The 55,334-nt window shown below is 62.5% G+C and carries 55 protein-coding genes and 1 tRNA gene (2 of these 56 cut by a window edge); 33 read left to right on the top strand and 23 right to left on the bottom strand.

Annotation, left to right across the window (positions count from 1 at the left end):
- From ACLKMW_RS10410 to ACLKMW_RS10395, 4 genes are all read right to left on the bottom strand, one after another.
- Positions 1 to 282 carry the 5' portion of a DUF2380 domain-containing protein gene (locus ACLKMW_RS10410; protein WP_415724390.1) on the bottom strand. Its footprint begins 261 nt before the window's first position, so only the first 282 of its 543 coding nucleotides appear in the window; the start codon lies at positions 280 to 282; the stop codon falls past the left edge of the window.
- 112 nt (positions 283 to 394) lie between these two features.
- On the bottom strand, positions 395 to 754 hold the full coding sequence (locus tag ACLKMW_RS10405; RefSeq protein ID WP_415724389.1) for a hypothetical protein: 360 nt from the start codon (positions 752 to 754) through the stop codon (positions 395 to 397).
- 82 nt (positions 755 to 836) lie between these two features.
- Positions 837 to 911: transfer RNA gene (locus ACLKMW_RS10400), tRNA-Glu, on the bottom strand.
- Between the two features lie 59 nt (positions 912 to 970).
- Positions 971 to 1,363, bottom strand: coding sequence for a fimbrial protein (locus ACLKMW_RS10395; RefSeq protein ID WP_415724388.1), 393 nt, complete (start codon positions 1,361 to 1,363; stop codon positions 971 to 973).
- A gap of 23 nt (positions 1,364 to 1,386) precedes the next feature.
- Here ACLKMW_RS10395 and ACLKMW_RS10390 point away from each other — a divergent pair, with 23 nt between their 5' ends.
- Complete coding sequence (locus tag ACLKMW_RS10390; protein ID WP_415724387.1) at positions 1,387 to 2,415, top strand: RluA family pseudouridine synthase; 1,029 nt, start codon at positions 1,387 to 1,389, stop codon at positions 2,413 to 2,415.
- A 185-nt stretch (positions 2,416 to 2,600) separates the two neighbouring features.
- Positions 2,601 to 3,512, top strand: coding sequence for an RNA polymerase sigma factor RpoH (rpoH, locus tag ACLKMW_RS10385; RefSeq protein ID WP_415724386.1), 912 nt, complete (start codon positions 2,601 to 2,603; stop codon positions 3,510 to 3,512).
- Positions 3,513 to 3,753: 241 nt separating this feature from the next.
- Here the strand turns inward: rpoH and ACLKMW_RS10380 are convergent, their stop codons facing one another.
- From ACLKMW_RS10380 to ACLKMW_RS10360, 5 genes are all read right to left on the bottom strand, one after another.
- Positions 3,754 to 4,134: a cell division protein ZapA gene (locus tag ACLKMW_RS10380; protein WP_415724385.1), complete on the bottom strand. Its 381-nt coding sequence runs from the start codon at positions 4,132 to 4,134 to the stop codon at positions 3,754 to 3,756.
- Between the two features lie 3 nt (positions 4,135 to 4,137).
- Complete coding sequence (locus ACLKMW_RS10375; RefSeq protein ID WP_415724384.1) at positions 4,138 to 4,410, bottom strand: DUF4164 domain-containing protein; 273 nt, start codon at positions 4,408 to 4,410, stop codon at positions 4,138 to 4,140.
- A 147-nt stretch (positions 4,411 to 4,557) separates the two neighbouring features.
- The gene (locus ACLKMW_RS10370) at positions 4,558 to 5,739 is read right to left on the bottom strand and encodes an NnrS family protein (protein WP_415724470.1); all 1,182 of its coding nucleotides are present in this window, start codon (positions 5,737 to 5,739) and stop codon (positions 4,558 to 4,560) included.
- An 84-nt stretch (positions 5,740 to 5,823) separates the two neighbouring features.
- Complete coding sequence (locus ACLKMW_RS10365) at positions 5,824 to 6,285, bottom strand: RrF2 family transcriptional regulator (protein WP_415724383.1); 462 nt, start codon at positions 6,283 to 6,285, stop codon at positions 5,824 to 5,826.
- 58 nt (positions 6,286 to 6,343) lie between these two features.
- Positions 6,344 to 6,808 (bottom strand): group III truncated hemoglobin, encoded by a 465-nt coding sequence (locus ACLKMW_RS10360; RefSeq protein WP_415724382.1) that lies wholly within the window; start codon positions 6,806 to 6,808, stop codon positions 6,344 to 6,346.
- A 173-nt stretch (positions 6,809 to 6,981) separates the two neighbouring features.
- Between ACLKMW_RS10360 and ACLKMW_RS10355 the strand changes: the two genes are divergently transcribed.
- From ACLKMW_RS10355 to ACLKMW_RS10330, 6 genes are all read left to right on the top strand, one after another.
- The gene (locus ACLKMW_RS10355) at positions 6,982 to 7,233 is read left to right on the top strand and encodes a DUF6522 family protein (protein WP_415724381.1); all 252 of its coding nucleotides are present in this window, start codon (positions 6,982 to 6,984) and stop codon (positions 7,231 to 7,233) included.
- A gap of 117 nt (positions 7,234 to 7,350) precedes the next feature.
- The gene (gene tkt / locus ACLKMW_RS10350; RefSeq protein WP_415724380.1) at positions 7,351 to 9,339 is read left to right on the top strand and encodes a transketolase; all 1,989 of its coding nucleotides are present in this window, start codon (positions 7,351 to 7,353) and stop codon (positions 9,337 to 9,339) included.
- A gap of 235 nt (positions 9,340 to 9,574) precedes the next feature.
- Positions 9,575 to 10,585, top strand: a complete 1,011-nt coding sequence (gene gap / locus ACLKMW_RS10345) for a type I glyceraldehyde-3-phosphate dehydrogenase (RefSeq protein ID WP_415724379.1) — start codon at positions 9,575 to 9,577, stop codon at positions 10,583 to 10,585.
- A 169-nt stretch (positions 10,586 to 10,754) separates the two neighbouring features.
- Entirely contained in the window at positions 10,755 to 12,653 is a 1,899-nt protein-coding gene (locus ACLKMW_RS10340; RefSeq protein WP_415724378.1) for a potassium/proton antiporter, read from the top strand.
- A gap of 99 nt (positions 12,654 to 12,752) precedes the next feature.
- The gene (locus ACLKMW_RS10335; RefSeq protein ID WP_415724377.1) at positions 12,753 to 13,949 is read left to right on the top strand and encodes a phosphoglycerate kinase; all 1,197 of its coding nucleotides are present in this window, start codon (positions 12,753 to 12,755) and stop codon (positions 13,947 to 13,949) included.
- A gap of 226 nt (positions 13,950 to 14,175) precedes the next feature.
- The gene (locus tag ACLKMW_RS10330) at positions 14,176 to 15,198 is read left to right on the top strand and encodes a class I fructose-bisphosphate aldolase (RefSeq protein ID WP_415724376.1); all 1,023 of its coding nucleotides are present in this window, start codon (positions 14,176 to 14,178) and stop codon (positions 15,196 to 15,198) included.
- A gap of 61 nt (positions 15,199 to 15,259) precedes the next feature.
- On the opposite strand, the gene ACLKMW_RS10325 is transcribed toward ACLKMW_RS10330, so the two are convergent.
- Entirely contained in the window at positions 15,260 to 15,421 is a 162-nt protein-coding gene (locus ACLKMW_RS10325; RefSeq protein ID WP_415724375.1) for a hypothetical protein, read from the bottom strand.
- 158 nt (positions 15,422 to 15,579) lie between these two features.
- Between ACLKMW_RS10325 and ACLKMW_RS10320 the strand changes: the two genes are divergently transcribed.
- Entirely contained in the window at positions 15,580 to 17,487 is a 1,908-nt protein-coding gene (locus tag ACLKMW_RS10320) for a propionyl-CoA synthetase (protein ID WP_415724374.1), read from the top strand.
- A gap of 192 nt (positions 17,488 to 17,679) precedes the next feature.
- The gene (locus tag ACLKMW_RS10315) at positions 17,680 to 17,853 is read left to right on the top strand and encodes a hypothetical protein (protein ID WP_415724373.1); all 174 of its coding nucleotides are present in this window, start codon (positions 17,680 to 17,682) and stop codon (positions 17,851 to 17,853) included.
- Positions 17,854 to 17,867: 14 nt separating this feature from the next.
- Here ACLKMW_RS10315 and ACLKMW_RS10310 read toward each other — a convergent pair whose 3' ends face one another.
- Positions 17,868 to 18,110: a hypothetical protein gene (locus tag ACLKMW_RS10310; RefSeq protein WP_415724372.1), complete on the bottom strand. Its 243-nt coding sequence runs from the start codon at positions 18,108 to 18,110 to the stop codon at positions 17,868 to 17,870.
- A gap of 195 nt (positions 18,111 to 18,305) precedes the next feature.
- On the opposite strand from ACLKMW_RS10310, the gene ACLKMW_RS10305 reads away from it, so the two are divergent.
- The 7 genes from ACLKMW_RS10305 (at position 18,306) to phoB (ending at position 27,205) form a co-directional block, all read left to right on the top strand.
- Positions 18,306 to 20,792 carry a hybrid sensor histidine kinase/response regulator gene (locus tag ACLKMW_RS10305; protein ID WP_415724371.1) on the top strand — a complete coding sequence of 829 codons (2,487 nt, stop codon included), beginning with the start codon at positions 18,306 to 18,308 and terminating at the stop codon, positions 20,790 to 20,792.
- Positions 20,793 to 20,983: 191 nt separating this feature from the next.
- A complete protein-coding gene (locus ACLKMW_RS10300) occupies positions 20,984 to 22,021 on the top strand; it encodes a PstS family phosphate ABC transporter substrate-binding protein (protein ID WP_415724370.1) in 1,038 nt (345 codons plus the stop codon).
- A gap of 99 nt (positions 22,022 to 22,120) precedes the next feature.
- A complete protein-coding gene (gene pstC, locus ACLKMW_RS10295) occupies positions 22,121 to 23,590 on the top strand; it encodes a phosphate ABC transporter permease subunit PstC (protein ID WP_415724369.1) in 1,470 nt (489 codons plus the stop codon).
- Positions 23,587 to 24,909 carry a phosphate ABC transporter permease PstA gene (gene pstA, locus ACLKMW_RS10290; protein ID WP_415724368.1) on the top strand — a complete coding sequence of 441 codons (1,323 nt, stop codon included), beginning with the start codon at positions 23,587 to 23,589 and terminating at the stop codon, positions 24,907 to 24,909. The genes pstC and pstA overlap by 4 nt, the downstream gene beginning before the upstream one ends.
- A 38-nt stretch (positions 24,910 to 24,947) precedes the next feature.
- Entirely contained in the window at positions 24,948 to 25,739 is a 792-nt protein-coding gene (gene pstB / locus ACLKMW_RS10285) for a phosphate ABC transporter ATP-binding protein PstB (RefSeq protein ID WP_415724469.1), read from the top strand.
- A 49-nt stretch (positions 25,740 to 25,788) separates the two neighbouring features.
- On the top strand, positions 25,789 to 26,493 hold the full coding sequence (phoU, locus tag ACLKMW_RS10280; protein WP_415724367.1) for a phosphate signaling complex protein PhoU: 705 nt from the start codon (positions 25,789 to 25,791) through the stop codon (positions 26,491 to 26,493).
- A 22-nt stretch (positions 26,494 to 26,515) separates the two neighbouring features.
- Positions 26,516 to 27,205 (top strand): phosphate regulon transcriptional regulator PhoB, encoded by a 690-nt coding sequence (phoB, locus tag ACLKMW_RS10275; protein WP_415724366.1) that lies wholly within the window; start codon positions 26,516 to 26,518, stop codon positions 27,203 to 27,205.
- On the opposite strand, the gene ACLKMW_RS10270 is transcribed toward phoB, so the two are convergent.
- Positions 27,202 to 28,416 carry an ROK family protein gene (locus ACLKMW_RS10270; protein WP_415724365.1) on the bottom strand — a complete coding sequence of 405 codons (1,215 nt, stop codon included), beginning with the start codon at positions 28,414 to 28,416 and terminating at the stop codon, positions 27,202 to 27,204. The two genes, phoB and ACLKMW_RS10270, sit on opposite strands and share 4 nt — an antisense overlap.
- Before the next feature lie 276 nt (positions 28,417 to 28,692).
- Here ACLKMW_RS10270 and xylF point away from each other — a divergent pair, with 276 nt between their 5' ends.
- The 4 genes from xylF to ACLKMW_RS10250 all read left to right on the top strand — a co-directional run bounded on the left by xylF (position 28,693) and on the right by ACLKMW_RS10250 (position 33,760).
- Positions 28,693 to 29,736: a D-xylose ABC transporter substrate-binding protein gene (xylF, locus tag ACLKMW_RS10265; RefSeq protein WP_415724364.1), complete on the top strand. Its 1,044-nt coding sequence runs from the start codon at positions 28,693 to 28,695 to the stop codon at positions 29,734 to 29,736.
- 161 nt (positions 29,737 to 29,897) lie between these two features.
- Positions 29,898 to 31,217, top strand: a complete 1,320-nt coding sequence (locus ACLKMW_RS10260; protein ID WP_415724363.1) for a sugar ABC transporter permease — start codon at positions 29,898 to 29,900, stop codon at positions 31,215 to 31,217.
- A gap of 10 nt (positions 31,218 to 31,227) precedes the next feature.
- Positions 31,228 to 32,016 (top strand): ATP-binding cassette domain-containing protein, encoded by a 789-nt coding sequence (locus ACLKMW_RS10255; protein WP_415724362.1) that lies wholly within the window; start codon positions 31,228 to 31,230, stop codon positions 32,014 to 32,016.
- Between the two features lie 94 nt (positions 32,017 to 32,110).
- Positions 32,111 to 33,760, top strand: coding sequence for a CHASE domain-containing protein (locus ACLKMW_RS10250; protein WP_415724361.1), 1,650 nt, complete (start codon positions 32,111 to 32,113; stop codon positions 33,758 to 33,760).
- A 17-nt stretch (positions 33,761 to 33,777) separates the two neighbouring features.
- On the opposite strand, the gene ACLKMW_RS10245 is transcribed toward ACLKMW_RS10250, so the two are convergent.
- From ACLKMW_RS10245 to ACLKMW_RS10230, 4 genes are all read right to left on the bottom strand, one after another.
- Positions 33,778 to 34,080: a hypothetical protein gene (locus tag ACLKMW_RS10245; RefSeq protein ID WP_415724360.1), complete on the bottom strand. Its 303-nt coding sequence runs from the start codon at positions 34,078 to 34,080 to the stop codon at positions 33,778 to 33,780.
- 104 nt (positions 34,081 to 34,184) lie between these two features.
- Entirely contained in the window at positions 34,185 to 35,210 is a 1,026-nt protein-coding gene (locus tag ACLKMW_RS10240; RefSeq protein WP_415724359.1) for a sensor histidine kinase, read from the bottom strand.
- A 185-nt stretch (positions 35,211 to 35,395) separates the two neighbouring features.
- Positions 35,396 to 35,560 (bottom strand): DUF1328 domain-containing protein, encoded by a 165-nt coding sequence (locus ACLKMW_RS10235; RefSeq protein WP_108606680.1) that lies wholly within the window; start codon positions 35,558 to 35,560, stop codon positions 35,396 to 35,398.
- A 323-nt stretch (positions 35,561 to 35,883) separates the two neighbouring features.
- Positions 35,884 to 36,678 (bottom strand): response regulator, encoded by a 795-nt coding sequence (locus tag ACLKMW_RS10230; protein WP_415724358.1) that lies wholly within the window; start codon positions 36,676 to 36,678, stop codon positions 35,884 to 35,886.
- Between the two features lie 207 nt (positions 36,679 to 36,885).
- Between ACLKMW_RS10230 and ACLKMW_RS10225 the strand changes: the two genes are divergently transcribed.
- Positions 36,886 to 37,083: a NepR family anti-sigma factor gene (locus ACLKMW_RS10225; protein WP_415724357.1), complete on the top strand. Its 198-nt coding sequence runs from the start codon at positions 36,886 to 36,888 to the stop codon at positions 37,081 to 37,083.
- Between the two features lie 3 nt (positions 37,084 to 37,086).
- On the top strand, positions 37,087 to 37,635 hold the full coding sequence (locus ACLKMW_RS10220) for an RNA polymerase sigma factor (protein ID WP_415724356.1): 549 nt from the start codon (positions 37,087 to 37,089) through the stop codon (positions 37,633 to 37,635).
- On the opposite strand, the gene ACLKMW_RS10215 is transcribed toward ACLKMW_RS10220, so the two are convergent.
- Positions 37,621 to 38,010: a response regulator gene (locus tag ACLKMW_RS10215; RefSeq protein WP_415724355.1), complete on the bottom strand. Its 390-nt coding sequence runs from the start codon at positions 38,008 to 38,010 to the stop codon at positions 37,621 to 37,623. The genes ACLKMW_RS10220 and ACLKMW_RS10215 overlap by 15 nt on opposite strands.
- A gap of 190 nt (positions 38,011 to 38,200) precedes the next feature.
- Between ACLKMW_RS10215 and ACLKMW_RS10210 the strand changes: the two genes are divergently transcribed.
- From ACLKMW_RS10210 to ACLKMW_RS10200, 3 genes are all read left to right on the top strand, one after another.
- On the top strand, positions 38,201 to 38,911 hold the full coding sequence (locus tag ACLKMW_RS10210; protein WP_415724354.1) for a Crp/Fnr family transcriptional regulator: 711 nt from the start codon (positions 38,201 to 38,203) through the stop codon (positions 38,909 to 38,911).
- A gap of 102 nt (positions 38,912 to 39,013) precedes the next feature.
- Positions 39,014 to 39,364, top strand: coding sequence for a DUF883 family protein (locus ACLKMW_RS10205; protein ID WP_415724353.1), 351 nt, complete (start codon positions 39,014 to 39,016; stop codon positions 39,362 to 39,364).
- A gap of 117 nt (positions 39,365 to 39,481) precedes the next feature.
- Positions 39,482 to 39,934 carry a hypothetical protein gene (locus ACLKMW_RS10200; RefSeq protein ID WP_415724352.1) on the top strand — a complete coding sequence of 151 codons (453 nt, stop codon included), beginning with the start codon at positions 39,482 to 39,484 and terminating at the stop codon, positions 39,932 to 39,934.
- Between the two features lie 315 nt (positions 39,935 to 40,249).
- Here the strand turns inward: ACLKMW_RS10200 and ACLKMW_RS10195 are convergent, their stop codons facing one another.
- Entirely contained in the window at positions 40,250 to 41,161 is a 912-nt protein-coding gene (locus ACLKMW_RS10195) for a diacylglycerol/lipid kinase family protein (RefSeq protein WP_415724351.1), read from the bottom strand.
- Between the two features lie 192 nt (positions 41,162 to 41,353).
- Here ACLKMW_RS10195 and ACLKMW_RS10190 point away from each other — a divergent pair, with 192 nt between their 5' ends.
- Positions 41,354 to 42,364 (top strand): PRC-barrel domain-containing protein, encoded by a 1,011-nt coding sequence (locus tag ACLKMW_RS10190; RefSeq protein WP_415724350.1) that lies wholly within the window; start codon positions 41,354 to 41,356, stop codon positions 42,362 to 42,364.
- Positions 42,365 to 42,442: 78 nt separating this feature from the next.
- Here the strand turns inward: ACLKMW_RS10190 and ACLKMW_RS10185 are convergent, their stop codons facing one another.
- Positions 42,443 to 43,987 carry an alkaline phosphatase family protein gene (locus tag ACLKMW_RS10185; RefSeq protein ID WP_415724349.1) on the bottom strand — a complete coding sequence of 515 codons (1,545 nt, stop codon included), beginning with the start codon at positions 43,985 to 43,987 and terminating at the stop codon, positions 42,443 to 42,445.
- Positions 43,988 to 44,148: 161 nt separating this feature from the next.
- On the opposite strand from ACLKMW_RS10185, the gene ACLKMW_RS10180 reads away from it, so the two are divergent.
- Entirely contained in the window at positions 44,149 to 44,766 is a 618-nt protein-coding gene (locus ACLKMW_RS10180) for an alpha/beta hydrolase (protein WP_415724348.1), read from the top strand.
- 42 nt (positions 44,767 to 44,808) lie between these two features.
- Complete coding sequence (locus ACLKMW_RS10175) at positions 44,809 to 45,108, top strand: GNAT family N-acetyltransferase (RefSeq protein ID WP_415724347.1); 300 nt, start codon at positions 44,809 to 44,811, stop codon at positions 45,106 to 45,108.
- A 43-nt stretch (positions 45,109 to 45,151) separates the two neighbouring features.
- Here the strand turns inward: ACLKMW_RS10175 and ACLKMW_RS10170 are convergent, their stop codons facing one another.
- On the bottom strand, positions 45,152 to 45,751 hold the full coding sequence (locus ACLKMW_RS10170; RefSeq protein WP_415724346.1) for a DNA-3-methyladenine glycosylase: 600 nt from the start codon (positions 45,749 to 45,751) through the stop codon (positions 45,152 to 45,154).
- Positions 45,752 to 45,811: 60 nt separating this feature from the next.
- Positions 45,812 to 46,261, bottom strand: a complete 450-nt coding sequence (locus ACLKMW_RS10165) for a universal stress protein (protein WP_415724345.1) — start codon at positions 46,259 to 46,261, stop codon at positions 45,812 to 45,814.
- A gap of 273 nt (positions 46,262 to 46,534) precedes the next feature.
- Here ACLKMW_RS10165 and ACLKMW_RS10160 point away from each other — a divergent pair, with 273 nt between their 5' ends.
- Positions 46,535 to 47,710 (top strand): phosphoserine transaminase, encoded by a 1,176-nt coding sequence (locus ACLKMW_RS10160; protein ID WP_415724344.1) that lies wholly within the window; start codon positions 46,535 to 46,537, stop codon positions 47,708 to 47,710.
- Positions 47,711 to 47,887: 177 nt separating this feature from the next.
- Entirely contained in the window at positions 47,888 to 49,486 is a 1,599-nt protein-coding gene (gene serA, locus ACLKMW_RS10155; RefSeq protein ID WP_415724343.1) for a phosphoglycerate dehydrogenase, read from the top strand.
- An 80-nt stretch (positions 49,487 to 49,566) separates the two neighbouring features.
- Here the strand turns inward: serA and ACLKMW_RS10150 are convergent, their stop codons facing one another.
- The gene (locus ACLKMW_RS10150; protein ID WP_415724342.1) at positions 49,567 to 50,481 is read right to left on the bottom strand and encodes a DMT family transporter; all 915 of its coding nucleotides are present in this window, start codon (positions 50,479 to 50,481) and stop codon (positions 49,567 to 49,569) included.
- A gap of 305 nt (positions 50,482 to 50,786) precedes the next feature.
- Between ACLKMW_RS10150 and ACLKMW_RS10145 the strand changes: the two genes are divergently transcribed.
- Positions 50,787 to 52,085, top strand: coding sequence for an adenylosuccinate synthase (locus ACLKMW_RS10145; protein WP_415724341.1), 1,299 nt, complete (start codon positions 50,787 to 50,789; stop codon positions 52,083 to 52,085).
- A gap of 68 nt (positions 52,086 to 52,153) precedes the next feature.
- Positions 52,154 to 53,734 (top strand): hypothetical protein, encoded by a 1,581-nt coding sequence (locus ACLKMW_RS10140; protein ID WP_415724340.1) that lies wholly within the window; start codon positions 52,154 to 52,156, stop codon positions 53,732 to 53,734.
- Positions 53,735 to 54,074: 340 nt separating this feature from the next.
- Here the strand turns inward: ACLKMW_RS10140 and ACLKMW_RS10135 are convergent, their stop codons facing one another.
- On the bottom strand, positions 54,075 to 55,334 hold the 3' portion of the coding sequence (locus ACLKMW_RS10135) for an ABC-F family ATP-binding cassette domain-containing protein (RefSeq protein ID WP_415724339.1). 552 nt of this gene lie beyond the right edge of the window; the window shows 1,260 of its 1,812 coding nt (coding positions 553–1,812); the start codon falls outside the window, past its right edge — the gene reads right to left on this strand; its stop codon occupies positions 54,075 to 54,077.

Below are 55,334 nucleotides of genomic sequence, written 5' to 3'. Positions count from 1 at the left end.
CAGCGGACATTGCATCTCGACCAGTGCGATGCTGTCGCTTTTGGAAAGCTCGTCGTGCACGATTTTGTCGAATTGCCTCAGGCGTTCGCGATGTTCGGCGCTCTGGTCGCGCTGCTCACCGGAAGTATCGACCAGGAAAAACCCGGAGATAGCCAGCGGAAATCGGGCCTCATCGGCCAGGGCCTGCGCGGAGAAGCCAAGCGCTAAAACGATGAGGCCGATGGAAAAACCAATACGAGACGCACGCCCGGTTCCTGGACTGGATGCCTGCCGCTGATCCATGGTCGGCTCTCCTGTTTTGCCCGCGCGGAGAAAATATCAATCCGACCGAAGGCCGGCAACTTCCGCGCCCGCAAACCAGTTGCGGTCGCGCGCGTAACGTTCCGTCTCATCGTCATCCGGCTATTCTGGACTGGCAGTTTTTGGCGGTGATTTCCCGGTTCAGGGCCAGAATCTCGCCTTTCACTTCCGCGATTTTTTCTTCGCGCGCTTTCGGCGAAAGCACCATCGACTGGGTCATCCCGGTCAGCGCTCCGGTGATGAGGTCGGCGCGAAAGCGCTCCTTCTGGGCGTCCTCCAGCAGCGCGCGTATGGTCATGCGGTGGTCGCGTTCGGTGATCAGCAGGGGGCAGTCGAGATTGGCGAAACGCCCGTCGGTCACCGCCTTGGCCTCGATGGAACCTGGCGGTGTGGCGCAGGCGGCCAGCCCGGCAAATGTGGCGGTTGCGAAAACATTCTGCATAAAACGGCGCATGCCGCCACCTGCCCACGAGTTGTGGCGAGATTTGGTCCGGCGCCGTCAAGAAGATCGATCGGCAAGTGATAAGAGGAGGGAATGGTACGCCCAAGGGGAATCGAACCCCTGTTTGCGCCGTGAGAGGGCGCCGTCCTGACCGCTAGACGATGGGCGCGGAAGATCGGCGTATAGGCTGGCGGCGCCGAAAATGCAACCGCCTTTCGCGGCGATCTTCTATTCAGCCCTGATCGCCAGACGCCCGATCATGCGGCGTGCGGCGATATCGTAGATGAAGATCGCGCGGTTGCCGTCGGCAAGCTCGACATCCATGGAGATACGGCCTGCCGAAAGCGAATGCGTCAGCATTTTCGCGCCGGCCGGCAGCACGATGTCGGCTTCCACGAACGCCTCCTCGGCGGATGAGGGAACGGCGGCGGTCTCGGCGACCGGCGTTTGGCTGCTGCCCCAGCCGGATTTGTAGACAATGGCTGCCAGCACCGCCATAAGGGCAATGAACAGCAGGCCGAGATTGATGGCGACGAAGCGCACCAGCTTGCGCCGGACTCTCTCGACCGAGGGATCGAGCGGTTCCTTTTCGCCTTCTGCGGCAGACGCCGTTTTGACCATGATGCCCTTGTCCGGATGGAACGATGCGCGACCCTGATAGCGAAGCCGGCCACGGATTGAAAGCGCTGGAAGCGGGCGCCGATGCCGCAGGGCTGCGCCTCGACCAGTGGCTGGCCGCAGCACTCGGGCCGGATTTTTCGCGAAACCGCGTGCAGGCGCTGATCCGGCAGGGAGCAGTGACGGTGAACGGCGCGACGGTAAACGAGTTGAAGCGCAAGATGGCGAAGGGCGATCGTGCCGAGGTCGTCATACCGGAACCCGAACCGGCAGAACCTCGAGGCGAGGCGATCGCGCTCGACATACTTTACGAAGACGACGAATTGATCGTCATCAACAAGCCGGCGGGCCTGGTTGTCCATCCGGGAGCCGGCAACTGGACCGGCACACTGGTCAATGCACTCATCCATCACTGCGGCGACAGTCTCTCCGGCATAGGCGGGGTCAAGCGGCCGGGCATCGTCCATCGATTGGACAAGGACACCAGCGGGGTCATGGTGGTGGCCAAGACAGACCGTGCCCATAAGTCATTGTCGGACGCCTTTGCCGATCACGGCGCCAGCGGCGAGCTGGAGCGGGCCTACCTGGCACTGGTCTGGAACATTCCCGCGCGGGTCACAGGAATTATTGATGCGCCGCTCGGCCGTGCCGCCGACCGGGTGAGGCGGGCTGTGGTGCCGGCCGGACGTGGCGATGCACGTCACGCGGTGACGCACTACACGGTGCTTGAGCGCTATGGCGAGACGGCTGCGGATGCAGTGAAGGCCGCGCTGGTCGAATGCCGGCTGGAAACCGGGCGCACGCATCAGATAAGGGTGCATATGGCCCATATCAGCCATCCGGTGATCGGCGATCCCGACTACGGACAGGCCTTCCGCACCAAGGCGAACCGCCTGCCCGAGCCGCTGCAGGGCCTGGTGCGCGGACTTTCGCGACAGGCGCTGCATGCGGGACTGCTCGGCTTTTGCCATCCGACAACCGGTGAACCGATGCGGCTCACGGCACCGATGCCGTTGGACATGGCCGAAATCGTCGAGGGCTTTCGCCGGCTGTAGCCTGTGCCCCAAACTTGACTGCCATTGTTCACTTTGGCGTGACACATTGTTTCGTGTTGAACAAAAGGGTGCTTTTCCCGATTTGTTCCTATATAAGGGTGTTTGACGTGGCAGTGCATGATGCATCCACGTCATAGGCCTGCCTGTTTCAGGGGGCACACTCGCTAAAGAGGGAGGGCGCTATCATGGCCCAGACACTACCCAGTATCGTTTCCGGGGAAGGCGGCCTCAGCCGCTATCTGGAAGAAATCCGCCGTTTTCCGATGCTTCAGCCGCAGGAAGAGTACATGCTCGCCAAGCGGTACCAGGAGCACGACGACACCAAGGCGGCACACAAGCTCGTCACCAGCCATCTGCGCCTCGTGGCAAAGATCGCCATGGGCTATCGCGGCTATGGTCTGCCGATCGGCGAAGTCATTTCGGAAGGCAATGTCGGCCTGATGCAGGCCGTCAAGAAATTCGAGCCCGAGCGCGGCTTCCGCCTGGCAACCTATGCCATGTGGTGGATCAAAGCCTCGATCCAGGAGTACATCCTGCGCTCGTGGAGCCTGGTCAAGATGGGCACCACCGCAAATCAGAAGCGGCTGTTCTTCAACCTGCGCAAGGTCAAGGGCAAGATCCAGGCGCTCGACGAAGGCGATCTCAAGCCCGAGCAGATCACGGAGATCGCCACGCGTCTGAACGTCAGCGAAGCCGAGGTGGTGTCGATGAACCGCCGCCTGTCGGGTGACGCTTCGCTCAATGCGCCGATCCGGGCGACGGAAGGCGAATCCGGCGAATGGCAGGATTGGCTGGTCGACGACCACGACAGCCAGGAAGAAATGCTGATCGAACAGGACGAGCTGGAGAACCGGCGTGGCATGCTTGCCGGCGCGATGTCCGTGTTGAACGAGCGCGAACGCCGTATCTTCGAAGCGCGCCGTCTGTCCGACGAGCCGATGACGCTCGAGGAGCTGTCCTCCGAGTTCGACATCAGCCGTGAGCGTGTGCGCCAGATCGAGGTTCGTGCCTTTGAGAAGGTGCAGGATGCGGTCAAGGCCGCGGCGAAGCGCCAGGCCCAGGCACTGCGCACCATCGAGGCCCAGCCGGCCGGCTGATCGCCTGCGACAACACAAAACGCGTCGGCCTCGGCCGGCGCGTTTTTGTTTTCGGGGTGTGCCTTTGCAGATATCGCATCACCCCGGCCAAGGAGCGAAGCGATTTCGAGAGGCGAGAGCCATTTCCGCGACGGCAAAGGTGGAGGAATGGTTTCCGGATGGCCTCCGCTTCGCTTCGGCTTCCGGGATGACGCTGTCGGAAATCGCAGATATGCCACGACGCAGGGCGGGCGAGATCGACTTATGTCTGCGACTCTGGGGGCTTCCTGGGCGTCAGCCTGTCGGCCAAATCTTCCATGCGCTGCGCCAGCCCGGCAAGCGCGCCGGTCAGCGCCGCATCGTTCTTGTCGGCCTTGGTCAGGGCGTCGTCGCGGGTCTTGCGCAGGGTAAGGATCTCGCTTTCCATGCCCTTGACGCGCTTTCGCAGCTCCGACAGTTCATCCATGACCATGATGCCGGCCATGACGGTCAGCCGCTGGTCGCCGATCTCGCCGAAGGAATCCTTCAGATGCGAGACGTAGCGGTCGAAATTCTCCGCAAGGCCGATCAGATGCTCTTCCTGGCCTTCATCGCAGGCCATCCGATAAGCCTTGCCGTCGATCGTGACTGTAACCTGGGCCATCTTCTACCTGTCCAGCACCGCGCGGATGGTTTCCATGGCGGTCACCAGCCGGCGCGAGACCTCCTTGTTGGCTTCTTCCAGCCTTTCGGCGCGCGCTTCGGAATTGTCGAGTTCCTGCGCAAGCCTGCCGCGATCGGCGTTCATGCGCTGCACTTCGGCCTCTGCTTCCAGATAATCCTGCTCATGCTCCAGCCGCGCCGCAACGCTGTGCTCCAGCGCGTCGATCGCCTTGCCGAGCCGGCTGATTACTTCTTTGAGTGTCGTTTCCCCGGTCATGGCTCCGTCTAAACTCCCGCCCATCACCGAATCGTCCGCATTCAGAACGACTTATCCATGAAACATTAGGCACCGTGAAAACGACCCGTCAATAAAGCGATTCGAGCTTTCCCCCGCAATCGTGTTTTGTGGGGTGTCGGAGGCTGGTCAGCCGCGGATTCGGGGCCGAAAAAGCGCCGGGCCATAAAGCACTGCATAGCCCAGGAAGGCGGCGGCCCAAGCGCAGGCGGAGAAGTGGGTAAGCAGGTCTGGAGCGTCGGCGAAGGCCGCCGCGATGCGCGCCAGTGCCGCAATGATGATTGCGCCAAAGATGACACGGGCGCCCTTGCCGGCGCGCAATTCCTGTCCCGTATGGCCGAGGGTGGCGCGCACCATGACGGCAAGCGTCATCGTGCCGATGGCGCCGGCGCCTAAGGCATGGATGCCGGCCGCGGGCATGATGGCGCCTGGAGCAAAGGCTGTCAGTCCGGTCAGGAGCAGTCCGAGCGGCACGAAGGCGTAGGCGAGATGAAGGATCAGCACCAACGGGTCCCGCGTGGTTCGGTCACCAGCCCAGCGGGCAAGGCGCAGCGCGTTGAGGAACGCGGCAAGCAGCAGCGCAACCCCGCTCACGGCGGCGTCGGGCAGAAATGTCCAAAGGGCGAGCGCCAGCGCGGAAACAACGATGGCTACCGTGTCGAGACGATCGAAGGGTATGGGCAGGCGGCCCGGATTCTCGCGCACAAGCCAGTTGCGCGTGAAGCTCGGGATGATGCGCCCGCCGATCACCATGATCAGCACAATAGCCGCAGCGATGCCCAGCCGCCTGCCATAGTCGGAGACACCCGAATAGTGGGATTCGAGGTGGAACAGCAGATTGGCGGCCAGCAGTACCAAAACCGGAACCAGCACCTTGAGATTGCGCCAGTTGCGCCCTGCGACAATTTCGATGCCGGCAGCGGCGGCCACGGCTGCCAAGAAGGCGCAGTCAAAAAGGGCGGCGGCAAGCCAGCCGATTTCGGCCGAGAAGAAAACCGCCAGCCGGCCGGCGAGCCAGAGCACGACCAGACCAAGCAAAGGCAGTCCCTGCACCGGCAAACGCCCGGTCCAGTTCGGTATCGCGGTGAGCAGGAAGCCGGTGACGACCGCCGCGACATAGCCGAACAGCATTTCATGCACGTGCCAGTCGACGGGCGCAAACAGGCTCGATGTTTCGAGATAGCCGTGAAGCAGCGGCAACCAGAAAAGGATCGCGCCGCCGGCATAAAGGGAGCCTACGAGGAAGAAAGGCCGGAAACCATAGGACAGAATTGCGGGATAGTTGCCCGGCCGGGTGCGGGGAATGGCCATATCGCTCATGTCAGCAAAATCACACCGTGGAAAATCAGCCGGCAGCCCGCAGCGGACGGCGGAAGCGATCGATCTCCCTGTAGATCAGCCGGGGGCGGGCGCTTCGAGCCCGTGCCTGGCGGGTATCGGTTCGCTCAGAAAATCGCGTGGTTGCAGCGCGATATCGGCGAGCGTGTAACGATCGAGCGTGTCCTGGAACGAGGCCATTGCCTCGTTGAGCACGCCGGAAAGCCGACATGAGTTGGTGATCACGCATTGGTTGCCAGCGGCAAAGCACTCCACCAGCGCGAAATCGGGCTCCGTCAGCCGGACCACATCGCCGATGCGGATCGCCTCGGGGCGGCGGCCGAGCGCCAGGCCGCCGGTGCGCCCACGCACCGCCCGCAGATAGCCGTGGCGGGTCAGCAGGTTGGCGACCTTGTTGAGATGCGTCTTCGACACGCCGAAGGTGCGCGCGGCTTCCTCGATAGTGATAAGCCTGTTGCCGGCGCAGGCTGCATACATCAGCATGCGCAGCGAATAGTCGGAAAAATAGGTAAGCCGCATCAGCCTGCCTCTCGCCTGTCGCTGCCTTCCATGCGGCAGCAGGGGATTGCGCGTCGTGTCATAGGCTGTCCTCCAGGATCGGCCTGATTTCGAGCGTGTTTTCGCCGCGGTTGAAGGCGATGGCAAGCCGGAAACTATGCGCTATGCGCACGGCCCGGTCCATGAACAGCGCCGCGATATCCGGAGGACAGAGCCGGGTGACTGTGGCGCGAAACAGCGTCAGCCAGCGACGGAAGTGTTCCTCGCCAATGCCCGGGATCGCCAGATGCTTGGGCAGAGGTCGGCCTTCGAAACGACCGGTACGAAGGAGAGTGGAGGACCAGAAGTCGCACATCTTGGCGAGATGCGCCGGCCAGTGATCGGGCGCGATGACGCCGTTGAAGACGGGTCCTAAAAGAGCATCCTTGCGGATCAGGTCGTAAAAGCCGTGGACGACGTCATGGATCATGGCTTCATCCAATTCTTCCGGCAGCAGCGCGCCGTTGACCAGCATTGTCCTTGTTGCCTGCGCCTGGTCACTCATGATCGCGTTACAATCCCTTCCCACGTCCGGCTGCCTGCCAAACCGCTGCTAGGCTTTTTGCGCACACGGGTCTCGATGCGCGATCCGGAATCGGCGGCACTCTCCAGTTTAAAACATATATTGTCAATATATGTTAGTGAGTTCATGCTGTGGCATATTCGTCGAGGCGGGAAATGAAACTGGAACGTGACGCCAAGGGTGATTTCTTCATCGAGCCGCATCTGCTGGCCGAACGCTTCACCATCCAGGTGGACGAACTGCGCCGCCGCATGCGGCTAGGTCAGGTGATCAGCAGCGTCGAGGATGGGCAGGGCGGCGACAGCGGCCGGCGCAGGGTTTCGCTTCGCTGCGGCAATATGGTGTGGCGGGCGGTGTTGGACGCCGACCATCAGGTAATTGCCGAGGAAACGATCCGGCTCAAATAGCGATTTCCGGGAATGCCGTCCCAGGCTTTGTTGACTCACGTGGCGCGCCTGCTATGTGTCCGCTTGCTTTTTTCCGAGGGGCGGATGCCCCCGAAACCCCGGGTTTGGCGAGCGATCATGACCACACGCGAAAAACACGACCGGATGGCCAATGCTATCCGCTTCCTGTCCATGGATGCAGTGGAGAAGGCAAATTCCGGCCATCCCGGCCTGCCCATGGGGGCGGCCGACATTGCGACCGTGCTCTATACGCGCTTCCTGAAGCATGATCCGAACCATCCGTCCTGGCCAGATCGCGACCGTTTCGTACTGTCGGCCGGCCATGGCTCAATGCTGCTTTATTCGCTGCTTTATCTCACCGGCTATGACGACATCACGCTCGACGAGATCAAGAATTTCCGCCAGCTCGGCTCGCGCACGGCCGGCCATCCCGAATACGGGCACGCCGCCGGCATCGAGACGACGACCGGCCCGCTCGGCCAGGGCATTGCCAACGCCGTCGGCATGGCGCTCGCCGAACGCATCCTCAATGCCAAGTTCGGGGACGATCTCGTCGACCATTACACCTATGTGCTGGTGGGTGACGGCTGCCTGATGGAAGGCATCAGCCAGGAGGCGATTTCGCTTGCCGGGCATCTCAAGCTCAACAAGCTGATCGTGTTCTGGGACGACAACAATATTTCCATCGACGGTGCGGTATCGCTGTCGGATTCGACGGACCAGCTCGAGCGTTTCGCGGCTTCCGGCTGGAATGCGTCGCGTGTCGACGGTCATGACCCCGACGCGATTGCAGCGGCGATCGAGATCGCCCGCACGGCGGACCGCCCGACGCTGATTGCCTGCAAGACGACCATCGGCTTCGGCGCCCCGACCCGCGCGGGAACCAGCAAGGCGCATGGCTCGCCGCTTGGCGCCGAAGAGATCGCCGGCGCGCGCAAGACGTTGAACTGGCCTTATGCGCCGTTCGAGGTGCCTTCCGACATTCTCGACGCCTGGCGGCTTTCCGGCCTCAATGCCTGCAAGAAGCGCAAGGATTGGGAAGCGCGGCTTGCGGCTGCGGAAAGCGACGTTCGGGCCGAGTTCGAGCGGCGCATGCGCGGCGAATTGCCGGGCGGCTTCGATACGGTGATTGCCGAATACAAGCAGAGGCTTGCCGCCGACAAGCCGAAGGTCGCCACCCGCAAGTCATCGGAGATGGCGCTGGAAGTCATCAACGGCGCCGTGCCCGAAACCATCGGCGGCTCGGCCGACCTCACCGGCTCCAACAATACCAAGACCAGCCAGACCAAGCCGATCACGCCGGGTGGCTATGACGGACGCTACGTCTACTACGGCATCCGTGAACACGGCATGGCGGCGGCGATGAACGGAATGACCCTGCATGGCGGCGTCATCCCCTATTCCGGCACCTTCCTGACCTTCTCGGACTATGCCCGCCCGGCCATGCGGCTTGCCTCGCTGATGGGCATTCGCTCGATCTTCGTCATGACGCATGACTCGATCGGCCTTGGCGAAGACGGGCCGACCCACCAGCCGGTCGAGCATCTGGCGGCGCTGCGCGCCATCCCGAACCATCTGGTTTTCCGCCCGGCCGACGCGACCGAAACGGCCGAATGCTGGCAGCTCGCGCTGGAGGCGGCCAAGACCCCCTCGACGCTTGCGCTCACCCGGCAGAACCTGCCCGCAGTGCGTACTGATTTCGTCGAGGAAAACCTCTGCGCCTATGGTGCCTACGAGTTGGCGACGGCCGATGGCGAGGCGGAAGTGACGATCTTCGCCAGCGGTTCTGAAGTCGAGATCGCGCTTGCCGCCCGTACCCAGTTGCAGGCGCATGGTCATCCGACCCGCGTGGTGTCGGTGCCCTGTTTCGAGCTGTTCGAAAAGCAGACCGAAAGATACAAGGCGGCGCTGATCGGAACCGCGCCGATCAAGATCGGCATCGAGGCGGCGATAAGGCTCGGATGGGACCGGTTCATCGGCCTTGACGGCATTTTCATCGGCATGGACGGGTTTGGCGCAAGCGCGCCGATCGAGCAGCTCTATCCGCATTTCGGCATCACCGCCGATGCCGTGGTGACGGCGGCCGAGGCGCGCCTGCACAAGTGATCGAGCCAGATCGGAGGCGGAGGGAAAGCTGCCTGATGGCGTTCTTTTGCCTTGGTATAACATATCGGGGCGCTGAAACGTGAGCTTGCGCTGGATTCTTTGGCCGGGCGCCGCTATGAAGCGGCTGCCAGCGCGCGAAGGTGCCTAGTCCAACGCGGAAAATCGGAGCCAGAGCAGCGCAGGCGACACCGCCCGCGTGAGACTCGCGCCTTATTTGCTTCCAGGGAAAACCAACATGACCGTCAGAGTTGCCATCAACGGATTTGGCCGCATTGGCCGCAACATCGTGCGCGCGATCTATGAATCGGGCCGCAAGGATATCGACGTGGTCGCCGTCAACGATCTCGGCCCGGTCGAGACCAACGCGCATCTGCTGCGCTACGACAGCGTTCATGGCCGCTTTCCGCGCGAAGTCACCGTCGAGGGTGATCACATCAACATCGGCACGGACAAGTTCAAGGTTACCGCGATCAAGGACCCGGCGCAGCTTCCGTGGAAGGAACTGAACGTCGACATCGTGCTGGAATGCACCGGCATCTTCACTTCGAAGGAAAAGGCGTCCGCGCATCTGGCCGCCGGCGCCAAGCGCGTCATTGTCTCGGCGCCCGCCGACGGCGCCGACCTCACCGTCGTTTACGGCGTGAACCACGACAAGATTTCCAGAGAGCACATGGTGATCTCCAACGCCTCGTGCACCACCAACTGCCTGGCGCCGGTGGCGATGGTCCTCAACAATGCCTTCGGCATCGAAAAGGGCTTCATGACCACCGTGCACGCCTATACGGGCGACCAGCCGACGCTCGACACCATGCACAAGGACCTCTATCGCGCGCGCGCCGCTGCGATGTCGATGATCCCGACCTCGACGGGCGCGGCCAAGGCGGTCGGCCTGGTGCTGCCGGAGCTCAAGGGCAAGCTTGACGGCGTCTCGATCCGCGTGCCGACCCCCAATGTTTCGGTTATCGACTTCAAATTCGTCTCGAAGAAGCCGGTGACGGTCGAGGAGGTCAACCAGGCGCTGGTGGCGGCCGCGGACGGCCCGCTGAAGGGCGTGCTGGCCTATACCAAGGAGCCGCTGGTTTCGGTCGACCTCAACCACAATCCGGCTTCTTCGACCTTCGCGCTCGACCAGACCAAGGTCATCGACGGCAATCTGGTGCGGGTCATGTCCTGGTACGACAATGAATGGGGCTTCTCCAACCGCATGGCCGATACGGCGGCGGTATTCGGCAAGGCGATCGCGTAGTTCGGCAGTCGCTTCCGCTTTTTCAAACGCCCGGCTTTGCCGGGCGTTTTATTTTGCATCTTCAGAAAAAAATCCGCGAAGCGCCCAGATTTCGGCAAGGTGCTTGCGCATGTGCCTGTCTTCACCGCACTGTATGGTGACACGAAGTCTCGGGGGACAGACGCCGCACATGGAGCAGGCAATCTATCTGGCGACGCTCATCGGCACCGCGCTGGTGCTGGCAGCGGCGTTCTCGAGCCTCATTGCCTTCCGCTTCGGCGCTCCGCTGCTGCTGCTGTTCCTGGGGATTGGGTTGGCAAGCGGCGCCGACGGACTCGGCATCCAGTTCGACAACGCCAATGTCGCCTACTTTGCCGGCTCACTGGCGCTCGCGGTCATCCTGTTCGATTCAGGCTTCGGCACGCCGATCAACGTGCTGAGGCAGGCGGCGCTGCCGGCGGTGATGCTGGCGACTGTCGGCGTGGTGCTGACTGCCGGCCTTTTCGGCGTCGCCGCCCATGCGCTTACCGATTTCACCTGGCTTGAATCTTTCCTGCTCGGCACGGCCGTCGCCTCGACGGATGCGGCAGCGGTGTTCTTCCTGCTGCGCGCCGGCAATATCCATCTGCGCGACCGCGTGCGCTCCATGCTGGAAATCGAATCCGGCACCAACGATCCAATCGCCATCTTCCTGACCATCACGCTGGTGGAGATCATCGCCATGGGCCTCCACAGCGATGCGGAGGCGCTCTTCTTCGACCTGGTGCTCGGCTTTATCGCCAATATGGGCACCGGCGCGATCATCGGCCTGCTCGGCGGTTATGTCATCGTGCGGCTGGTGGAAAAACTCAATCTCGACCACGGCCTGCTGCCGATCTTCGTGCTGACATTGTCGCTTTTGGTGTTCGCCGCTGCCGGCAGCATCGGCGGGTCGGGCTTCCTTGCTGTCTACCTGGCTGGCCTCGTCGCCGGAAATTCCGAGATCAGATCGAAGTCGACGCTCAAGCGATTCCAGGACGGCATGTCGTGGCTGGCGCAGATCATCATGTTCCTGGTGCTCGGCCTGTTTGCAACTCCGTCGCAATTTCTGCCCATCCTGCTCGCGTCCGTGGCACTCGGCCTGTTCCTGATCCTGGTCGCGCGCCCGATCGCTGTCTGGCTCTGCCTGATGCCGTTCAGGTTCAGCCGGCGCGAAACCGCATTCATTTCCTGGGTGGGCTTGCGTGGCGCGGTATCGATCCTGCTCGCGATAACCCCGCTGCTGGGCGGTTTGGAGAATGGCCGGGCGATCTTCAACATCGCCTTCATCGTCGTGCTCGTTTCGCTTGTCGTGCAAGGCTGGACGATCGGGCCGCTGGCGCGTCGCCTCGGCCTGATCGTGCCGCCACGGCTCGGCCCCCTGGAAAAGGTCGAGCTTGAACTGCCGGGCTCGGTCCGCCACGAGCTTTTGAGTTACCGCGTCATTCCCGGCAGTCCGGTGCTGCGCGGCGAACGGTTGCCGGTGTGGGCGCGGCCCTCGCTGGTGGTGCGCGACGGCCGCTCGATGAAGTTCCCCGAATTCGGCCGGTTGGTGGCCGGCGACCGCGTCTATATCTTCGTGTCGAACCGCTATCCGGCCCTGCTCGACCGGCTGTTCACCAGCCGGGCGGATGTCGACCCGGAAGATGCCGAGTTCTTCGGCGCCTTCGCCGTCGATCCGCAGCGCCCGGCCGCGCAGCTCGAAGAAGCTTATGCACCCGGCCTGACCGAAGCCGAGATGAAGATGACGGTGGGAGAACTGCTTTTGACCCGGCTTGGCGGCCGCGCCGAATATGCCGACCGCGTGACGCTCGGGCCGATCGAGCTCATTGTGCGCGACATAGACGACGACGGCAAAATCACGGGCGTTGGCTTGTCCTTCGAACCGACACCTCCGCCGCCGCTGGTTCCGCCATTCCTTGCCGCGCTGGTTCGCGACCACTTTGCCAACTTCGTCGGCCGGCTTCGCGGCAAGCCTGCCAGCAAGCGTGCCGGGGGAGAGGCCCAGCACGGCGATCCGCCGGAAGGCGACGGAAAATCTGCTGAAAATTCAACCCTGCCGGTCGTCTGACCTGCTGCGAATGGCCGCGCCCGGCGACCCAGGCTCAATCTTGCATCCGACGTGCCGAACGATAAATCTCGGCCAGCTTGCCCACGAGGAGATTATTTCATGACCGCTTTCAAGACGCTCGACGACATCGGCGACATCAAGGGCAAACGGGTTCTCGTCAGGGTCGATCTGAACGTTCCGATGGCGGACGGCAAGGTGACCGACGAGACCCGCATCGAGCGCGTCGCGCCGACCATCAACGAGCTCGCGGACAAGGGAGCGCGGGTAATCCTGCTGGCGCATTTCGGCCGGCCGAAAGGTGCGGCCGATCCGGCGCTTTCGCTGGCGCCGATCGCCGGCGCGACCGCCGAAGTGCTCGGCCGCACTGTTGCTTTCGCCGCTGACTGCATCGGCGAGCAGGCCGGGAAAGCGGTGGCGGCGCTGAAGGATGGCGAAGTGCTGCTGCTGGAAAATACCCGCTTTCACAAGGGTGAGGAAAAGAATGATCCGGACTTCACCAGGGCGCTGGCCGCCAATGGCGATCTCTACGTCAATGACGCGTTCTCGGCCGCGCACCGGGCCCATGCCTCAACCGAGGGCCTGGCCCATCTGATGCCGGCCTTTGCCGGCCGCACCATGCAGGCCGAGCTCGATGCGCTGGAAAAGGGCCTCGGCGACCCGGTTCGCCCGGTGGTGGCCATCGTCGGCGGCGCCAAGGTTTCCACCAAGATCGACCTCCTGATGAACCTGGTGAAGAAGGTTGACGCGCTGGTGATCGGTGGCGGCATGGCCAACACCTTCCTTGCCGCGCGCGGCACCGATATCGGCAAGTCGCTGTGCGAGCATGATCTGGCGGCGACCGCCAGGCAGATCATGATCGAGGCGGCCGAATCCGGGTGCGCGATCATCTTGCCTTCGGATGCGGTGGTCGCCTGGGAATTCAAGGCCGGCGCAGCCAACGAGACCGTCGCAATCGAGGCCGTGCCTGCTGACGCGATGATCCTCGATCTCGGGCCGAAGACCGTCGAAACCATCAATGAGTGGATCGACCGTGCTGCAACGCTGGTGTGGAACGGCCCGCTCGGCGCATTCGAGATCCAGCCGTTCGACCGTGCGACGGTGGCGGCGGCACGGCATGCAGCCGAGCGGACGAAGAACGGGCCGTTTGCCTCGGTCGCCGGCGGCGGCGATACGGTGGCGGCGCTCAACCATGCCGGCGCTGCCGACGACTTCACCTATGTCTCCACCGCCGGTGGCGCCTTCCTCGAATGGATGGAGGGCAAGCCGCTGCCGGGCGTCGAAGTGCTGAAGAAGTGAGCTTTTTCGCCGCGAAGCAGCCGGAAGGCGCGGAGCGGCGTGTTTCAATCGATTCAAGCTTGGCCTCGCCATTCCGTTATGCCGGCGGGTCTGCTATGCGCCCTGCAACGGCGGGGCTTAAAGTCCATGAGGGCGTGACAGGACGCCGAAGTTTTTGATTTTGCGTGGCTGCGCGCATGGGCAGTTCGGCTCGGGCGCGTCAAACGCTGACATCAGGAGGTGATGAGTGAGCGAACGTCTCGAAGATATTGCAGCCGCGATGGTTGCCGACGGCAAGGGCATTCTGGCTGCCGACGAAAGCAGCGGCACGATCAAGAAGCGTTTCGACGCGATCAATGTGGAGTCCACCGCCGACTCCCGCCGCGACTATCGCGAGTTGCTGTTCCGCTCGACCGAGGCGATGAAGAAGCACATCTCCGGCGTCATCCTCTATGACGAGACGATCCGCCAGAAGGCCGCCGACGGCACGCCGCTGGTCGATCTGATCAAGGGGGCAGGTTCTATTCCGGGGATCAAGGTCGATGCCGGCGCCAAGCCGCTTGCCGGCTTTCCGGGCGACACGATCACCGAAGGGCTGGACGGATTGCGCGAGCGCCTTGCCGAATATTACGAACTCGGTGCGCGCTTCGCCAAATGGCGCGCGGTGATCGACATCGACACCGCCAAGGGCGTGCCATCGGCCACCTCGATCGGCAGCAACACGCATGCGCTGGCCCGCTACGCCGCGCTTTGCCAGGAAGCCGGCATCGTTCCGATCGTCGAGCCGGAAGTGCTGATGGACGGCGCGCATGACATCGACACCTGCTACGATGTGACCAAGGCGACGCTGACCAAGCTCTATCTCGAGCTGTTCGCCATGAAGGTGAAGCTGGAAGGCACCATCTTGAAGCCCAACATGGTGATCGCCGGCAAGAAGTCGGGCAAGAAGAACAGCCCGGAGGAAGTGGCTGAAAAGACCATCCGCCTGTTCCGCGAGACGGTTCCCGCCGCGGTGCCGGGCATCGCCTTCCTGTCAGGCGGCCAGTCGGACGAGGAGGCGACGGCAAATCTCAATGCCATCAACGCCATCGGTCCGCATCCGTGGAAGCTGACCTTCTCCTATGGCCGCGCGCTGCAGGCAGCCCCGCAGAAGGCCTGGAGCGGCAAGGCGGAAAATGTCCCCGCCGCGCAAGCCGCCTTTGCCCATCGGGCAAGGATGAACGGGCTGGCTGCGCTCGGCCAATGGCAGCAGAGCCTGGAAAACGCCTGATGCACAACAAGGAAAAGCCCCGCTCGCCGGGGCTTTTTCTTTTCGGTGAGATCGCTCGGCGTCAGTTCACATGGCTTGCCAGCACCGTGACACCGATGGCGCCCAGCGCCAGGAGCGCCAGCTTCCAGAAATCGCGCCGGCGCCGCAGCCCTGGAATACCGAGCGGCTTGATGATCTGAATGGCCATGATGGCGAGGATGACGAGCGACAGAACCTTGGTCATGGCGTGTTTGATCAAGAACGGAGGCGGCTGTCAAAGCGTCCGGCGATCGTTTCGGCTCCGAGCCGCAGCGCTGGTGCCGCGCCAAGAGTCCGATGGACGACGCGGGTGCCGATTGGTTAGAAATTCAATAGACCGCAAGGATGGCATGGGAGGGCAGGATGGCTTCAAGCTACGACGAGGTCTATGCGGACTGGAAGCGCGACCCGGAAGGATTTTGGGCGCGCGCCGCACAGGACCTGGAATGGGACCGGACCTGGGACAAGGTGTTCGACCCCGATGCCGGCATCTATGGACGCTGGTTTCCCGGAGCCCTGTGCAATACCTGCCACAATGCGGTCGACCGGCATGTGACCGGCGGCAGGGCTGACCAGCCCGCCCTGATCCATGACAGCCCGGTCACCGGCACCAAGACAAGCTTCACCTATGCGCAGTTGAAGCAGGAAGTGGTGGCGCTCGCCGCTGTGCTGCAGGACCAGGGCGTCGGCAAGGGCGACCGCGTCATCATCTACATGCCGATGGTGCCGGAAGCGGTGTTTGCGATGCTCGCCTGCGCGCGGCTCGGCGCGGTGCATTCGGTGGTATTCGGTGGCTTCGCTGCCAAGGAACTGGCGACCCGCATCGACGGGGCTTCGCCGAAGCTGGTCGTCTCGGCCTCCTGCGGCATCGAGCCGAGCCGGGTCGTCGCCTACAAGCCGCTGCTCGACGAAGCGATCGAACTGGCGCAGCACAAGCCGGCTAGCTGCCTCATCGTGCAGCGCAAAGAGCTGGAATGCGAACTGATCGCAGGGCGCGACATCGACTACGCATCGGCCGTGGGCGCCGCGAAGACGGCAGGGCGCGACGTGCCCTGCGTGCCGGTTCTCGCTACCGATCCACTCTATGTGCTCTATACCTCAGGCACGACCGGCCAGCCCAAGGGCGTGGTGCGCGACAATGGCGGCCATATGGTGATGCTGAAATGGTCGATGAAGAACGAGTTCGGCATCGATCCGGGCGAGGTGTTCTGGGCAGCCTCGGATGTCGGCTGGGTGGTTGGCCATTCCTATATCGTCTATGCGCCGCTGCTGCATGGCTGCACGACGATACTCTATGAAGGCAAGCCGATCGGCACGCCCGATGCCGGCGCCTTCTGGCGGGTGATCGAGGAACACGGCGTGGTCTCGCTCTTCACCGCGCCGACCGCATTCCGCGCCATCAAGAAGGAAGACCCGAAGGGCGAGTTCATTCCGAAATTCGATCTATCGAAATTCCGCACGCTGTTCCTGGCCGGCGAGCGCGCCGATCCCGAAACCGTCAAATGGGCCGAACAGAAACTCGGCCGGCCAGTGATCGATCATTGGTGGCAGACGGAGACCGGTGCGCCGATCAGCCAGAATCCGGTCGGGCTAGGGCTGCTGCCGGTCAAATACGGATCGCCCGGCGTGGCGATGCCGGGTTATGACGTGCAGATACTCGATGATGCCGGCAAGCAGGTAGGGGCCGGCACGCTCGGCAATGTGGTGATCAAGCTGCCGCTGCCACCCGGATGCCTGCCGACCCTCTGGAACGCCGACGAGCGATTTCGCGACGCCTATCTGCGGGAGTTCCCCGGCTACTACAAGACCGCTGACGCCGGCTACCTCGATGAGGACAGCTACCTCTTCATCATGGCGCGCACCGACGACATCATCAATGTCGCCGGCCATCGGTTGTCGACGGGGGCGATGGAGGAGGTGGTGGCGGAGCACCCCGACGTGGCCGAATGCGCGGTGGTGGGCATCGCCGATCCGATGAAGGGGCAAATTCCCTGCGGCTTCGTGGTGCTCAACTCCGGCGTGACGCGCGACGGCGAGACCATCGAGAAAGAGATCGTGCAGCTGGTGCGCGACCGCATCGGGGCGGTCGCCGCGCTCAGGCTGGTGGTGACCATCAAGCGGCTGCCGAAGACGCGTTCGGGCAAGATCCTGCGCGGCACCATGCAGAAGATCGCCGATCGCGAGGCATGGACGATGCCGGCGACCATCGACGATCCGGCGATCCTCGATGAGATAAAGGCTGCGCTCAACGAACGCGGCATCGGCGTATAGCTTTCATCGCGCTTTACGCGGAACTGTCCACGCTCCTGACGCATAGCTGTCAGGAGCGGTATGCGATGGTGGCTCCTTCACATCGAAGCCGCGCATGGTTTGCCGAAACGCTCGGCAGCATGCGCATTCCTAAAGTGCCGGAGCGTCCTTTGTGCATCCGTTCGGACGCACGGCGCTCCAGGAGGAGCCGCCATGAACCTGAATGCATTGGGTATTTTCCGCGCCATCGGGCATTATGCCGGCAAGCTGCAGACGCTGCGCGACGAGATTCGCACCGAGCGGATGATGAATGCGCTGCCTTACAATCTTCGCAGGGACATAGGCTGGCCGGACGACCATGCCGAGCGGCTGATCAGGCGACGCTGAGCATCGGACGGCGCTCAGTCCTCTTCGTCATCGCCCGTCGTCCAGGAATGCGGCTCGATCTTCTTTTGCGTCGAGCTGTCGATGAAGGCCCACCAGCCTACATCGGACTGGTCCCAGTCGCCGCCGAGCGCTTTCAGCATCTCGGCCGAGCGATATTGCGCGATGGATTCGTTCTCCTGCCCGTCGATGTCGGTCCAATGGACCCGCACCTTGGCGCCGTTCCGGGGTGCTGTGGCGATCGGCTTGGTGTTCGGCATCGCGGGTAGCTCCTGCTCTGTTCCGGGATACGCCCGTTCCTTCCTTGAAAGTAGCCCGCTGGCGGCAAATGGCAATGCGGGCCGCGAATCGGCGTTGGCGATCCGTTAAGGTTAGCGGATCGTTAAACTCTCTCGCGCACAATTTGCGGCGCAGCGGGGCGCTGAGCGGCCGACAGGGCATTGCGGGGGGAAGAAATGACGGACATGGCAGGCGCCGCGGGGTCGCCACGCGAGGGCGCGCAGGAGGAAAGCGATTGCGCGCATACGGCTTTCGATCTCGAGCGCGTACTCGATTCCATGAAGATGGGCGTCGTGCTGCTCAATGCCGATCTGAAGGCTGAAATCATCAACAAGGAATTCTTCCGTATCTGGAAGGTGACACCGGACGATATAAGCGTGGGACTGCCGTTCCGTGCCCTGATGGACATCAACCGCCACAACGGCATCTACAATGTCGCTCCGGACCAATGGGAAGACTACGTCGCCCATCGTCTTGCCGAGATTCGCGCCGGCGACGTCGCGCCGCGCGAGGTCAGGCGCGCCGACGGCTGCACGATGATCTATTCGGTGACGGCCCTTTCCGGAGGCCGGCGGCTCGTTTCCTACTACGACATCACGGTGCTGACGGCGCGCGAGAAAGCTCTGCGCGAAAGCATGCGGCAGAACGACCTGTTCCGCCATGCGCTCGATGAGATGCCGGTCTCCATCTACATCAAGAATTCCGAGTTCGCCTTCGAATTCGTCAACAAGGCGTGGAGCGCCATCAGCGGCGTGTCGCAGCAGGCGGCGATCGGGCGTACCGATCTCGACTTCTTCGGAGAGGAGGGTAAGGGCTTCGCCGAGCGCGACAGGGAAGTCCTGGAAACCGGCGTGCTGAACGAGACCGAGGAAACGCTCACCCATGCCGACGGCACCGTTCGCCAGTTGATCGCCAAGAAGAATCGACTGATCTCGATCGACGGCTCGGTGCATCTGATCGGTTCAAGCACGGACGTGACCGAGTTGAAGCAGCGCGAATCCGAACTGTGGGAAGCACAGCGTCGGGCGGTGCTCGCCGACCGCGCCAAGTCAGAATTCCTTGCCAATATGAGCCATGAAATCCGCACGCCGATGAACGGCGTTCTCGGCATGGCCGAACTGCTTGCCAGGTCCGATCTCGATTCCAAGCAGAAGACCTTCACCGACATCATCGTGAAATCCGGCAATGCGCTCCTGACCATCATCAACGACATTCTCGATTTTTCGAAGATCGACGCAGGACAGCTTGTGCTGGACCCCAAGCCCTTCAACCTGTCGGAAGCCATCGAGGACGTGGCAACCCTGGTGTCGACACGTGCCAAGGAAAAGGACCTCGAACTTATCGTCCGCATCGCGCCCAATCTCCACGACCTGTTCGTTGGCGACGTCGGGCGCATCCGCCAGATCATCACCAACCTGGTCGGCAACGCCGTCAAGTTCACGGATGCCGGCCATGTTCTGATCGACGTTGCCGGCGAAACGGTGGAGGGCATGGCAAATCTGCGCATCGCCGTCACCGATACCGGCATCGGCATTCCAGCCGAAAAGCTGGACCTGGTCTTCGAAAAATTCAGCCAGGTCGATTCTTCCTCGACCCGGCGTCATGAGGGCACGGGCCTGGGTCTGGCGATCACCTCGCGGCTGGTCGAGCTGATGGGTGGCGAGATCGGCGTCGAGAGCGTGGAGGGAAAGGGTTCGACTTTCTGGTTCACGCTGTCGCTGCCCAATGCAGGACGGCCGCAGGGCCGCAAGGCAATGCCCCTCGACGTGACCGGCGCGCGCATCCTCATCGTCGACGACAACGCGGTAAACCGTGCCATACTGATTGAACAGATGGCGTCCTGGAAATTCGACGCCTGTGCCGCCGAAAGCGGCGCGGAAGGCCTGAAGGTGCTGGAGGCGGCCGCCTCCTACGGCGTCACGGTGGACTGTGTGGTGCTTGACTACCAGATGCCGGGCATGACCGGAGCCGAGATGGCGCGGATCGTGCGCGCCACGCCGGCAATCGCCGCGACGCCAATCGTCATGTTGACGTCGGTCGACCAGACGCTCGCCAACGCAAGCTACCGCGACATTGCGATCGAGGCGCAGCTGATAAAGCCGGCGCGATCCTCGACTTTGCTCGAGGCTCTGGTTCTGGCGGTCCAGAACGGGCGGCAATCGCGGCATTGCGATGCGCCGGTCAGGCAAACTGGGGAGACCGCCGCGATGCCGCCGCCGGTCGCCCAGCCGAGAATGCGCAGCCGTCCGCCAAAATCGGCAAGCCGGCTCGATATCCTCGTTGCCGAGGACAATGAGGTCAACCAGCTGGTCTTCACCCAGATATTGGGCGAAACCGATTATACGTTCGAGATCGTCGCCAATGGCCGCAGGGCCGTCAAGGCGTTCGGTGAAATGAATCCGCGCATGATCCTGATGGATATTTCCATGCCGGAGATGAACGGGCTGGAGGCGACCGCGGCGATCCGCGACCTGGAAGCGCTGATGGGAACCCGTATCCCGATAATCGGCGTCACGGCGCATGCGCTGAAAGGCGATCGTGAGCGCTGCCTGGATGCGGGCATGGACGACTATCTTCCCAAGCCGATCAGTCCGAGAGCGCTTCTGGAAAAGGTCGAGCGCTGGGCCTGGTCGGAGCTGGAGGAGAGACGAAACTTCGGCTGACCGGCCCGGCGCCAGCTTTTTCAAGTCTGCGCATCGTGCTTTTTGAAAGCGGAGTCCTATTTCCGGGCGCACGCGGCAGGCCCATGCGAAGTCGACATGAAACTGTCATGCAGCTGTTACAAAGCGGCGTTATGGGCACTGCCGACGCACTGGAAAGGCGCGTTGAACGACCCCTGACAGGAGTAGGCTCCATGAACAAGATCATCCTCACGGCTTCCGCCGCAGCCATCGCGCTTGCCGCGTCGGCCGGCTATGCCGCCGCCCGCGATCAGATCCAGATCGCCGGTTCCTCCACCGTCCTGCCTTACGCCAAGATCGTCGCTGAAAACTTCGGCGAGACATTCTCCGAATTCAAGACGCCGGTGGTCGAGTCCGGTGGCTCGTCGGGCGGTCTCAAGGAGTTCTGCAAGGGCGTCGGGGAAAACACCATCGACATCGCCAATTCCTCGCGGCCGATCAAGGAATCCGAGACCAAGGCCTGCGCCGATGCCGGCGTGACCGACATCCAGGAAGTGCGCATCGGCTATGACGGCATCGTGTTCGCCACCGACATCAACGGTCCGGACTGGGCGCTGACACCGGAAGACTTCTACAAGGCGCTGGCGGCGCAGGTGGTGGTCGACGGCAAACTGGTGGCCAACACCGCGGCCAAGTGGAACGAGGTCAACCCGAACCTCCCCGACTGGGACATTGCTGCCTACATTCCCGGCGAAAAGCACGGCACCCGTGAAGTCTTCGAGGAGAAGCTGCTGGCCGAGGGCTGCGAGGCCACCGGCGCGCTCGACGCGATCAAGGCGACCGGCCTCGATGACAAGGCGGCGGCTGCGGCCTGCATCGCCGTGCGCAAGGACGGCAAGGCGATCGACATCGATGGCGACTACACCGAGACGCTGGCGCGTATCGATTCCAACAAGACCGGCGTCGGCGTGTTCGGCCTGGCCTTCTACGAAAACAACGCCGACAAGCTGAAGGTGGCGACCGTCTCCGGCGTGGCGCCGTCGACCGAAACCATCGCGGCCGGCGAATATCCGGTGTCGCGCCCGCTGTTCTTCTATGTCAAGAAGGCGCATCTCGGCGTCGTGCCGGGCCTGAAGGAATATGTGGAATTCTTCCTTTCGGAAGAAATGGTTGGTCCGGACGGCCCTCTGGCCGAGTATGGTCTGGTCGCAGCGCCGGACGCCGAGCGTGACGCCCAGCGCGAAGCGTTCGAGGCTGGCAAAACGATGTAATTTCCAAGGCGGGCGCAGCAAGGGCCGCGCCCGCCAACGTTCAGGGCATGATCCCGTCCGGACGCTTCCGGAGGGGGCATGCCTGAGGAAGTGCCGATCATGAGCGCAGTTTCCGTCATTTTCATCATACTGGCCGTCGGCATCGCCGCCTTCGCCATTGCGCGTCAGCGCGCGATGGCGCTCAGGCCGGAGGCAGGGCAGAAGCTGCATTCGCGACCGGGCTACCACGGCTCCTATGCCTTTGTCCTGGCGGTGTTGCCGGCAATTCTTTTCCTGGCGGTGTGGAAGGCTTCCAGCCCGGCCTATGTGGAAAGCGCGGTCTGGGACAACCTGCCGGAGCAGGCCCGCACGGCGGCCGACAGCAACAGGTCGTTGCTGATGGGCATGGTCACCGGCATCGGCGAAGGCGTGCGGCGGCTGAACGAAGCCGAACTGGAGCAGGCGAGGGCAGGCAGCGTCGATCTGCGCGAGTTGTTCGCCACCAAAGGCGTGGCGCTGGCCTCGAGTGGTGAGCCCTACATGATCCCGGCCGCCGTCACCTACAATGAGATGACGGACGCATCCGTGCGCTATTCGGCGATCGGCGCAATCGTCCTGTCGCTGGCCGGCGCCGTTCTCGGGCTGTTTGGCATTTCGGTGCGCAGGCGGGCCCGCAACACAGTAGAGCGCATCATGCTCTGGGGCCTGATGGCGGCCTCCACCATCGCCATACTGACCACGGTCGGCATCGTGCTTTCGATGCTGTTCCAGACGATTTCGTTCTTCCAATCCGTGCCGGCGTCGGAATTCTTCTTCGGCACGGTCTGGGACCCGCGCTTTGCCGCGGCCGGATCGGGCGGCGCCACGGGCCAGTTCGGGCTTATCCCGCTCCTGGCCGGCACGCTCTATATCGCGCTGGTGGCCATGCTGTTTGCCGTGCCGATCGGCCTGTTCGCGGCCATCTATATGGCTGAATATGCCTCGCGGCGGGTCCGCTCGATCGTCAAGCCGGTGTTGGAGATCCTCGCCGGCATCCCGACCATTGTCTACGGTATCTTCGCGCTGGCGACCGTCGGTCCCTTCCTGCGCGACCTGAGTGCCGCTCTTGCCGGCGGCCAGCCGTTCATCCTGGCGCAGAGCGTGCTGACGGCCGGCCTGGTGATGGGCATCATGCTCATTCCCTTCGTCTCCTCGCTGTCGGACGATATCATCACCGCCGTGCCGCGCGCGCTGCATGACGGCTCGCTCGGGCTCGGCGCGACGCGTTCGGAAACGATGCGCCGGGTGATCCTGCCGGCCGCACTTCCCGGCATCGTCGGCGCGCTTCTGCTCACCGCGTCGCGTGCCATCGGCGAGACCATGATCGTGGTGCTTGCCGCAGGCGTTGCCGCCAATCTCACCATCAATCCGGGCGAGGCGATGACGACGATCACCGTCAAGATCGTCAACCAGCTTACCGGCGATCTCGAATTCACCTCGCCGCAGACGCTGGTCGCCTTCGCGCTCGGCATAACGCTCTTTGCCATAACGCTGGCGATGAACGTCTTTGCCCTCTACATCGTCCGCAAATATCGGGAACAATACGAATGACCGATCTTTCGCTCACGCCGGGAACGGCGACGCCGAGGGCAAGACGCGATATCGGCCTTAAACGGCGCTATGCAGCCGAAACGCGGTTCCGTGTCTACGGCATCCTTGCCATAGCGGTTGGCATATTTTTCCTGCTGGCGCTGCTGTTTTCCGTGTTCAGTAGCGGCTATACCGCGTTCTGGCAAACGTCGATCAATCTGCCGATCACCTTCAGCGCCGACATCATCGACCCCGACAATGAGCGGGCGACCGATCCGAAAGCGCTGACCAGCGCGAACTATTCTGTGCTGGCGCGAAATGCGCTGGCCGAGAAGCTCGGCATCGACGTCAACGACAAGGCCAACCGCCGCGAGCTCAAGCTGGTATCGGGAATGATCTCGCAAGGCGTGCGCACGCAGCTCCGCGACATCGTCGTGGCCGATCCGTCGGTGATCGGCACGACGCGGGACGTGTGGGTGCTCGCCAATGCCGATGTCGATTCCGCACACAAGGGTCAGATTGACCTCTCCGTTCCGGAAGGCCGTCGCAAGGTCAAGGACCGTCAGGTCGAGTGGATGAACAAGCTCAGCGCCGAAGGCGCGATGGTCGAGCGCTTCAATCGCGGCCTCTTCACCTTTGGCGCATCCAGTCGTCCGGAAACGGCGGGCATGGGCGTGGCGATCATCGGATCGTTCTACATGATGCTGATCGTGCTGGTGCTCTCGCTGCCGATCGGGGTTGCGGCATCGATCTATCTGGAGGAGTTCGCGCCGAAGAACCGGATGACCGACCTGATCGAGGTCAACATCAACAATCTGGCAGCCGTTCCCTCGATCGTCTTCGGCCTGCTCGGCCTTGCCGTCTTCATCAATTTCGCCGGGCTGCCGCGTTCGGCTTCGCTGGTCGGGGGCCTCGTGCTGACGTTGATGACGCTGCCGACCATCATCATCGCCACGCGCGCGGCGCTGAAGGCGGTGCCGCCCTCGATCCGCGCGGCAGCACTCGGCGTCGGCGCCTCGAAGATGCAGATGGTGTTCCACCATGTGCTGCCGCTGGCCGCACCCGGCATCCTGACCGGAACCATTATCGGTCTGGCGCAGGCGCTCGGCGAAACGGCACCGCTGCTCCTGATCGGCATGGTGGCGTTCGTCGCCAACTATCCGGCGACGCCGATGGACCCGGCGACCGCGCTGCCGGTGCAGATCTATATGTGGGCGAACGAGGCGGAGCGCGCCTTCGTTGAGCGGACTTCGGGAGCTATCATCATCCTGCTTCTATTCCTGGCAGCGATGAATCTTGCCGCCATCATTCTACGCCGCCGGTTCGAACGCCGGTGGTAGTGAGGTATAAGGATATGAACATGCTGACGGATGTTGCGATGGAACAAAAGCTCGCGCCGGCGCAGGACCAACATACGATCAAGATCGAGGGGCGGGACGTCTCGGTCCATTACGGCGAGAAGCAGGCGCTTTTCGGCGTCAATCTCGATGTGCGCCAAAACCAGGTGACCGCGCTCATCGGCCCTTCGGGCTGCGGCAAGTCGACTTTTCTGCGCTGTCTCAACCGCATGAACGATACGATCGAGAGCGCCCGCGTGACCGGCAGGATCGCGCTCGATGGCGAGGACATCTACGACAAGGCGATCGACGTGGTGGAACTGAGGGCGCGTGTCGGCATGGTGTTCCAGAAGCCCAACCCGTTCCCCAAGTCGATTTATGAGAATGTCGCCTACGGGCCACGCATCCACGGATTGGCGAAGAAGAAGACCGATCTCGACGAGATCGTCGAAACCAGCCTGAAAAAGGCGGCGATCTGGAACGAGGTGAAGGACCGCCTGCACGAGGCGGGCACCGGCCTTTCGGGCGGGCAGCAACAGCGTCTGTGCATAGCGCGCGCCATCGCCGTATCGCCGGAGGTGATCCTTATGGACGAGCCCTGTTCGGCGCTCGATCCGATCGCCACGGCAAGGGTCGAGGAACTGATCGACGAATTGCGCGAGAACTACACCATCGTCATCGTCACCCATTCGATGCAGCAGGCGGCGCGCGTTTCGCAGCGCACGGCGATGTTCCATCTCGGTTATCTGGTCGAGGAGGGCGACACCGACAAGATGTTCACCAGTCCCGACGACAAGCGCACGCAGGACTACATCACCGGACGCTTCGGCTGACGTTCGGCCGTTCGCTACAGCGCGCGTTTCAAGCTGCGAGGACCAGATCATGGGCAATCATACCGTTACCTCATTCGATGAAGAGCTCGGGGCCATCGACCGTCTCATCCGCGACATGGGCGATCTGGCCGAGACCATGGTCGACTCGGCCATTCGGGCGCTGCTTCAATCCGATCCCATATTGTCGCAGCGCACGATTTCGGACGACGCGATCATGGATGCGCGGCAGCGCGAGCTCGACGACCGCGCGATCACGCTGATCGCCAAGCGCCAGCCCATGGCGCAGGATCTGCGCGCCGTCGTCGGCGCCATCCGTATGGCCGGCGATCTGGAGCGTATCGGCGATCTGGCAAAGAACATCGCCAAGCGCGTCAATGCGGTGGGCGAGGCGCCGACGCCGCGCAATCTGGCCCACGGCATCGAGGCGATGTCGACGCTGGTGCTGGCGCAAATCCGTGGCGTGGTCGAGAACTACGTGTCGCGCCAGGCCGAGGCCCTGCCGCAACTGCGCGCCGCCGACGAGCAGATCGACGCGCGCTACACGGCGGTATTCAGGGAGCTTCTCACCTATATGATGGAAGACCCGCGCAACATCACCGCATGCACGCATCTTCTGTTCTGCGCCAAGAACCTGGAACGCATCGGCGACCATGTCACCAACATCGCCGAGAACGCTTATTACGTGATGACCGGCCAACAGCTTTCGCCGAACCGGCCGAAGCTCGACGAAACCTCGATGACGGTGCCGGCCTGAGGCCGGGATTGGACGGCATGGGATGATTTCACCCAAGATCATGGTGGTCGAGGACGAGGAGCCGCTGGGCGTGCTGCTTCGCTACAATCTCGAATCTGAGGGTTATCAGGTCGAAATCGTCACGCGTGGCGACGAGGCGGAGATCCGGCTTCAGGAAAATGTGCCGGACCTTCTGGTGCTTGACTGGATGCTGCCTGCGGTCTCCGGCATCGAACTGTGCCGCCGGCTGCGGATGCGGCCGGAAACCGAGCGACTGCCGGTGATCATGCTGACGGCGCGCGGCGAGGAAAGCGACCGGGTGCGCGGCCTTTCGACCGGCGCGGACGACTATCTGGTCAAGCCGTTCTCGACGCCCGAATTCATGGCGCGAGTGAAGGCGCTGTTGCGCCGCGCCAAGCCCGAGGTGCTGTCGAGCGTGCTGAAGGTCGGAGACATCGTGCTCGACCGCGAGGCGCACCGTGTCTACCGCAGGAAGAGCGAGATCAAGCTCGGCCCGACCGAGTTCCGTCTGCTGGAATTCATGATGCGCCATCCGGGCCGGGTGTTTTCGCGCAGCCAATTGCTCGACAATGTCTGGGGCGAAACGATCTATATCGACGAGCGCACGGTGGACGTTCACGTTGGACGGTTGCGCAAGGCGGTCAACAATGGCCGCATGCCCGATGTCATCCGCACCATTCGTGGCTCCGGCTACGCCATCCGCGAAGACTAAGCACTAGCTGGCGCGAATATCTCCTGATCGATATAGGTCAGGGCGCGCATGGTGCAGCCCTCGCGGATCAGTGGCGCTTCGTTGGGCTCGGTCTCGAAGGTAACGGCGTTGCTGTGCTGCCCGCCGGCGGTGCGGCCGATCGCATCCCGCAACGACGGTTCTATCAGGTCGAAGGCCGCCGATCCGATGCCGACGATCGCCACGGGCGCCGGATCGACCAGCGCGAAAAGGCTTCCCAGGCCGAAGCCGATCGCCTCGCCGGCTTTGCGGAACGCTTCCCGCTCGGGCCCGTCCGAGGCGCGGGCGAGATCGGCAAGCGCCTGCATGTCGGCTTCTCCGATGTCGGCCAGCGGCGGCTCGTCTTCGCCGGCCTGGCGCGCATTGCGCCAGATGGCGTAATTGCCGGCATAGGCTTCCACGCAGCCTCGCTGGCCGCAACGGCAGAGTGCGCCGTCGGGCCTGTGGATCATATGGCCGAATTCGCAACCGGAAGATTGCGTGCCGGTGAACAACTCACCCTTAAGCACCATGCCCATGCCTATGCCGTGCGAGAGAAGGATGGCGATGAAATCGCTGCGGTAGCGCTCGGGGTTGTGCCGGCGCAACGCGACCGCGATCATGTTGCAGTCGTTCTCGACGGTCACGGGAATTCCCGTCGCCTGTTCCAGGCGGTCGCCAAAATTGATATTCCCATGGGGGGTGATTGGCGACCACAGCATGGTGCGGGCGGCCGCGTCGGCGGTGCCCTGGACGGCCATGCCTATGCGCATCACGCGTGCCCCGGCGCTTCTGCGCGACTCGATCTGGCGCTGAACCATGGCCACGCATTCGCCGATAAGATCTTCGCGTGAGATGGTCAGGGTCGCAAGCTTACGGTTTTCCTCCGAGATGACCTGGCCGGCATAATCGACAACGGCAACGGACAGGAAGTTGAGCGACAGCACCACGGTGACGATCTCGGCGGCGTTTGGGTTGAGGCCGAGCGCCACCTGCGGGCGGCCGCGCTTTTGCGCGCCTGCCTCCGGTTTGCGGATCTCGGCCAGTATGCCTTCGGCAATGAGGTCCGACGAGATGGTCGAGATCGTCGAATGGCTGAGACCCGTGGAGGCGGCGATCTCGGTGCGCGACGGCTGGCTGACACTACGCACGGCGGAGATGACCATCGCCCGATTGCGCTTGCGCAGATCGTCGTGACGGATCGCGACGGACATGTTCGAATTCCTCCCGAGCGGCGCCGTGCGTCTATTCAGATGCTCAAAGGCTGCGCGAACCTGCTGAGCGTGGCGCATTTTCTCGCTTGTCCTGAAAAGCCCATCCGAACGCGAATGCGCCTGACTACTTCCATTTTCGTGTTCTCCCGGTTCGGTCAACGGCTCATGCGGAATATTGACAGAACACCGTGCATGCGTCATTCTTTTTTTCGAGGCTCGAAAAAAAGCTTCCGTATCGGCTCACGCTATCGCGCCGCCGGCGCCAGGGAGGAAATCATGAAAAAGTTTGCAACCGCCATGCTGGCGGGTGTCGCGCTGTCAATGTCGCTTGCGACGGTCGCGCAGGCCAAGGACAAGATCATTGGTGTCTCCTGGTCGAATTTCCAGGAAGAGCGCTGGAAGACCGACGAGGCTGCCATCAAGGCCGCGTTGGAAGCATCCGGCGACAAATACATCTCGGCGGACGCCCAGTCTTCGGCGGCCAAGCAGCTTACCGACGTCGAAAGCCTGATTGCCCAGGGTGCCAACGCGCTGATCATTCTCGCCCAGGATTCGAGCGCCATCGCGCCGGCGGTCGAGAAGGCGGTGGCCGAGGGTATTCCGGTGGTCGGCTATGACCGGCTGATCGAAAACAAGGACGCCTTCTACCTGACCTTCGATAACAAGGAAGTCGGGCGGATGCAGGCACAGGCGGTCTTTGAGGTGCAGCCCGAGGGCAACTATGTCTTCATCAAGGGCTCGGGCGCCGACCCGAATGCCGATTTCCTGTTTTCGGGGCAGATGGAGGTGCTGAAGGAGGCGATCGATTCCGGCAAGATCAAGAATGTCGGCGAAGCCTATACCGATGGCTGGTTGCCGGCCAACGCGCAAAAGAACATGGAGCAGTTCCTGACCGCCAACGACAACAAGGTCGACGCGGTAGTGGCCTCCAATGACGGCACCGCTGGCGGCGCTATCGCCGCACTCGACGCGCAGGGCCTGGCGGGCTCCGTTCCGGTCTCCGGTCAAGACGGTGATCACGCAGCGCTGAACCGCATCGCGCTTGGCACTCAGACGGTTTCAGTGTGGAAGGATTCGCGCGAACTCGGCAAGGCGGCGGCCGAAATCGCCTCCCAACTTGCCGACGGCAAGACAATGGATGAGATTGCGAACGCGGTGAAGTGGTCGGAGGGTCCCAACAAGGTCGAGATGACCTCCGTTTTCCTGAAGCCTGTGCCGATCACCAAGGACAATCTCAACGTCGTCATCGACGCCGGCTGGGTTTCCAAGGAGGTGGTCTGCCAGGGCGTGGCGGCTGGCGGCGTCGCCGCCTGCAACTAGCCTCCGGTGAAAGCGGCGCCGCGGGTCGAGTCCCGGTTCGCGGCGCTTTGTGGGACGGAAATCCGCCCATTCACATCGGCGGGCCGGTTCCAGACAGGAACATCATGGTCTAGGATGAGCCGAAGCATCGGCAAGGACAGGCAGCCCCCGCGGAGGAAGTCATGACCGAGGTGACATCGAACGCACCGGCGGAAGGGGCGCGGGCGTCCGAGCTTGGCCCCGTGGCGCGGTTTCTCAAGGCGACCGAACTCGACACCCGCATGCTTGGAATGGTCGGTGCGCTGCTGATCATCTGGATCGGCTTCCATATCCTGTCGAACGGGCTTTTCCTCACTCCACGCAACCTGTGGAATCTTTCGGTCCAGTCGTCGTCGGTCGCCGTCATGGCCACCGGGATGGTGCTGGTCATCGTCACCCGCAACATCGATCTTTCGGTCGGCTCGCTGCTCGGTTTTGTCGGCATGATCATGGGTGCGACCCAGGCCGTGATCCTGCCGCGTATCATGGGGTTCCCGCTCGGCGATCCGACGATCTGGATCATCGCGCTTGCGGCGGGCCTGGCGGTCGGGCTGGCCATCGGCGCCTTCCAGGGCTTCCTTATCGCTTATCTGGCCATTCCCTCCTTCATCGTGACGCTTGGCGGCCTTCTGGTGTGGCGAGGTGCGGCGTGGTGGGTCACCAGCGGCCAGACGATCGCGCCGATGGACGCGACCTTCCGGCTGATGGGCGGTGGCCCCGGAGGGGCGATCGGCGCAAGCTGGAGCTGGATCGTCGGCCTGGTCGCCTGCGCTGCCGTCATATTGATGCTGCTATCGGGCCGCGCGCAGCGCAAGCGCTTCAAATTCCCGCTGCGGCCGGTCTGGGCGGAGGTATTTCTCGCCGTCGTTGCCTGCGCGGTCATCCTCGGCGCGGTCTGGGTCGCCAATTCCTATCCGTGGCCGGCCGGCACTGTGCGCAGATATGCCGAGGCAAACAACATCACCATTCCCGAGGGCGGGCTGTTCATACCGCATGGCATTGCGGTGCCGGTGCTGATGGCGATCACCGCCGGCATCATCATGACCTTCATCACCACAAGGACCCGGTTCGGCCGCTACGTATTCGCCATCGGCGGCAATCCGGAGGCCGCCGAACTTGCCGGCATCAACACGCGCTGGGTGACGATGAAGGTGTTCATGTTGATGGGACTGCTCGCCTCCTTCAGCGCGGCGATCTCGACGGCGCGGCTGAACGCTTCGACCAACGCCCAAGGGACGCTCGACGAGCTTCTGGTGATCGCCGCGGCCGTCATCGGCGGAACCTCGCTTGCCGGCGGCGTCGGCACGGTCGCCGGCGCCATGCTCGGCGCGGTGCTGATGCAGTCGCTGCAATCGGGCATGGTGCTGCTCGGCGTCGACACACCACTGCAAAACATAGTCGTCGGCATGGTGCTGGTCGTGGCCGTGTGGCTCGACACGCTCTACCGACGCCGGGCGCAGTAGGAGGCAGGCTATGGACCAGATGCGAACTCCGCTCGTGGAAATGCGGAATATGTCGATCGCCTTCGGCGGCATCCGCGCTGTCGACGACGCCTCGATCGACCTCCACGCCGGCGAGGTTGTGGCCCTGCTTGGCCACAACGGCGCCGGCAAGTCCACGCTGATCAAGATATTGTCCGGCGCCTACCGCCGCGACAGCGGCACGATCCTCGTCAATGGCGAGGAGGCGCAGATATCCAATCCGCGTGAGGCCAAGAAATACGGCATCGAGACCATCTACCAGACCCTGGCGCTGGCCGATAATGTCGATGCGGCGGCCAACCTGTTCCTCGGCCGCGAACTTCGTACCGCCTGGGGCACGCTCGACGATGTCGCGATGGAAGCGGAGGCGCGCAAGGTGATGGGGCGGCTCAATCCCCGTTTCCAGCGCTTCAAGGATCCGGTCGTGAAGCTGTCGGGCGGGCAGCGGCAGTCGGTGGCCATCGCGCGGGCCATATTGTTCAATGCCCGTATCCTGATCATGGATGAGCCGACGGCGGCACTGGGGCCGCAGGAGACGGCGCAGGTCGGCGAACTGGTCAAGCAGCTCAAGGCAGACGGTATCGGCATCTTCCTGATAAGCCACGATATTCACGATGTCTTCGACCTTGCCGATCGTGTCTGCGTCATGAAGAATGGACAGGTTGTCGGCACCGCCCGTACCGAGGATGTGACCAAGGACGAGGTGCTGGGCATGATCATCCTCGGCAAATGTCCGCCTGGCGCCATCCCCGGACCGGGAGCGATGGCGATCGCGGCTTGAAGGCAAGTACCGTACGGCAACAGCACAACAGAGATCATCATTCGGGCGAAGCTGTGCATTGCAATCGCTCGGCTTGCGGCTGATAAGATTGGGCATGACCAGTGGGCAGGCCCGGCCGTTGAAAAAATTCATTTCCCTCGCAGTCTTCCTGGCTGTGGCGCTTATCAGTCTTGGTATGGCGGCCTTCGCCTTTGTCGCCGCACAGGAGGCGTCACGCTTCAAGTTCGAGGCGACGGTCGACGATGCGATGAGCCGGATCGAGGGACGTCTCGATCTGCACCTTTCCCTGCTCCGGGCGACCCAGGCGCTGTTCGAGGCGAGCGAAGGGGAAGTGTCCCGCAAGGAGTTCAGGGCTTTCTTCGAGGCCCTGGACATCGAGAACAATTTCGAGGGTCTACGAGGCGTCGGTTTCGTCAAGGTTGCCAGAACGGCCGATCAATCGATGCTGGTGGATGGGATGACGCAACTGCATGGCGGCAGGCAGGCGATTCGCCCGGCACAGACCAGCGAGGAATATCGCGCTCCGGTGATGCTTTATGAATCGCTGGAAAGCGGCAGGGCCAACAACATCGGCTATGACATGTTCGCTGATCCGGCGCGCCGATCGGCCATCGAGATGGCCCTGAGGAGCGGTCAGCCGCGTGCGACCGCTCGCGTCGTGCTCGGCGATGGCGACGGGGCGCAGCAGCCGGTGCCGGGCTTCCTGGTGTTCGCCAGCGCCGACCGCGGCCAGGCCGCGATGCGAGGGATGGGCGGTGGTCTGGTCTTCGTGGCGTTCCGCACCGGCGATCTGTTCCACGCCGCCCTCGGTTCAACCCCGCTCCTGCCGGTGAATGCGGAGGTCTTCGACGGCACTGTAAACGACGACAATTTGTTTTACCGCTCGCCGGTGCCGCCTGCAGATGCCTATCGCAACTTGCTGGTGACACGTAATATCGTCTTGGCCGGCCGGCCGTGGACGATCCGCTTCAGGCCGACCGCCGCCTTTTCCGAGCCGACCTCGCCGACGGTTCCTGTGATGCTCGGCCTGTTCGGGTTGCTCCTGGCGGGCGCCATCGCGCTGGTGGCTCGCTACCAGGAACGGGCCTATAGCGCCGTGTCGAGCCTGCATGAGGCGACCGAGAAGAGCCTTCTCGAAAAGGACCTCATGCTTCAGGAAATGAAGCACCGCATCAAGAATTCCATCGCCCGGGTTCTGGCGATGGCGCGCCAGACGGCGGCACATGCGACAGATATAGACGAGTTTTCCAATTCGTTCGCCGCGCGCCTGCAGGCCATGGCCGCTTCGCAGGACATGTTGACACGCTCGCGTTGGCAGAAGGCGGATTTGGCGGAGCTGTTGCAGATCGAACTCGGCCAGGTGTTCGGCAAGGAACTGCCTGCCGATCTGCTTGGCGGCCCGCAGGTGCTGCTCGACGAGACGACGACCCAGGCGCTCGGCCTGACCTTTCATGAGCTTGCCACCAACGCCCTGAAATACGGCGAAGCCGGCAATCCGGCGGGAACGCTGAAAGTCAGGTGGATGGTCGCAGGAAATCCGCGCGACAAGCACCTTCACCTGACCTGGACCGAAAGCGGCAACCAGGCAGTGCAAGCGCCGCAGAAAACCGGCTTCGGCACCAAGCTGATAGACATGAACATCACGCGCGAACTCTACGGCACGATCGATCGCGACTACCGGGCGAGCGGACTGGTGGTGCGGATCAGCATTCCGCTGGAGGCGGCCAAGCGCAAGCGCAAGTAGCGCAAGAAAAATCCGCGCTACCGATCGTCGTCATTGGAGGCGATGGCCGTTTCAGGCGCACCGATGGATGCATGCAATGTGCCGTCCTCGCCAATATCCCACGTCAATTCCGCATCTTCCTCCTCCATGGCGGGATCGACAAAGACGCATTGCGCGAAAAGCTGCGGATGTTTGCCGGTAAACGTGTTCAAGGCTTGCGGCAGCACGTTCTCGCACTCCTCGACCGTTTCATATAGCGGCGTGGGGGCGGGCAGTTCGCGGCACTGCTGGAGGTCGTCCGAGCAGGCGACAATAAGCAAGAGGGCAGCGATGTGTTCCATGGCCGTTTCCTTCCAGCAAGGAAACCAGCATGGCGCCGTCATGGTTCCTTAAAAACTTCGCGTGCAGTGGAAGCCGCAGCGGTCCGGTGGCTGGCCGGGGATGCTCAATCGAGCTCGAAATTGCCGTGGGGAATGACAAGCTGATAGCACAGCTTCTCGTTCTCGATCTCGATGCTGGCCGAGCCGTTCAGCGATTGCGGAACGACGCGCTGCAGCGCCACGCTGCTGAACCTGTTTTCCTCCAAGGGTATGGAGGACGGGCCGATCTTTTCGGTCCAGGCCAGATGCAGGGCGCCATTGCCGTCGGCGGCGTGGTCGCGTTCGGCCGAGATCGTGACGAAGCCACCCGGCCGCGCCAGGGCGCCGTAGCTCAGCGAATTGACTGTGAGTTCATGCAGTGCAAGACCGATATGAAGCGCGGCGTTCGGGTTGAGGTGAGGATTGACACCCTCAAAGACAATGGACCGCGTCGTTTGCCCGGTGTAGTGGGCAACCTGGTTGAGGGCCAGTTCGTGCAAGTCCGCTCCGCGCCAATTCGACGAGGTGACCAAGTCTTGCGAAGCCGCAATCGATTGCAGGCGGCCGATGAAACTGGACAGGAAATTATCGAGCGTGCCGGCATAGCGGCCGGTCTGCGTCGCGATGCTCTGGATGATTGCCAGAAGGTTCTTCGAACGATGGCTGAGTTCGCGCAGAAGCGCCTTCAGCGTCTGCTCGCGCCGCTTCCGTTCTGTAATATCGAGACCTGTCGTGATGACGCCCCGGACTACGCCATCAGAATCGCGATCGGCATCCAGCCAGATGTCGAACCAGTACCTCCCGTCCTGAAGGTCGATGGAAATCTCCACGCTTTCGGGATGGCCAGACGCCACGACCGCGCGCTTGGCCGCCATGATGCGCTTGGCCTGTGCAGCGGGCAGGAAGTCACTGTCGGTGGTGCCTGTCAGGTCCGAAGGCGACCATGTCGCAGGAACGTTCTGGGCCCAGACCACCCGCAGATCGGTGTCCTGGTAAAGAACCACAATGCCGGTATTGTGCAGCGCATGAAGCAGGCTTCGGCCAAGTTCGGCGTTATTTTTCTTACCCTGCCGGGTTTTCTTATACGGTTTCGCTTCGGCCGCGCGGTTCATCTTTCGCGTCTTCCGTTGGTGGGCAAAGGATTTTCACCTGGAAGCAGCTCGGGGCCGCTGGAAAGCGCCTGAACGCAAACGAAGTTCCGCCGGACAGCGCTCGGTTAGGGGCTCTGCCCGGCGGCCGTCTGGAAACCGTTTGAGGGGGGCGGCTTCCAGCATCCTGTGCCTTTGGGTTGGCACTCCTATGCCCGTCTGAACAGGCCGGCGATCAACGATATCACCAGGAATGCGAGGAACACGAAGAACAGGATCTGAGCAATGCCGGCCGACGTGCCGGCGATGCCGCCGAACCCGAGAGCGCCGGCGATGATCGCAACTACAAGAAATACGAGAGCCCAGTAAAGCATCACAAATCTCCTTTCGCGGTAATTGAAGCATGACTGCAATGGCGTGATCGCGATCAGCTTCCGAATTGTTGCTCCGATCCCGCAATGTGCTCCGAAGCGGCCATGGTCTTGCTCGGCCGCGGGATCATTCGATGAAAAAACGCAAGGACGTGATCTTTGTTCCGATCGCGAGGTCTGCGGTACCAAAAAAGCCACGACGCCGGACCTTAAACGCCAAAACATTCGTTCCGCCAGCGGGTATTTCGCGTCAGGCGGAACAGTTTGGATCGTGGTGGAGCGGGTCCGTGGAGGAACCGCTCTGCGCCGGTCAGAGCGATGGCACCTCAGGCCGCTGCCTTTGCCTGGCGATCGAAGAACAGTGCCTGGCTGATCAGCGCCTTGACCATATCGGGATTGAAAGGCTTGGTGACCAGGAAGGCGGGTTCGGGACGTTCGCCGGTGAGCAGGCGTTCGGGAAAAGCGGTGATGAAGATGACCGGGAGTGCCGCCGACGACAGGATTTCGTTGACCGCGTCGATGCCTGAGCTGCCGTCCGCCAACTGTATGTCCGCCAGAACCATTTTCGGGCGGGTTCGCTGGAACATCGCGGTCGCCTCGGCATGGGTGCGCGCCGTGCCGACGACGCGATGACCGAGGCTCTCGACCATCTCCTCGATATCCATTGCGATCAGCGGCTCATCCTCGATGATGAGGATGTCGGTGGCGACCTGACGCGATATCTCGCTACTTGCCTGCGCAAGCAGATCGGTGAATTCGGCCTCGCTCACGCCGAGGATTTCCGCGCCTTCCTCGTTGCTGAAGCCTTCCACGGCAACCAACAGGAAAGCCTGGCGCGGCAGCGGTGACAGTGAGGTCAGATTGGCCGCCGCTTTCTTTTCCCAGCCGGGCCCGGCTTCTTCTTCCGGTACGCGGATCGCCACCGAAGTAAACAGCTTGGCAAACATTTTATAGAGCGCGATCCGTTCGCTGGAAGCCTCGGGAAAGATATCGACGTCGGCGATGATCGCTTCGAGCATCGCCGCTACCAGGGCATCGCCGCTATGCTGCGATCCGGAGACGGCGCGGGAAAAACGGCGCAGGAAAGGTAAATGCGGCGCAATGTTTGCGGATAGACTCATGATAAGAAGGTTCCCTCAAAAAGGAGTCGAAACAGACTTGGGTCCAGATATACGATCCCTCAACGGCGGAATTTTGAAAAAGTTCCCTTTGTGGGAACCAATGCTGCGTTGTCGCGTTGTGGCCGGACCTTGGGGCATGGGTTGCGTTTGTTCGCCTGAACAACAGAATGGTACGAGCGCGAAGCAAAACAGGACGATAAAGATAAAATGACTAAATTGGAAACCGGCGCAAGACAGGCCGCGCCGCGCCGGAGTGGGCAGGGCGATCCTTTGGGCGTGAACTCTGAAATTGGCCGCAAGCTGAAACAATATTACGATGAACTGGTGTCCGACGAAGTACCGGATCGCTTTGCGCAACTGTTGCGTCAACTCGAACAGGCCGAACCAGCCGGAAAGAAGGGCTGATCGATGGCGATGTCGCCGGGGTTCAAGGACGACCTGCTTGCAACCATACCGAACTTACGCGCATTCGCGGTTTCGCTGACCCAGAGCGCCGATAAGGCGGACGACCTTGTCCAGGAAACATTGGTCAAGGCGTGGGACAAGCATGAGAGCTTTCAGATGGGGACCAATCTCAAGGCCTGGCTGTTCACGATTCTGCGAAACGAGTTCTATTCGCAGATGCGCAAACGCGGCCGCGAGGTTCAGGACAGCGACGGCGTGATGACCGAGCGCCTCGCCGTTCATCCGAGCCAGCATGGCCTGCTCGATCTAAAGGACTTTCGGGCGGCGCTCGAACTGCTTCCCGAGGACCAGCGTGAGGCTATCATCCTGATCGGCGCTTCGGGCTTTTCCTATGAGGAGGCGGCCGAGATTTGCGGCTGCGCCATCGGCACCATCAAGAGCCGGGTAAGCCGCGCCCGCAGCCGCCTTCAACAGATATTGCAGATTTCCGGCGAAGACGACTTTGGCCCGGACGCCATTTCATCGCAGGTCATGGGCTCAAACGCCGCCTGATGCGGGAACGCGTCCGCAGGCGGTCGCCAGTGCTTCGACAAGATCCGTTCCCGAATATGGCTTGCCGACAAGGATGACGCCGGGAAACGCCTCGAAGATTTCCTGCGTGTCGGTATATCCCGATGCAAAGATGAACGGCACGCCGTTCTCCTTTATCTCGCCGGCAAAGGCCAGGGTCGACTCGCCCCCGATCATGATATCCAGAATGGCGGCATCGAACCGGGTAGCCGCCTGTGCTCCGTCAAACTCCGCAAGCCGGGTAACGATGGCCACGTCGGCGGCGCCGTGGTCGCGGCAAAGTTGCTCGATATCCATGGCGATAAGGTACTCATCTTCAAGGATCAGGATGCGAAGGCCGGAAAGCAGATTTGTCACTAAAATCACCGATTTGGAAAAGGGGGGTGATCAATGAAGCCATTCCCTCCAACTGTCATTTAAAAATGACATAGCCGCAAGCGGCTTTGCGGATACCGAACATTTTGTGAGCTGAAACAGAAGCCCTCTGGAGGATCGCTTGCCAATACAATCGGCCCGGACATTTTCGACTCGGCGAATCCCTTGCGAAATGTGCCCCTTGCGCCCGCTCAAGATATTCCGGGAGTTCGAACCCGAGGAACTGGCTTTCGTCAGCCGATTCAAAAAGGGCGAACTGTCGGTCGAAAAGGGCGCGACCGTGCTGGTTGAGGGCAGTCATAGCGCCCATCTTTACACGGTGCTGTCCGGCTGGGGATTTCGGTATAAATTGATGCCGGACGGTCGCCGCCAGATCCTCAACTATCTGATGCCCGGAGACCTCATCGGTCTGCAGGGCAGTCTGATGGGAGAGATGCAGCATTCGGTCGAGGCGCTGTCGTCGATGCTGCTGTGCGTGTTCGAACGCGAGCAACTGCATGAACTTTACCGCAACTATCCTGGACTTGGCTACGACATCACCTGGATCGCCTCGCATGAAGAGCGGATACTGGACGAGAACCTTTTGAGCGTGGGGCGGCGCACCGCCCTGGAGCGGGCGGCCTATCTGCTTGCGCTCCTGTGCAGTCGCGCTGGCTCCGTAGGGCTCGAGAGAAACGATGCGGTCACAATTCCCGTCACCCAGCAGCACATCGCCGATACGCTTGGCCTGTCGCTGGTCCACACCAACAAGACCATTCGCAAGCTGATGGATCGCAAGCTCGTGCGTTGGCGGGAAGGCGGATGCGAAATCCTCGATCCGGACGGGCTGCAAAGCCTCGCGCGCTGGCAAGGCCTCAGCGAGACACTGCGTCCGCTCGTATAGATTGGCTGGACTCGGCTGGCGAAAGATACTTTCATCGCTACCAGCCCGGAACCACACCCAACATGAGGCGTTCACAAGCAACAAACCTCGAGGAGTACAATCATGGCCGCAGCAGCAGGCATCGGTAAAGGCACGACCAGGACCAATGACGATTTGGGCGTTTCGTCAACTTCACAGGTGGACGCCGATATTCGTCAGTTGAAGGCGGACATTGCCAAGCTCACCGAACAGTTGGCGACGACAGGCGAACACTCCTATGGCGCGGCACGGCGCGTTGCCAAGGAGGGCGTCGATCAACTGAAGGCCCAGGGCGAGGCGGCGATCGAAGGCTTGCGCAGCAACGCTCGAGACCTGGAGGACCAGCTTGTGGCAACGGTTCGGGAAAAGCCCATCACCTCGCTCGCGGTTGCGGCGGGCATCGGTTTTCTTTTCGCCTTGATTTCCCATCGCTGACGGTCTGGGGCGGCGCGGCGCAGGCCGAGGCCGAAAACCCTTGAAATTTTTATTTTAAGCAATTGCGAACGGAAAGCCGGTCCCCGCTTTTCCTGAAATTGCTCAGGGAGCTACATCATGCTCGCATCGCTCATTGCAGGCTTCGCCTCGGGCGAGACAATGCTTGCGCTTCGCCGCGCCTGGCGCACCGCGATAGCCTATGCGCTTGCAGGTCTCGCGGTTTTGTGCGGTCTCGGATTCCTGGTCGGCGCCTTCTATATCTGGGCAGCGCGCCGTTACGGTTCGTTGGAGGCGGCGATCGGCTTCGGACTTGGCTTCCTGGTGCTCGCCGGAATCATACTGTTCATCCATAGGATCACCACCGGAGTGCGCGCGCGCCAAGCGGCAAGGCGCCGCACCACCGAACTGACGACGCTGGCCGCCGCATCGGCACTTGCGGCGCTGCCGACCCTTCTTCGCGGAAGACTGGGCGTGGGGACGATCATCGCGCCCGCAATTGCCGCGCTTGGCTATGCGATCTACCGCGAGAATCGCCCGAAACGCCCTCGCCGCGACGATATCGGCGAATGAACCCGGGAACCCTGACCAGTCGAGCGCATTGATTCCAAGGCATCGGAAAAGTGGCGTCCGGCTTTCGAAACAGTCAGACGTTCAAAGTGTCAGAACGGTGGGGAGCAAGGCTCGCAGGGAGACTGGAATTGCCAAAGACCATACGAACGGAAAAGGCCCGACAGGGTAATCGGGGCCGACCTATATTGCTTGTGCTGATATGCGGGCTCCTGCTTGTAGGACTCGTCTGGGCCGCTGTCGAAATATATGGGCAGGCCATAGAGCCGGCCGGCGAGCAGTCGGAGGTCATTCAGTCCGAATGACCCGGATAAGGGTTTATTTTGCCTCGCTGGGCTTCGGCACCAGTACCAGTAGCGACTTGGGGTGAATTTCGATAAGCGTCTGCCGGTCAAGCTTGCACAGCTCGCCATCGATTGCCGAGACGAACTTCGACTTCATGTTGCGGATCGTGAGCTTCACCTTTTCGGCCTGGTGGATTTCGACCTGCTCGTTTTCGCGCCACTTTCCCCGCGCCATGTTCAGGAAAAAGTGGAACAGTTCGCGTCTTTCGCGCGCCAATGTCACATAGATGCCGAGTACCCCACCGTCGGGATGATCGGCATAGGGCAGATGGCCTTCGCCGAGCAGGTTGTTGGTGATGCCGATGCCGGAGGTGCGCGTCAGCACCTCGGCTTCGCCGATCGTCAGCGCGACATCCATGGCCGGCGGGTTTCTGACGGTGCGCCAGGCGGCGGCGAGCGAGGCGCGCATTTTGCCCAAACGCGAACCGAACTCCATCTTCGAGCGCAGATGGATCATCTTCGCATGCATCCCGATCGAGAACTGATGCACGAACGGCCGGCCGTTGGCGCTGGCGACGTCGACCGCCTTGATTTCGCCCTCGGCGAAGGCGGCAAGCGCACCTTCCAGCGTCTGCGGGATGCCGAGGCTGCGTGCGAACAGGTTCATCGTTCCAGCCGGCAGCACGGCAAGCGCCTTCTTGCCGTTCATCAGGCGCCCGGCGGCCGCCGAAGTCGTGCCGTCGCCGCCGCCAACCAGAACAACATCTGCGGAGCGCGAGGCAGCCGCTTTGTCGAGCGCGTCGACGATCTCGTCGCCGGCGACAAGGCGGATTTCAACCGAATGGCCTGCTTGATCGAGGATTTCGCGCATTCGCGTCGAGAAGGCTTCAAGATCCGTGGTGCGCAGCGTGCCGCCATCCCGATTGAGCACCGCAACAAAACGCATCCGTACTCCTCCGAACATCCAGCGCTCGGGCCAAGCGCACTGCGCTCCAGGCCTAACGGCGGGTCACTGAGCAAAATGGAACTAGAGCGGGGTGACGGCGTTGTGAAGGTGTGACGCCGCGCCCGATTTCCCCTGCGACGGATCGACCGAGGCGCGGCAGTGCATGGAAATAACGCACAAGGAGACACTATCATGATCCGCAACCTTTTGGCTACGACCGCGATTGCCACCCTTTTGACAACCGCAGGCTATGCGCAGGACACGACTGCGCCAGCCCCGGCCGACCCGGCGCCGATGACACAGGATGCGGCTCCGGCCGAAGCTCCCGTGGCACGTGCCGACGGGCATCTGGCCAGCAACATCATCGGCGAAAATGTTTATAACGGCACAAGCGACGACGCGCAGGATATCGGCAAGGTCAACGACGTGGTGATCGCACCCGACGGCAAGGTCGAATCCGTGGTGATTGGCGTTGGCGGTTTCCTTGGCCTCGGCGAAAAGAACGTCGCAGTGAACTATAGCGAGATCGACTGGGCCGAGAGGGACGGCGACCGCTGGCTGGTTGTGAATACCAGCAAGGAGCAGCTTGAGGCCTTGGCCGATTTTGATCGCCGCGCCTATGATCCGGCACCGGCCGCTTCGGATTCGACGGCAATGGCGCCGGCAGACGGCACCACCACCACTGCTCCGGCCGATGGAACGACGGCGGTTGCGCCGACGACACCGGCTCCCGACAGCACGGCCGAAGCTCCCGCCACCATGGAGCCGGACAGCACGGCTGAGGCACCTTCAACGACGGCGCCTGACAGCACTGCCGAAGCGCCTGCCGGGACCGACCAGACCACCACCAGCGCGGTCGACAAGTCGCAGCTGACCGAAATGCCGGCCGGCGAAATCCGCTCCGAAGACCTGGTGGGCACCACGGTCTACGGTGCTGAGGACGCCAATGTCGGCGAGATCGGCGACGTTGTGCTGACGCAGGACGGCAAGGTCGACGCGGTCATCATCGATGTCGGCGGTTTCCTCGGCATCGGCTCCAAGGAGGTCGCAGTCGCCATGGACAACCTGTCGTTCATGACCGACAAGGACGGCAACAAGTACCTCTACACGCAGTTCACCCAGGAACAGCTTGAGGCACAGCCGGCCTATGACAAGGCCACCTATACCGAAAATCGCGACGAACAGCGCCTGATGAGCAACTGATCACTGTCGTGATTTCCACGAAAGGCCCGCGCCGACATCGGCGCGGGCCTTTCGTTTACGTTCGCGAGAGGGTGACGACTACCAACCATAGCCGAGAACGCCTTCTTCCGTCAGTTCGACCAGCGCCAGCGCCTGGTCGAGATGCTCGGCGCGCCAGGCAAGCAGGCGCTCGGCAAATTCGAGGCGGATCGGCAGATAGTCCGGTATTTGCGCCAGGTTGCGCAGTTCGCCCGGATCCTCGTCAAGATCGAAGAGCAGCGGCGGCAGACCGCCGCCGAAATGCACATATTTGAACCGCTGCGTCCGCACTACGCTGAGATTGCATTGTTGCGGGCTGATCCCGAAATGACGCTCGGCCGTTTGCTTGGAAATCGAGCGGAAGTCGAATTCCCAATGTGCCGCGTCACGCCAGTTCCGGGGCGGCTTTCCGGCGAGGAACGGTTTCAGCGAGCGTCCGTCGAGATGCGCCGCAGGTGCATCGCCCAGAAGGTCGATCACCGTCGGCATGACGTCCACGGCCTCGGTGAAATGATCCACGGCGCTGCCGGCGGTCTTTCGGCGGTCAGGATCGCGGATGATCAGGGGAATGTGATAGCTCTGGTCGTGGAAGCCGCCCTTGCCCAGCATGAAATGGTCGCCCATCATTTCGGCATGATCGGAAGTCAGCACGATAACGGTGTTGTCCCAATGGTTCTGGTCGCGTAGAGCCTGCCAGATGCGGCCAAGCTGCGCATCGGTTTCCGAGATCATGCCGTAGTAAAGCGCACGGATTCGGCGAAAGTTTTCTTCACCCCAGTCGCGGACCTTGCCTTTAGCGCCCGGGATGAATTTCGAGCGCTTCTGCTGGCCAAGCTCGTAGGCTACGTAGGGATGAGCCTCCGCTTCGCTCTGCCAGTCGGCGGCGCGGTGGAATGCCGGACCGTCCGCCGGATCATACATGGTGTTGAAGGGCTCGGTGGCGATGAAAGGCGGATGCGGGCTGAGGAAGGAGATATGCGCGAACCAGGGCGACGCCGTCTCCTGTTCACCAAGCCAGCGCCGGAACTCGTTGGTCAGGAAGGCCGCGGGGGTCTCCTCGCGCGAATAGACCGGGGGCGTATTCGTCACCTCCGCGCCATCGCCTGAAACCGGTTTGTGGATGTCGGGAAAGCCGGCGCTGGAATCCACGCCGCGCGCGGCCAGCCACGACAGCCATTGCTTCTGATGCTCCGGCAGCAACTGGCGCGCGGTGAAGCCGGGCAGAACGCCCTCATAGCTGCGCAGCACCGGATCGCCCCGAGCATGGAGCGCGGGATCGGGCGCGACGTCGGTATAACCGAACAGCGTTGGTTCGTAGCCGAGACGGCGCGCGGCCAGCGCGATATTGTCATGGCGTGCGTCGAGCGGCGTACCGTTGCGACAGACGCGGTTGTTCATCTGATAGAGGCCGGTGTAGAGGCAGGCACGCGCCGGAGAGCAGGGTGCGGCGCCGGCGAAATGCCGCCGAAACGACACGCCCTCCCTGGCCAGGGCGTCCGCATGCGGCGTGCGCACTGTCTGGTGGCCGGCCGAGGACAGGCAGTCGCCGCGCCACTGGTCGCAGGTGATGAGAAGAACGTTTCGCCGGTTTTGCACGCTGGCCATGAATGGTCCTTTGGTCCAGCCGTCATGGAGCCGAATTTTCGCCGCCGCGCAAGGCTGCGATTATCGTTCTCGCCTCGGCAACGGTCCTTCCTGCATTTGAGACATTGAAGACGATGGGTCGGCATGCTCATCTTGCGGGAACAAACAAAGCGAGGCACGCAATGTCGAAGGATGCCTACACCTATACGGCCCTGCCCGGAACACCGGGTGGTCCGCTGATTTTCCTGTTTCACGGGACGGGCGGCAATGAAAACCAGCTGCTTGGCCTGGCGCTGGAACTGCTGCCGGGCGTTGCTGCCATCTCACCGCGCGGCGACGTATCGGAACAGGGCGCGGCGCGCTTTTTCCGGCGCACCGCAGAGGGCGTCTACGACATGGACGACCTTGCAGCGAGGACGAAGAAGATGGCCGGGTTCGTGCGCGCCCATGTCGAGGCGGCAAAACCTTCGTCGGTCATCGGGCTCGGCTTCTCCAACGGCGCCAACATACTGGCTTCACTGATATTCGCCGAGCCCGCACTGTTCGATGCGGCCGTGCTGATGCATCCCCTCATTCCATTCGAACCCGACGTGAAGGGCGATCTGGCGGAGCGGCGCATCCTCATAACGGCGGGCCGCAACGACCCGATCGGCCCCTCGGCGCTGACAACCCGGCTCGCAACCCATTTGCGGGCGTCAGGCGCCGAGGTGACGCTGGAATGGCATGACGGCGGCCATGAAATGCGCCAAAACGAGATCGAGGCGGCAAGACGATTCCTCGCCGCCGTCACAAACGGTTGAACGGGCCCGAACCACGCATTTATCTGATCCAGGAGTTGCATCATGACGCAAGAGCAATCGGACATCGCCATCGAGGAGACGGATTCCAAGGGCCGCTATATCTTGCGCGGAGCGGGCGGTGCCGAGGCGGAGGTTACCTTCACCAAGCTCGGCGAACACCAGATCATCATCGACCATACGGAAGTGCCCGAGGCTTTTCGCGGCCAGGGTGCAGGCGCGCGGCTGGTGACGCGGGCGGTGGAAGACGCCCGCAAGGCGGGCAAGAAAGTCATCCCGCTCTGCCCCTTTGCCGCCTCGCAGTTTCGCCGCCACCCGGAATGGGCCGACGTTTTGAAGCAGTGACAAATCCTGGAGCGCCGCGCGTCCGGCCGGTCGGTCCGTTGCTCTAGACAGGCGGTGCCGGGAAGCGGCGGCTGACGAAGCGCGAGCCCGACAACCCGAAGCGCCATGGGTGTTCGACGGCCTTGCTGATGCCGATGCGAGTCCCGGCTGCTACGGATACGTCCTCAGTGCGGCCCTCCATGTGGATGACCGGGCCGTCAAGCGGCAAGCCGTCATGGGAACGGTCGATGGAGAGCGCCTGACAGAGCCGGCCCGGGCCGGCGCATAGCAGGCGGATGTCGGCGATGCCGCGCCTCTCGCGCATCAGGTCGATGCCGTCGAGCGGCTCCAGCGCCCGGATGAGCACCGCGCTGCCGGGTTCGCAGACGGCGTTCAGGCACCAATGCACGCCATAGGACCGATAGACATAGGCGTGGCCGGGCGGGCCGAACATGGCGGCGTTGCGTTCCGTCCTGCCGCGAAAACTGTGCGAGGCCGGGTCGTCGCGCAGATAGGCTTCCGTTTCGACAATCAGGCCGCTGACGCCGTTGGCGCTTATTGTCGAGCCGATGAGATCCTGCGCCACGATGATGGCGTTTCGGCTGAAAAAGCGATCGTTCATCGGGCCAAGTTTGTTCGGTGCTGTGCGGAGCGGCGAGGTCATTTTTTCACCCGCTCCAGCGCATTTCACGTTCGGACAAGCCCGCCCCTTAGAAGCCCGGCCCTATCGGACGACCAGCACCGGAATCTTGGATGCGTAGAGAACCTCGGCGGTCTGGCTTCCGAGCAGCAGGCGCTGCACGCCGCGGCGGCCATGGGAGGACATGACGATCAGGTCGCATCCGTGTTTCTCAGCGCTCTCGACGATGCCCTCGGCGGCCGAATCGTTGGAGACATGAAGAATGTCCGCCGCCACGCCCATTTTCTCGGCGCCCGCCTTGGCTGGCGCAAGAATGGTCTTGGCGAATTCAGCCCGGTCGGCATTGTAGCGCTCGACGTCATTTCGTCCGGCGACCCAGCCGGTAACCGTGGCCGTGCCCTGTACGGAAAATGCCTCCGTCACCGTGACTACCGTGACCTTGCTGCCGAGCGCCTTTGCCAGCGACAGGCCGTGATCGACGCCCCTCTGAGCGAGTTCGGAGCCATCTGTCGAAATGAGGATATGCTTGTACAAGGCTGATCTCCATTCATTATACGATCGGCAATATAGCGCGAAGCTTGCCCAGCGATTTGAGATAGGTCAACCAGAATTCAAGCCAGCGGTGCTTTGGCGCCCCAACAAGGGGTTGGCGGTGACAGATCTATGGCCGTGGCTCCATGGCCGTGGCATGCGCCCATGTGGCGGCAGCATCATTTTGCCGCTTGCAGTTTTTCAGGACTTTCGTTATTTCCCGAGCCGGGCCACCCCTCCCCAACGAGGGGCCACTATCTGGAAGGATAGAATATCATGACGGTGCTTTCCAAGCCGGACGTGCGTCCGGCCAATCCCCATTTTTCCTCAGGTCCTTGCGCTAAACGTCCCGGCTGGTCTCTCCAAAGCCTGGCCGACGCGGCCCTTGGCCGTTCCCATCGCGCCAAGCTCGGCAAGTCGAAACTGGCGCGGGCGATCGACCTTACACGCGAAGTTCTAGAGGTGCCGGCAGACTACCGCATCGGCATCGTTCCCGCCTCGGACACCGGCGCGGTCGAGATGGCGCTGTGGTCGCTGCTGGGGCCGCGAGGCGTCGACATGCTCGCCTGGGAAAGCTTCGGCGCCGGCTGGGTGACCGATGTCGTCAAGCAGCTCAAGCTGCCGGACGTGCGCAGATTCGAAGCACCCTACGGCGCGTTGCCCGATCTTTCGGCGGTGGATTTCGACCGCGATGTGGTCTTCACCTGGAACGGCACGACCTCCGGCGTGCGCGTGCCGAACGGCGATTTCATCCCGGCCGACCGCAAGGGGCTGACCATCTGCGATGCGACCTCGGCCGCTTTCGCCCAGAAGCTCGATTTCGCCAAGCTCGACGTGGTCACCTTCTCCTGGCAGAAAGTGCTTGGCGGCGAGGGCGGACACGGAATGCTCATCCTCAGTCCACGCGCCGTGCAACGGCTGGAAAGCCATGTGCCGACATGGCCGCTGCCGAAGATTTTCCGCATGACCAAGGGCGGCAAGCTGATCGAAGGCATCTTCAAGGGCGAAACGATCAACACGCCTTCGATGCTGGCGGTTGAGGATTATCTCGACACGCTGGGCTGGGCCAAGTCGATTGGCGGCCTTCCGGCCCTGAGGGCGCGCGCCGACGCCAATGCCCGGGTGATTGACGATTGGGTCGCAGGCAATCCGGCAGTCGAGTTCCTCGCCGCGAAGCCTGAGGTGCGGTCGAACACCTCGGTTTGCCTGCGCTTTGTCGATCCCGCGATCGCGTCGTTGGATGACGCCGGCCAGCAGGCCTTCGTCAAGCAGCTTACCGGTCTTCTGGAGGCGGAAGGCGTGGCTTACGACATCGCCAGCTATCGCGACGCGCCGCCCGGCCTGCGGATCTGGTGCGGGGCGACTATCGAAGCTTCCGACGTCAAGGCGCTGATGCCATGGCTCGACTGGGCCTTCGCGACCGCCAAGGCTTCGCTCAAGGCTGCTGCCTGAGCCTTTAACCTATTCGTTCAATACCCCTCATCCGGCCGCTACGCGGCCACCTTCTCCCCGCTGGGGAGAAGAGGTTGGCGGAAACGTCGACGATCTCCTCTCCCCGACGGGGAGAGGGCGGCCGAGCAAAGCGGAGGCCGGGTGAGGGGGATTTCAACAGACCGAAGGACCATGCTCATGCCTCGCGTTCTCGTATCCGATAAGCTTTCGCCGACCGCCGTCCAGATATTCAAGGACCGCGGCGTGGAGGTGGACTACCTCCCCGATCTCGGCAAGGACAAGGAGAAGTTGCTCGAGCTCATTCCTCAATATGACGGCCTTGCCATCCGATCGGCCACCAAGGTCACCGAAAAGCTGATCGCGGCGGCCACAAATCTAAAAGTCATCGGCCGCGCCGGTATCGGCGTCGACAATGTCGACATACCGGCGGCCAGCCGCCGGGGTATCATCGTGATGAATACGCCGTTCGGCAATTCGATCACGACGGCCGAGCATGCGATCGCGCTGATGTTCGCGCTTGCCCGGCAGATTCCGGAGGCCAACAGCTCCACTCATGACGGCAAGTGGGAAAAGAACCGCTTCATGGGTGTCGAGATCACCGGCAAGACGCTCGGCGTTATCGGTTGCGGCAATATCGGCTCGGTGGTGGCGACGCGTGGCGTCGGCCTGAAGATGCATGTGGTGGCCTTCGACCCGTTCCTTTCGGAGGGCCGCGCCGAGGAGCTGGGTGTCCAGAAGGTCGAACTGGACGAGCTGTTCGCGCGTGCCGACTTCATCACCCTGCACACGCCCCTGACGGACAAGACGCGCAACATCATCAACGCCGACGCCTTCGCCAAGATGAAGCAGGGAGTGCGCATCATCAACTGCGCTCGCGGTGGGTTGATCGTTGAGGCGGACCTCATCGCGGCACTGAAAAGCGGCAAGGTCGCGGGCGTCGGCATAGACGTATTCGAGGTCGAGCCGGCGACCGATAGCCCGCTGTTCGGCCTGGAGAACGTGGTCGCTACCCCGCATCTCGGCGCCTCCACCCGGGAAGCGCAGGAAAACGTCGCCCTTCAGGTCGCCGAGCAGATGTCGGACTATCTGATCAAGGGCGCGGTTTCCAACGCCATCAACATGCCGTCGATCTCGGCCGAGGAAGCGCCGACGCTGAAGCCGTTCGTCAAGCTCGCCGAAGTGCTCGGCGCTTTCGTCGGCCAGGTGACGGAGGAGGCGATCAAGGAAGTCGAGATCCTGTTTGACGGCGCAACCGCTTCGATGAACACCAAGGCGCTGATCAGCGCCGCGCTCGCCGGCCTGATCCGGCCGCAGGTTTCGGACGTCAACATGGTGTCGGCGCCGATCATGGTGAAGGAGCGGGGCATCATCGTCGCCGAGGTCAAGCGCGACAAGTCGGGCGTGTTCGACGGATACATCAAGCTGACGGTGAAGACCGAGAAGAAAACGCGCTCGATCGCCGGCACCTGCTTTTCGGACCACAAGCCGCGCTTCATCCAGATCAAAGGCATCAATCTCGACGCCGAGGTCGGTCAGCACATGCTCTACACGACCAATGCGGACGTGCCAGGCATCATCGGTATGCTCGGCACGGTGTGCGGCAAGAACGACGTCAACATCGCCAACTTCCAGCTTGGCCGCAACCGGCCGGGCGGCGACGCGATCGCGCTGCTCTATCTCGACGCTCCCTTCCCGGAAAAGGCGCTGGCAGAAGTGCGCGACAATCCGTCGATCGTCTCGGCCAAGCGCCTGCAGTTCGACGTGAACGGAATGTGATTTTCCGGCGTTCCTGAATGATAAAGGCGCCGGTTTGCGGCGCCTTTATTCTTTGCTGCCAGGCAGGCAGACCTGCCGCTTCAGCGGACCTCCACTTCCAGTTCCCTGGCCGCAGCTCTGCGGCTGCTGAGCTCGGCGATCAGCACGCCGCCCAATACCATGATCAGCGCGACGGCGTGATAGGCATGGAAGGCGTCGCCGACGATCAGGACCGACAGCAGCGCGCCCCAAAGCGGCAGGAAATTGATGAACAGGCCGGCGCGATTGGCCCCGATCAGTTCGACGGCGCGAATGTAGAAGATCTGCGCAAGAATCGATGGAAACAGCACCACGAAGCCGATGATTGCCCAGCCTTTGGCGTCGGGCAAGATCATCCCGCCCATCAACCATTCGCCTATGAGGAACGGTATGGCGCTGGCCATTGCGCCGACGCACAAGGCCGTCATCAGGCTCGTCCAGTGGACGTCAGGCTTCTGTCGCAGCGCCGCCGTGTAGAAGCCATAGGCAATCACGGCGACAAGCATCAGCGCATCCCCGAAATTTACGTGGAGGGAAAAGAGCCGCCAGATATCGCCGTGGAGGGTCGTCAGGAGCACGCCCATCAGGGAAAGCGCGAAGCCCGCGATCTGCGCCAGGCTTGCCCGGGTCCTGAACAGAACGAAGGTCGCCAGAAATACGAAGAGCGGCATTCCGCCCTGTTCGATGCTGACATTGATGGCCGAGGTGTAGAGCAGCGCGCAGTACATGAAGACGCTGAATATGGTGAAGCCCAGCGTTGCGATGACCAGAAGAAAGGGCAGGTGACGGCGAAGGAGCGGTAAATCGGCCGGCAGGTGCTTGCGGCTGATCAGGAACAGGATGGGCAGCGCCAAGCCCCACCGAGCGGTCGCCAGCACCATGGGCGAGACATGGCCGACCGCCAGCTTGCCTGCAATGGCATTGCCCGCCCAGCAGAGCGTCGTGAGAAGCAGCAGCGTATAAGCGGTTCGATGCATGGTTTGTACGGCCTTGAAAAAGGCGTTGGCTGACGACTATTTCGGATGAAGGGCCAAGTAAAGACGGTCACGGCTGTACATCAAGATCAGCATTCGCCGTAAATCACTATCCCCCGGCCGGGCGAAACTGTTGCAGAATCCTTTGGTTCTCGATAGGAGGCGCGGCGCGGCGAAGCCGGAAATTGTTGTGCCCGGCAGTGCCGCAAAGGCCAAAGAAATGTCGCCTTCGGCCGACCGTGAGGTTATAGAAGCCTGTCGTTTTCATATGCTCGCCAATGTTTGCGCGGCATCGGAAGGAAGAAATCATGGCAAATGTGGTGGTCGTCGGCTCACAGTGGGGCGACGAAGGCAAGGGCAAGATCGTCGACTGGCTGTCGGAGCGCGCCGATGTGGTCGTGCGGTTTCAAGGCGGCCACAATGCCGGCCACACGCTCGTCGTCGACAGCAAGGTCTACAAGCTGTCGCTGCTGCCCTCCGGCATCGTGCGCGAGGGCAAGCTCTCCATCATCGGCAACGGCGTGGTATTCGATCCGCATGCCTTTGTGGCCGAGACCGAAAAACTTCGTGCGCAAGGCGTGGACGTGACGCCCGACCGCCTGAAAATAGCCGAAAACACGGCGCTTATCCTGTCGCTGCACCGGGAACTGGATGGATTTCGTGAAGATGCGGCCTCTAATTCCGGAACGAAAATCGGAACGACCCGTCGCGGCATAGGCCCGGCCTATGAGGACAAGGTCGGCCGTCGCGCCGTACGGGTGATGGATCTGGCTGATTTGGAAACATTGCCGCTCAAGGTGGACCGTCTGCTGACGCATCACAATGCGCTGCGCCGCGGCCTTGGTCATCCGGAGGTCGCGCATGAGACGATCATGCAGGAGTTGACGTCGGTGGCCGAGGCCATCCTGCCCTACATGGACCGGGTATGGAAGGTTCTCGACGAGAAGCGCCGCTCCGGAGCACGTATCCTGTTCGAAGGCGCACAAGGAACGCTACTCGACATCGATCATGGCACCTATCCGTTCGTCACCTCGTCCAACACCGTCGCCGGCCAGGCGGCGCCGGGTTCCGGGCTCGGTCCCGACGCGATCGGATACGTGCTCGGCATCACCAAGGCCTATACGACACGCGTCGGCGAGGGACCGTTTCCGACCGAGCAGCAGAACGAAATCGGTGAGTTCCTCGGCACGCAAGGCCATGAGTTCGGCGTCGTCACCGGACGCAAGCGGCGTTGCGGCTGGTTCGACGCCGTGCTGGTGCGCCAGGCCGTTGCCGTCAACGGCATCAGCGGCATCGCCCTGACCAAGCTCGACGTCCTTGACGGCCTGGACGAGATCAAGGTTTGCACCGGCTATATGCTCGACGGCGAAGAGATCGACTATCTGCCGGCCAGCCAGGGCGCGCAGGCGCGCGTGCAACCGATCTATGAGACGCTGGAAGGCTGGAAAGGCACCACGCGTGGCGCACGCAGCTGGAACGACCTGCCGGCGCAGGCGGTAAAATATGTCCGTCACATCGAGGAACTGATCGGCGCCCCGGTGGCACTCCTGTCCACCAGCCCGGAACGGGACGACACCATACTTGTGACCGATCCCTTTCACGACTAATTTTTGCCGTTCTTCGCGCCGGTCAACGGAGCGGAGAATGGAATGCAAGCTACGGGTCTATTGGAAAAATGGCAGATTTCGTTGCGGTTCTGAAGAAGACGCTGGACGCGCTCGGCGATGCGCCGCCGCCGGAACTTCGCCAGCGCGTCTACACCAAGGCCCGTGCGACGGTGGAGACGAAGCTTGCGGCGATCACTCCCGCACCGCCAAAAGCGGTGGTCGAGCGGCAGAAGCGGGCGCTGGAAGACGCTATCGCGACCATCGAGAAGGAATACGTCGATCGCGCCGGCCCGAAGATCAGCGAAGATCCGTTGCAGGAACTCGACGATGTCTTCGCCTCGATAGAGCGTCAAAAGAACGAGCCGTCGAAACCGGCGCCCGAGGTTGCCGCCGCCCCCTATCCAACGGTGGCCCCGGTGCCGCCAACCGCGCTTGTGCGACCCGCAGCTTCGGCTCCGGTTGACGAGGCGCCTGCCGCGTCGAAAGCCGTCGAGCCGGCACCGAAGAGCGAAAGCTGGCCGAAGACCACCCCTGTCGTGACGCCGGCCGACAAAGACATCGATTCGCCGGGAAGCTGGTCAGAGGCCGGAAATGATTTCCGTGCCGAGGACGATGACAGCCAGTTCAGCACCCGCGTGGGGGCGGTCGAAGATGAGGCGCCGGCGAAGCGCCGCAGCTATGGCGGCTTGATCGCCGCGTTGATCGCGCTCGCGGTGATAGCAGGCGGTGGCTATGGCATCTGGCTCAACAAGGACGCATTTGCAAATCTTTTCGGCACCAGCGAGCCCGAGGTCGCAGTCACGACACCGGCCGAGGAACCGGCGCCACCCACGGAGGAGCCCGCGCCTGAAGCGGATGAGGCTGCAACGACGCCCGCGACCCCCGAGGCTGCCGAGCCGGCCGAGCCGAAATTCACGCAGCGCCTGACACCGGAAGGCCAGGAGATCGACGCCGGCCCGGCGGGCGGAACAGCGGCGATCGGTGAAGGAACATCGCTTGCGGCGGCAACGCAGCCGCCCTCGACCGCAACGCCTGCCGCTCCCGCCGAGACCGCCGCCACTTCGAGCGAACAGCCGGGCGTGCCGGTCGGTCAGCGCGCGATCTTCTACGAGGAGCGCACCAACGTCGCCCAGGGCTCGGCCGAGTCGGGCAATATCGTCTGGTCCGTGGTGCAGGAATCGCCGGGTGGCGACCTGCCGCCTGAACCGGCCATCCGTGCGGAAGCGACCATCCCTGGCAAGGATTTGCAGTTGCGCATGACCATTCGCCGCAATGCCGACCAGACGCTGCCAGCCAGCCATATCATCGAGGTGATCTTCCTGACACCCGACGGCTTCGAAGGTGGCGGTATAGAAAACATCCTGCGCGTGTCGATGAAGGACTCCGAGCAAGCCGCCGGCAGTCCGCTGATCGGCATTCCGGCCAAGATCGCGGATGGCTTTTTCCTGGTGGCGCTGAACGACGGCAAAGCCGAGATCGAGTCCAATCTGACCTTGCTGCGCCGGCAGAGCTGGATCGACGTGCCGTTGATCTACAAGTCCGGACGGCGGGCGCTGTTCACCATGGAAAAGGGCATTCCCGGACAAAGGGCGTTCGACGAAGCGCTGAAAGCCTGGCAGAGCGCCAGCAGTGATGGCGGCAACGGCTGAGAACGTCGCGGCGCCGAGATTGGCGTCATTTCGCGGCTCGGGCACGATGCGCAAGAGTGGCGTTATCCCGCAACGCGGCGGCGCGTAGCGCAGCGGCGTATCGGCGCCCATTTTGTTCGTTACGGAGTGGACCCCGGCTCTTTGCCTAGCGGCGCTCGTCAGCCGAGGTGACGCAGGTTGGGTGGCGAGGCACCTCGCTCCTGCCCTTCGCTAATGGCTCGGGGCGTTCGAAAAGCCAAAGCGTTGGCTTTTCCTGCGCCTTCGCTCCTTGTATCCGGCGAGATGGCCTCACACCATTTCGACCAGATTTATGAGTTCATGACCTAACGCGCACCACTCCTCACCCCTCCAGCTCTTCCCGGAGCATCTCCAGTTCCAGCCACTCCTCCTCCATGGCGGCCAGGGTGGCGCGCTCCTTGTCGAGCGCTACGATGGTCTTCTGAAAACCCTTCGGGTCGCGCTCGTAGAATGCCGGATCGGCGATGCTGTTCTCCAGATCGGAAATCGCCTCGGAAATCGCAGCCATCTTTCCCGGCAGGTTTTCAAGCGCGAATTTCTGCTTGAAGGAGAGTTTTGTCGCTGGCGCCTTCGGCGGAGGGGCGCTTTCGGTGCGCGGCTTTTCCGGCGGCTGCCTGCCAGCCGTTCGTCGGTCGGCAAGCTTGTTGCCGCCGCGTTGCGCCAGCATGTCGGAATAGCCGCCGGCATATTCTACCCAGCGTCCATCGCCTTCGGGCGCGATGATGCTTGTGACAGTGCGGTCGAGAAAATCGCGATCATGGCTGACGAGGATGACGGTGCCGGCGAAACCGGCGACGAGTTCCTGCAGCAGTTCCAGTGTCTCCATGTCGAGATCGTTGGTTGGCTCGTCCAGCACCAGCAGGTTGGCCGGACGCGCCAGCACCCGGGCCAGGATGAGCCGCGCCCGCTCGCCGCCGGAAAGCTCGCGCACCGGCGTGCGCGCCTGCTCCGGCTTGAACAGGAAATCCTTCATATAGGAGACGACATGACGCTCCTCGCCATTGATGACGAGATTTTCCCCGCGTCCATCGGTCAGGAAGTGAGCGAGCGTCTCCTGCGGGTCGACGGCGGCGCGCTTCTGGTCGAGCGTGGCGATCTCGAGATTGACGCCGAGGCGCACCGAACCTGAATCCGGCTCCAGTTCGCCGGTCAGCATCTTCAGAAGCGTTGTCTTGCCGGCGCCGTTCGGCCCGACCATGCCGATGCGGTCGCCACGCTGGATGCGCGTGGAGAAATCTTTGACCACGGTGAGGTCGCCGAAGCTCTTGCCGATGGATTTCGCCTCGATGACCAGCTTGCCGGATTCGGCGGCGTCACTCGCCACCATCGTCGCCACTCCCTCAGCGCCGCGATGGCTGCGGAAGCGCTGGCGCATCGACTGCAATTCGCCAAGCCGGCGCATGTTGCGCTTGCGCCGTGCGGTCACGCCATAGCGCAGCCAGTGTTCCTCGCGCACGATCTGGCGGCCGAGCTTGTGCTGTTCGCGCTCTTCTTCCTCGAGGATGATGTCGCGCCATTCCTCGAAATGAGCGAAGCCCTTGTCGAGCCGGCGGGTCTGGCCACGATCGAGCCAGACCGTGGC

This window comes from Borborobacter xinjiangensis, assembly GCF_047739745.1.
GTDB lineage: Bacteria > Pseudomonadota > Alphaproteobacteria > Rhizobiales > Rhizobiaceae > Pseudaminobacter.
This window is presented reverse-complemented; position numbering and strand designations above follow the sequence as displayed.

Coding starts and splice junctions, on each gene's coding strand:
- ACLKMW_RS10325 (WP_415724375.1), bottom strand. CDS start 15,421: ATGACCAAGGTTCTGTCGCTCGTCATCCTCGCCATCATGGCCATTCAG.
- ACLKMW_RS10320 (WP_415724374.1), top strand. CDS start 15,580: ATGGCTTCAAGCTACGACGAGGTCTATGCGGACTGGAAGCGCGACCCG.
- ACLKMW_RS10240 (WP_415724359.1), bottom strand. CDS start 35,210: ATGAACCGCGCGGCCGAAGCGAAACCGTATAAGAAAACCCGGCAGGGT.
- phoU (WP_415724367.1), top strand. CDS start 25,789: ATGGGCAATCATACCGTTACCTCATTCGATGAAGAGCTCGGGGCCATC.
- ACLKMW_RS10315 (WP_415724373.1), top strand. CDS start 17,680: ATGAACCTGAATGCATTGGGTATTTTCCGCGCCATCGGGCATTATGCC.
- ACLKMW_RS10340 (WP_415724378.1), top strand. CDS start 10,755: ATGGAGCAGGCAATCTATCTGGCGACGCTCATCGGCACCGCGCTGGTG.
- ACLKMW_RS10360 (WP_415724382.1), bottom strand. CDS start 6,808: ATGAGTGACCAGGCGCAGGCAACAAGGACAATGCTGGTCAACGGCGCG.
- ACLKMW_RS10200 (WP_415724352.1), top strand. CDS start 39,482: ATGCTCGCATCGCTCATTGCAGGCTTCGCCTCGGGCGAGACAATGCTT.
- ACLKMW_RS10305 (WP_415724371.1), top strand. CDS start 18,306: ATGACGGACATGGCAGGCGCCGCGGGGTCGCCACGCGAGGGCGCGCAG.
- pstB (WP_415724469.1), top strand. CDS start 24,948: ATGGAACAAAAGCTCGCGCCGGCGCAGGACCAACATACGATCAAGATC.
- ACLKMW_RS10170 (WP_415724346.1), bottom strand. CDS start 45,751: ATGACCTCGCCGCTCCGCACAGCACCGAACAAACTTGGCCCGATGAAC.
- ACLKMW_RS10245 (WP_415724360.1), bottom strand. CDS start 34,080: ATGGAACACATCGCTGCCCTCTTGCTTATTGTCGCCTGCTCGGACGAC.
- ACLKMW_RS10210 (WP_415724354.1), top strand. CDS start 38,201: ATGTGCCCCTTGCGCCCGCTCAAGATATTCCGGGAGTTCGAACCCGAG.
- serA (WP_415724343.1), top strand. CDS start 47,888: ATGCCTCGCGTTCTCGTATCCGATAAGCTTTCGCCGACCGCCGTCCAG.
- phoB (WP_415724366.1), top strand. CDS start 26,516: ATGATTTCACCCAAGATCATGGTGGTCGAGGACGAGGAGCCGCTGGGC.
- xylF (WP_415724364.1), top strand. CDS start 28,693: ATGAAAAAGTTTGCAACCGCCATGCTGGCGGGTGTCGCGCTGTCAATG.
- ACLKMW_RS10220 (WP_415724356.1), top strand. CDS start 37,087: ATGGCGATGTCGCCGGGGTTCAAGGACGACCTGCTTGCAACCATACCG.
- ACLKMW_RS10395 (WP_415724388.1), bottom strand. CDS start 1,363: ATGGTCAAAACGGCGTCTGCCGCAGAAGGCGAAAAGGAACCGCTCGAT.
- ACLKMW_RS10195 (WP_415724351.1), bottom strand. CDS start 41,161: ATGCGTTTTGTTGCGGTGCTCAATCGGGATGGCGGCACGCTGCGCACC.
- ACLKMW_RS10145 (WP_415724341.1), top strand. CDS start 50,787: ATGGCAAATGTGGTGGTCGTCGGCTCACAGTGGGGCGACGAAGGCAAG.
- ACLKMW_RS10185 (WP_415724349.1), bottom strand. CDS start 43,987: ATGGCCAGCGTGCAAAACCGGCGAAACGTTCTTCTCATCACCTGCGAC.
- ACLKMW_RS10355 (WP_415724381.1), top strand. CDS start 6,982: ATGAAACTGGAACGTGACGCCAAGGGTGATTTCTTCATCGAGCCGCAT.
- ACLKMW_RS10405 (WP_415724389.1), bottom strand. CDS start 754: ATGCGCCGTTTTATGCAGAATGTTTTCGCAACCGCCACATTTGCCGGG.
- ACLKMW_RS10300 (WP_415724370.1), top strand. CDS start 20,984: ATGAACAAGATCATCCTCACGGCTTCCGCCGCAGCCATCGCGCTTGCC.
- ACLKMW_RS10175 (WP_415724347.1), top strand. CDS start 44,809: ATGACGCAAGAGCAATCGGACATCGCCATCGAGGAGACGGATTCCAAG.
- ACLKMW_RS10380 (WP_415724385.1), bottom strand. CDS start 4,134: ATGGCCCAGGTTACAGTCACGATCGACGGCAAGGCTTATCGGATGGCC.
- ACLKMW_RS10225 (WP_415724357.1), top strand. CDS start 36,886: ATGACTAAATTGGAAACCGGCGCAAGACAGGCCGCGCCGCGCCGGAGT.
- gap (WP_415724379.1), top strand. CDS start 9,575: ATGACCGTCAGAGTTGCCATCAACGGATTTGGCCGCATTGGCCGCAAC.
- ACLKMW_RS10310 (WP_415724372.1), bottom strand. CDS start 18,110: ATGCCGAACACCAAGCCGATCGCCACAGCACCCCGGAACGGCGCCAAG.
- ACLKMW_RS10230 (WP_415724358.1), bottom strand. CDS start 36,678: ATGAGTCTATCCGCAAACATTGCGCCGCATTTACCTTTCCTGCGCCGT.
- ACLKMW_RS10390 (WP_415724387.1), top strand. CDS start 1,387: ATGCGCGACCCTGATAGCGAAGCCGGCCACGGATTGAAAGCGCTGGAA.
- ACLKMW_RS10370 (WP_415724470.1), bottom strand. CDS start 5,739: ATGGCCATTCCCCGCACCCGGCCGGGCAACTATCCCGCAATTCTGTCC.
- ACLKMW_RS10150 (WP_415724342.1), bottom strand. CDS start 50,481: ATGCATCGAACCGCTTATACGCTGCTGCTTCTCACGACGCTCTGCTGG.
- rpoH (WP_415724386.1), top strand. CDS start 2,601: ATGGCCCAGACACTACCCAGTATCGTTTCCGGGGAAGGCGGCCTCAGC.
- ACLKMW_RS10260 (WP_415724363.1), top strand. CDS start 29,898: ATGACCGAGGTGACATCGAACGCACCGGCGGAAGGGGCGCGGGCGTCC.
- ACLKMW_RS10160 (WP_415724344.1), top strand. CDS start 46,535: ATGACGGTGCTTTCCAAGCCGGACGTGCGTCCGGCCAATCCCCATTTT.
- ACLKMW_RS10270 (WP_415724365.1), bottom strand. CDS start 28,416: ATGTCCGTCGCGATCCGTCACGACGATCTGCGCAAGCGCAATCGGGCG.
- ACLKMW_RS10375 (WP_415724384.1), bottom strand. CDS start 4,410: ATGACCGGGGAAACGACACTCAAAGAAGTAATCAGCCGGCTCGGCAAG.
- ACLKMW_RS10190 (WP_415724350.1), top strand. CDS start 41,354: ATGATCCGCAACCTTTTGGCTACGACCGCGATTGCCACCCTTTTGACA.
- pstA (WP_415724368.1), top strand. CDS start 23,587: ATGACCGATCTTTCGCTCACGCCGGGAACGGCGACGCCGAGGGCAAGA.
- ACLKMW_RS10140 (WP_415724340.1), top strand. CDS start 52,154: ATGGCAGATTTCGTTGCGGTTCTGAAGAAGACGCTGGACGCGCTCGGC.
- pstC (WP_415724369.1), top strand. CDS start 22,121: ATGAGCGCAGTTTCCGTCATTTTCATCATACTGGCCGTCGGCATCGCC.
- ACLKMW_RS10335 (WP_415724377.1), top strand. CDS start 12,753: ATGACCGCTTTCAAGACGCTCGACGACATCGGCGACATCAAGGGCAAA.
- ACLKMW_RS10365 (WP_415724383.1), bottom strand. CDS start 6,285: ATGCGGCTTACCTATTTTTCCGACTATTCGCTGCGCATGCTGATGTAT.
- ACLKMW_RS10205 (WP_415724353.1), top strand. CDS start 39,014: ATGGCCGCAGCAGCAGGCATCGGTAAAGGCACGACCAGGACCAATGAC.
- tkt (WP_415724380.1), top strand. CDS start 7,351: ATGACCACACGCGAAAAACACGACCGGATGGCCAATGCTATCCGCTTC.
- ACLKMW_RS10235 (WP_108606680.1), bottom strand. CDS start 35,560: ATGCTTTACTGGGCTCTCGTATTTCTTGTAGTTGCGATCATCGCCGGC.
- ACLKMW_RS10255 (WP_415724362.1), top strand. CDS start 31,228: ATGGACCAGATGCGAACTCCGCTCGTGGAAATGCGGAATATGTCGATC.
- ACLKMW_RS10180 (WP_415724348.1), top strand. CDS start 44,149: ATGTCGAAGGATGCCTACACCTATACGGCCCTGCCCGGAACACCGGGT.
- ACLKMW_RS10250 (WP_415724361.1), top strand. CDS start 32,111: ATGACCAGTGGGCAGGCCCGGCCGTTGAAAAAATTCATTTCCCTCGCA.